Raw genomic sequence first — 57,223 nt, 5'->3', positions numbered from 1 at the left:
AGTGTAGCGGTCGCGATGTTGACCTGCCCGAGGCCGCCACGCAAATGGCCGACGAGCGAGCCGGCGAAGGCAACGATCTTGCTGGCGATGCCGCCGCGCACCATCAAGTCGCCGGCGTAGATGAAGAAGGGAATGGCCAGCAGCGAAAAGACGCTCATGCCCGAATTCAGGCGCTGGAACACGATGAGCGGCGGCAGGCCCATATAGAGCACGGTGGCAAAGCTTGCGACGCCGAGGCAGAAAGCGATCGGTGTGCCGATAAGCATCAGAAGGGTGAAGACGCCGAAGAGGATCCAGAGTTCCATGGCGTCAGACCTTCACGTTCGCCGTGTCGAGTTCGGCTGCGACTTCCGCCGGCGGCAGTTCATCGAGCACATCGTCGATCGGCGCACCGGAGAGGCGAAGCACGATGCGCTCCAGCGTGAAGAGCACGACGAGTACGCCTCCCGCGACCAGCGGGACGTAGTCCCAGCCCCCCGATATGCCGAGCGACGGCAAGGTAGCGCCCCAGGTCAGTGCGACCAGCTGGCTGCCATACCAGATCATGCCGATGCCGAAGGCGAGCGCGACCAGGTCCGAGATCATCCTCAGCCAGCGCTTGCCGCCCTTCGGCAGCACGTAGAGCAGAACGTCGAAGCCGAGGTGATAGTTCTCGCGCACCCCGACGGCAGCGCCGAGGAAAATGAACCAGCTCATCAGCATCACCGAGCCCTGCTCGGTCCAGTTCGGCGAGCGGTTCAGAACATAGCGGCCGAACACCTGCCAGGCGACGAAGCCGGTCATCAGCACCAGCCCGATGCCGGCGACCCACAGCGCCACCGTGCTGACGCGCGACATCATGCCCGCAACGCCGGACAGGGACGGTCTCTGTTCTGGGCTGGAGGTCACAGGTTCTCTCCGCAAGAGGATGGCGGCGCGAGAATGCCCGCGCCGCCGCTTGATCACTGCACGGCCTTGATGGCCTCGACCATGGCCTTCAGCTTGTCGTCCTTGACGTGCTTCTCGTAGACCGGACCCATCGCGTCGATGAAGGGCTGCTTGTCCGGGTTGGTGATCTGCGAACCGGCCGCCTCGACCTTGGCGCGCGATTCCTTGACCTTGGCGGTCCACAGTTCGCGCTGCCTGGCAACGCTTTCCTTGGCGGCCGCCTTGAAGATCGCCTGGTCTTCCGGCGTCAGCTTGTCCCAGCTCGATTTCGCCATGACGAAGGCTTCCGGCACCATCGTGTGCTCGTCGAGCGAATAGAACTTGGCGACTTCCGCATGCTTGGCGGTGTCGTAGCTCGGAAAATTGTTTTCCGCGCCGTCGATGACCCCGGTCTCGATCGCCGAATACACCTCGCCATACGGCATCGGCGTCGCGTTGGCGCCGAGTGCCGCTACCATGTCCACGAAGATGTCGGACTGGATGACGCGGAACTTCATGCCGGCCATATCGGCCAAGGAGTTGATCGGCTTCTTCGAATTGTAGAAGGAGCGCGCGCCGCCATCATAAAAGGCGAGCAGCACCAGCCCGACCGGTTCGAACGCCGCCGCGATCTGGTCGCCGACCGCTCCGTCCATAACCTTGCGCATATGCTCTTCCGAGCGGAAGATGTAGGGCAGCGAGGGCACGGTGGTTTCGGGGATGAGCCCGTTGAACGGCGCCATCGAGATGCGGTTGAGGTCGATCACGCCGCTGCGCACCTGCTCGATCGTGTCCTTTTCCTCACCGAGCTGCGCGGAATGATAGACCTCGACCGCATAGCGGCCGGCCGTACGCTCCTTCACAAGCTCGCCGAAATATTTGACCGCCTCCACCGTCGGATAGCCGTCCGGGTGCGTGTCGGACGAGCGCAGAACCGTCTGGGCGCTTGCCGTTCCGGCCATCAGTGCGGCGGCAAGCAGCGCAGCTCCCGCCAGTCTTGGAAAATGCAACATGGTTTCCTCCCTTTGCATTGCGGGCGAGTCGCCCCTTCAGAGCCGATAAGCTTTTTTCGCAAGCGTATAGGCAAGTTCCTTTGCCAGTTCATGCGCTTCGTCTTCACGCAGCCGATGCTCGGCGACGAGGCGGGCCAGATAGGCACAGTCGACCCGGCGCGCCACATCGTGGCGAGCGGGGATGGACGGAAAGGCGCGGGTGTCGTCGTTGAAGCCGACGGTGTTGTAGAAGCCGGCGGTTTCCGTGGTCATCTCGCGGAAGCGGCGCATGCCTTCCGGGCTGTCATGGAACCACCAGGCCGGCCCGAGCTTCAGCGCTGGGTAGACGCCGGCAAGCGGTGCCAATTCGCGGGCATAGCTGGTCTCGTCGAGCGTGAAGAGGATGATGGTCAGCTCGCGCTCCAGCCCGACGCAATCGAGCAGCGGCTTCAGCGCCGTCACATAGTCCGTCCGTGTCGGGATATCGAAACCCTTGTCCCGGCCGAATCTCTGAAACATGGAAGGCGAATGGTTGCGCCAGGAGCCGGGATGGATTTGCAGGACCAGCCCGTCGTCGCGGCTCATCTTGGCCATCTCGGTCAGCATCTGGGCGCGAAACAGTTTGCGCTCGCGCTCGTCATCCGAACCGCGGCGAATGCGGTTGTAGAGCTCCTCGGCGGCGGCAGCCGACAGGTTGGCCGTCTCCGCCGTAGGATGACCATGATCGGACGCGGTCGCGCCGAAACTCTTGAAGAAGTCGCGCCGCTGGCGATGCGCGTCGAGATAACCGGCCCAGTTGCCCGTATCGCAGCCGCTGATCTCTCCAAGCCGGTCGAGATTGGCCGAAAACCCCTCGAAATCGGGATCGATCACTGCATCCGGCCGATAGGTGGGAATGACGCGGCCTTCCCAGCCGCTGTCGCGGATCATCTGATGCCATCCGAGATCGTCGAGCGCCCCGTCAGTCGTCGCGATGACCTCGATGTCGAAGCGCTCGAACAGGGCGCGCGGCCGGAAATTCTCCCACCGCAGCAGCTTCGCAATCATGTCGTAGTGGCGGTCGGCCGTCGCCGCGTTCAGCGGCTCCTCAATACCGAACAGATGGGCAAGCACATGGTCGAGCCACAAACGGGTCGGCGTGCCGCGAAACAGATAATAGTGCTCGGAAAAGCGCCGCCAGATCGTCCTTCCGTCGGCTTCCACCGGCGAGCCGTCCAGGTTGGAAACGCCGAGATCCTCGAGGCGCACGCCCTGGCTGAACAGCATGCGGAAAATGTAGTGATCCGGCACGACAAGCAATTGCGCCGGATCGGGAAACGCCTCGTCCAGCGCATACCAGCGCGGATCGGTGTGGCCATGCGGGCTGACGATGGGCAGATTCTTGATCCCGGCATAGAGATCGCGGGCGAGCGAAAGCTGGCGCCCTTCGGCAGCAAACAGCAGATCCGGATCGGTCAATCCTGCCACTTCGGCCTCCCAGGGTCCTATCGGTAGGGACGGTAAGAAATAATGTCAACATACAAAAACTGGATTGTTGTATGATGACTTCGCGTGAGGTTGCCCCATTGTGTGGAAAGGAGCCGGATGTTACGCCGCCCGCCTATCATCCCTTATGACAATCCGCGCAATCCAACTGGACACGCCGCCCATGACGAGCAGACGCCTTTCCAACAGCACATGGCAGGCATTGCCGGCTTCGGTCGCGGTCCCCTCGTATGACCGTACCCGCGTCGCGCCCGGCATTGTCCATCTCGGCGTCGGCGCCTTCCATCGTGCCCACCAGGCAGTTTATGTCGATGATTGTCTGGCGGCGGGAGAGGCGGATTGGGGCATTGTCGGCGTCTCGCTGCGCAGCGCAGACACACGCGACGCACTGGCGCCGCAGGACGGTCTCTACACGCTGGCGGTCAGGGACAGTGGCGGCGAAAGCTTGCGCGTCGTCGGCTCAATCCTCTCACTGCTGGTGGCGCCGGAAAATCCCAGCGCGGTGCTGGCCGCACTGACCGATCCGCGCACCCGTATCGTCACTTTGACGATTACCGAAAAGGCTTATCTCCGGGCGGCCGGCGGCGACCTAGACGCGGCTCATCCCGACATCGTCCACGATTTGGCGAACCCGCAAATGCCGAAAACGGCGCATGGTTTCCTCGCCGAATCGCTTGCGCGCCGCCGCATCGCCGACTCTCAGCCCTTCACTGTGCTCTGCTGCGACAACCTCCCTGCCAATGGCGCGACGCTGCACCGGCTGCTGGTCGAATTCGCCGCGCTGCGCGAGCCAGGTCTCGCAAGCCATATTGCCGACACCGTCGCATTCCCGTCGAGCATGGTCGATCGCATCGTGCCGGCGACCACCGATGCCGACCGGACGCGGATATCAGACCAGCTCGGCGTCGAGGACGCCTGGCCGGTCATGACCGAGCCGTTCCGCCAGTGGGTGATCGAGGACGATTTCCCGGCCGGCAGGCCTTCCTGGGAAAAGTTCGGCGTCACCATGGTCGGCGATGTCGGACCCTTCGAGGACATGAAGCTCAGGCTGCTCAACGGCTCGCATTCGGCGATCGCCTATCTCGGCCTGTTGAGCGGCCATGCGACGGTCGACCGCGCCTTCGCCGATCCGGCGATCCGGCAATTCGTCGACCAATTGTGGGCCGAGGCCATCCCGACACTGCCGCAGGACGCAGGGCTCGACACGGCAGACTACACCGCGCAGCTCGCCCGGCGCTTTTCGAACACCGCGCTCGCCCACCGCACGGCGCAGATTGCCAATGACGGCAGCCAGAAACTGCCGCAACGTATCCTCGCATCCGCGATCGAGCGGGCCGAAGCCGGCTTGCTGTCCGAGCATCTGACGCTGGTGATCGCCGCGTGGATCGCGGCGTGCGAGGCACGCGGCAAGACCTTGCCGGAAAACCATTTCACCGATCCGTTGGATGTACCGCTGGCCGTGCTTTTCAGCCGGAACCTGCCGACGGACGAGTTGGTGGCGGCTGTATTCGACCTCGCCGGTTTCGCCAAGGACCACGCCGAGCGCCAGCCGCTGATCGAGTCCGTGGCCACCCACCTCGTCCATTTCAGGCAGGGTGGGCCGGCTCTTGCTCTCGCTGCGCTTGGGATACCGGGCGCTAGGCCGTAGGGTGACCTGGCGCCGGACGGCGGCGGGACAGCGCCCCCCTCTGTCCTGCCGGACATCTCCCCCACGGGTGGGGAGATTGGCTGTCACTGCGGCTTTCGCCAATCTCCAACGTTCCCGAATTAGCGCCGGCATCACAGCTGCCGATCTCCTCCTTGTGGGGGAGATGTCCGGCAGGACAGAGGGGGGGGCGCGAAGGATCGCTACAGAACGCTCATTCTGCGCCGCCAATGTCATAGCATGGGTGCCAGGGCCTGCGCTCCGCTTCGCCCCAGGATGAGTACCTGCCTCAGGCCGGCAGGATCGCGCCTTCCAGCGTGGTGAGCTGGCTAAGGAACTGCTCGGCCTTGCTGCGGGCCTGGTCGTCCTTGGCGTCGGCGGCGTCTTCCTTGGCTTCCTGGATGCGGCGGGCAAGGTCGGCGCGGTCGATGTCGCCGACGGCAACCGCCGATTCGGCGAGCAGCGTGCAGCCGGCCGGAACGATGTCGGCAAAGCCGCCGAACACCACGTAGCGTTCTTCCTTGCCGACGGCGGTCTTCACCGTGACGACGCCCGGCTTGATCGTGGTCATGACCGGCGCGTGATGCGCCATCACGGTCATCTCGCCTTCGGCGCCCGGAATAACGACGGCCTCGACCTGCTCGGAGACAAGCAGGCGCTCCGGCGAGACAAGTTCGAATTGGAAAGCTTCAGCCATGTCAATTTAGTGAGTAGGGAATAGGACCTAGGCAGTAGCAAGTGGCCCTAACCGGCCCACATCACGCAGCTGCTATTCCCTACCCACTACTGACTACTCCCTATTCCCTAAATTAAGCCGCTTCGGCCGCCAGGCGCTGTGCCTTCTTGACCGCTTCATCGATGCCGCCGACCATGTAGAAGGCGGCCTCCGGCAGATGGTCGTAGTCGCCGTTGCAGAGGCCCTTGAAGCCCTTGATGGTGTCGGCGAGGTCGACCAGCTTGCCCGGCGCGCCGGTGAACACTTCGGCGACGAAGAAGGGCTGCGACAGGAAGCGCTCGATCTTGCGGGCGCGGGCAACCGTCTGCTTGTCCTCTTCCGAGAGTTCGTCCATGCCCAGGATGGCGATGATGTCCTGCAGCGACTTGTAGCGCTGCAGGATCGACTGCACCTGGCGCGCGACGCCATAGTGCTCTTCACCGACGACCAGCGGGTCGAGCATGCGCGAGGTCGAATCGAGCGGATCGACCGCGGGGTAGATGCCCTTTTCCGAGATCGCGCGGTTGAGCACGGTCGTCGCATCCAAGTGGGCGAACGAAGTCGCCGGCGCCGGGTCGGTCAGATCGTCGGCCGGCACGTAGATCGCCTGCACCGAAGTAATCGAGCCCTTGGTGGTGGTGGTGATGCGCTCCTGCAGCGCGCCCATGTCGGTGGCGAGCGTCGGTTGGTAGCCCACGGCCGACGGAATACGGCCGAGCAGCGCCGACACTTCCGAACCCGCCTGAGTGAAGCGGAAGATGTTGTCGACGAAGAACAGCACGTCCTGACCCTGGTCGCGGAAATATTCGGCGACCGTCAGCCCGGTCAGGCCGACGCGCGCACGCGCGCCCGGCGGCTCGTTCATCTGGCCATAGACGAGTGCTGCCTTGGAACCTTCGCCGCCGCCCTTCTTGTTGACGCCGGATTCGATGAACTCGTGGTAGAGATCATTGCCTTCGCGGGTGCGCTCGCCAACGCCGGCGAACACCGAGAAGCCACCATGCGCCTTGGCGACGTTGTTGATCAGTTCCTGGATCAGCACCGTCTTGCCGACGCCGGCCCCGCCGAACAGGCCGATCTTGCCGCCGCGGGCGTATGGCGCCAGCAGGTCGAGAACCTTGATGCCGGTGATCAGGATCTGCGCTTCCGTCGACTGCTCGACATAGGACGGCGCAGGCTGGTGGATGGAGCGCATCTCGATGCCGTCGACCGGGCCTTCCTCATCGACCGGCTCGCCGATGACGTTGATGATGCGGCCGAGCATGCCCGGTCCGACCGGCACGGTGATCGGCGCGCCGGTGTCATAGACATCCTGGCCGCGGACCAGGCCTTCGGTCGAGTCCATGGCGATGCAGCGCACGGTGTTCTCGCCGAGATGCTGGGCCACTTCGAGGACGAGGCGATTGCCGACATTGACCGTCTCCAGCGCGTTCAGGATCGCCGGCAGCTGATCGCCGAACTGCACGTCGACAACGGCGCCGATGACCTGCCGCACCTTGCCGACCACACCCGTCTTCTTGACGGCCACGGTCGCTGCCTTCGTTGCGGCAGCCTTGGCGGGCGCGGCCGCCTTCTTGGCCGGAGCGGCCTTCGCCGCTGCTGCCGGAGCCTTTGCCGGTGCCGCCTTCGCGGCGGTCTTCGGGGTCGCTGCTTTCGCCATCGTCTTTGCCCTTTTTCGTCTTTCTGTTTCCGACACGATCTGCTTGAAGGTCCCTGACCCCAAGCAAAACCGCGCCTAGAGCGCTTCGGCGCCCGAAATGATTTCGATCAATTCCTTGGTGATCTGCGCCTGCCGCTGGCGGTTGTAGGTGATCGACAGTTTGTTGATCATGTCGCCGGCGTTGCGCGTCGCATTGTCCATGGCGCTCATCTTGGCGCCCATCTCGCCAGCTGCATTTTCGAGCAGCGCGCGGAAGACCTGGACCGAGATGTTGCGCGGAATGAGGTCGGAGAGGATTTCGCCCGGCTCCGGCTCATACTCATAAACAGCGTTGCCGCCATTCGTCGTCTCGGTGGCGGCGGCCGATGGCACGCCGGCCGGAATGATCTGCTGCGCCGTCGGGATCTGGCTGATCACCGACTTGAACTGCGAATAGAACAGCGTGCAGATGTCGAAGCCGCCCTCGTTGAAGAGGTTGATCACCTTCTTGGCGATCGCGTCGGCATTGACGAAGCCCAGCGTCTTGACCTCGCGCAGATCGACGCGGTCGAGCACCAGCGACGCGTAGTCGCGGCGCAGTATGTCGAAGCCCTTCTTGCCGACGCAGATGATCTTGACCTGCTTGCCGTCGGCCAGAAGCTTGCGGATATGGTCGCGGGCGAGGCGGGCGATCTGCGAATTGAAGCCGCCGCACAGGCCGCGCTCGGCGGTGCAGACGACGAGCAGGTGCACGTCGTCCTTGCCGGTGCCGGTCATCAGCGCGGGAGCATCGCCACCGTCGCCGATCGCCTGGGTGATGTTGGCCAGCACCGCGCCCATGCGCTCCGAATAGGGGCGCGCGGCTTCGGCGGCTTCCTGCGCGCGACGCAGCTTCGCCGCGGCGACCATCTGCATCGCCTTGGTGATCTTCTGCGTCGCCTTGACCGAGGCGATACGGTTACGAAGGTCTTTTAATGAAGGCATGCTTCAAACCTGATCCCGTCCGTTCGGCTTTTCTCAAGCAAAGGTCTTGGCGAAGGCGTCGATCTCCGCCTTCAGCTTGGCGCGCAGATCGTCCGACAGCGCCTTCTCCTTGCGGATGGCCTCAAGCACGTCCTTGCCGGCCGAGCGCATGTGGCTAAGCAGCCCGTGCTCGAACTTGCCGACCTGGTTGACCGGCAGCTTGTCGAGATAGCCGTTGACGCCCGCGAAGATAACCGCGACCTGCTCCTCGACCTTGAGAGGCGAGAATTGTGGCTGCTTCAGCAGTTCGGTCAGGCGCGAGCCGCGGTTGAGCAGGCGCTGCGTGGCGGCGTCGAGATCGGAGCCGAACTGCGCGAAGGCCGCCATTTCGCGATACTGCGCGAGCTCCCCCTTGATCGAGCCGGCGACCTGCTTCATCGCCTTGATCTGCGCCGAGGAACCGACGCGCGACACCGACAGGCCGACATTGACCGCCGGGCGGACGCCCTGGAAGAACAGATTGGTTTCCAGGAAAATCTGGCCGTCGGTGATCGAGATGACGTTGGTCGGGATGTAGGCCGACACGTCGTTGGCCTGCGTCTCGATGATCGGCAGCGCGGTCAGCGAACCGCCGCCATTGTCGTCATTGAGCTTGGCCGCGCGCTCCAGCAGGCGCGAATGCAGGTAGAACACGTCGCCGGGATAGGCTTCGCGGCCTGGCGGGCGGCGCAGCAGCAGCGACATCTGGCGATAGGCGACAGCTTGTTTCGACAGATCGTCATAGCTGATCAGCGCGTGCATGCCGTTGTCGCGGAAATACTCGCCCATGGTGCAGGCGGTGAACGGCGCCAGGAACTGCATTGGCGCCGGATCGGACGCGGTGGCGGCGACGATGATCGAATAGTCGAGCGCGCCGCGCTCTTCGAGAACTTTCACGAACTGCGCGACGGTCGAGCGCTTCTGGCCGATAGCGACGTAGACGCAGTAAAGCTTTTCCTTCTCCGGCCCGTGGTCGTGCACCGACTTCTGGTTGAGCATGGTGTCGAGGATGATCGCGGTCTTGCCGGTCTGGCGGTCGCCGATGACCAGCTCGCGCTGGCCGCGGCCGACCGGGATCAGCGCGTCGATGGCCTTGAGGCCGGTCGACATCGGCTCGTTCACCGATTTGCGCGGGATGATGCCGGGCGCCTTGACGTCGACGCGCTTGCGCTCCGTCGCCTTGATCGGACCCTTGCCGTCGATCGGATTGCCGAGCGCGTCGACGACACGGCCGAGCAGACCCATGCCGACGGGCGCGTCGACGATGGCGCCGGTCCGCTTGACGGTGTCGCCTTCCTTGATGTCGCGGTCGGCACCGAAGATGACGACGCCGACATTGTCGGCTTCGAGGTTGAGCGCCATGCCGCGGATGCCGCCGGGGAACTCGACCATCTCGCCGGCCTGGACATTGTCGAGGCCGTAGACGCGGGCGATGCCGTCACCGACGGACAGAACCTGGCCGACTTCGGAGACCTCGGCCTCCTTGCCGAAATTCTTGATCTGGTCTTTCAGAATTGCGGAAATTTCCGCGGCGCGGATGTCCATCAGCCGACCTCTTTCAGTGCAAGCTTGAGCGAATTGAGTTTGGTTTTGAGCGACGTATCGATCTGGCGCGAGCCCATCTTGACCACCAACCCGCCGAGCAGCGACGGATCGACGGTGACGGTGATCGCCACATCCTTGCCGGCAACGCTTTTCAGCGCCGCCTTCAATTCATCCTGTTGGGCCGCCGTCAGGTCGTGCGCCGAGGTGACCTCGGCGGCGGCCTCGCCGCGATGCTCGGCGGCGATCTGGCGGAACGCCTTGATCATGCCCGGCACCGCGAACAGCCGGCGATTCCCAGCGACGACGCGCAGGAAATTACCGGTCAGGCCGGTGATCCCGGCCTTGTCGTCGATCGCCGCGATGGCCCTGGCCTGATCCTCGCTGGAAAACACCGGGCTCTTGATCAGCCGGGCAAGGTCGGCGCTGCCGTCGAGCATGGCTTCGAAGCTGTTCAGGTCGGCCTCGACCTTGGCGACCGAATTTGCCTGCTGGGCGAGTTCGAACAGCGAACCCGCATAGCGCTCTGCGACACCTGAGATTGGCGATGACGATTGGGCCACGGACCGTCTTTTCTCTTGTCTGACAGGCCGCAGATTGTTGGCGCGAGCAATAAACTCTGGCTAAATCTTTGACCTTACTGCATTTTTTAAAGCACGGAGGCGCGGCTTCCGCTATCCCCGGCCGAAAGTCGATTGCCCTCTAGCACAGGCATTTTAAGACCGCAATGCGTCGTTCCGCATGGTTTTCAGGCACTATTGTCGCATCCGGCGGCTGAGTTCACCCGAAGCCCTTGGATTAGCCTTTGGATTCAGGGCAAAAAGCCGAAGGCGAAGGCAAGCGGCAGCGCCGCCAGCACTAATTCCACCACGATCGAAACCCAGTTGAAAGGTGTGTTGGCGCCGTCCGACATCATCGACAGCAACCGGCCGAAAGCGGTGAACAGCCAGGAAAAGCCAAGCGCCATGTAGAGCAGCGGCTGCGCCAAGAGGATGCAGCACAGGCTGACCCCGAGATAAAAGCCCGACATCCGGCCGCGCCCTTCCGCGATGGCCGCCGCCTTCTCGGGCTTGACTTGCAGCCTGAGTATCCGGAAGGCCAGCCCCGGCGCCAGGAACAGCAGCAGGCCGAGCACCAAGGTCACGACGGCGCTAGACCATGCCAGCCACTCGCCCTGGCTCATCGGCCACGGAAACGCAAATTCCATCCTTGTCCCCTCGTAACTGCCTGTTTCGAAATTTCGGGCATTCTAGCGAAGGAAGAGACATGCGCCAGATGGCGGCCGGCACTTTAGGAAAAGCGCATCAAGAGAGCGCGAAGTCGACCGCCGCCTCGGCATGGATGCGCGTCGTATCGAATACCGGAATGTCGAAATCCGGCTGGCCGATCAGCATGGTGATCTCGGTGCAGCCCATGACGACGCCGTCGATCTTTTCATCGCGCCGCAGGCGGGCGATTTCGTCGATATAAGCCGCCTTTGATACGGCGCTGACGATGCCCTGGCAGAGCTCGTCGTAGATCACGCGATGAACCATATCCCGCCCGGCTTGATCCGGCACTACCGGCTGCAGCCCGTACTTCTCGATAAGCCTGCCCTTGTAGAAGTCCTGCTCCATGGTGAAGCGCGTCGCCAACAAAGCCGGGCGGCTGACGCCGGCCTGGCTGACCGCGGCAGCCGTGGCGTCGGCGATGTGGATCAGCGGCATCGACACCGCCGCCTGCACCTGATCGGCCAGCTTGTGCATGGTGTTGGTGCAGATCACCAGCCCCTCCGCACCGGCTGCTTCGAGCTTGCGTGCAGCCTCGGTGAGAAGCGTGCCGGCACCTTCCCAGTCGCCAGCATGCTGGCGATCTCGGCGAAGTCGAACGACCAGAGCAGCAATTTCGCCGAATGCAGCCCGCCGAGCCGCTCGCGCACGATCTCATTGAGCAGCCGATAGTAGATGGCCGTTGATTCCCAACTCATGCCGCCAAGAAGGCCAAGGGTTTTCATAAAGACTGTTCCTTTTCCTCCACGGTTCCTATATTGTGACCACATGAGACCACAAGGAGTTTCACACATGAGGACAATGCAGGTACGAGAGGCAAAGGCGAGCTTGTCTGCGCTCGTCGAGGCGGCGGCGAATGGCGAGCCTACTACCATCACCAAGCATGGCAAGCCGACTGCCATGGTTGTACCGATTGATGAGGGACGGAAACTTTATCCGCAAGGTAGCCAAAAAGACTTCGTGGATTTCTTGCTTCAGTATCCAGGCGGTATCGAGCTAGAGCGGAACCAATCGCCGTCGCGAGAGGTCGAATTTTGAGCGACTATTTGCTTGACACGTCTTTTCTCTCGGCCTTTGCACCTGACCGCCCCCTGCTTCCATCGCATGTGCAGAAGTGGGTCGCCGATCAAAGGGAGCGCGGCTCCTGGCATATGTCGTCAATCGTTGTTTTAGAGGTGGAAAGAGGCATCGCGAAGCTGAACCGGTCGGGTGGGCATGCGAAGGCGGAACGCATCCGTCGCTGGTTCGAAAGTTTGCTTATCGAGTTCGACCAGCGCATCCTCCCGGTCGATGTTGCAATTGGGCGAGAGGCCGGGCGATTGGAGGACAGCGCTAACGCCAGGGGCGTCAATCCTGGCCTGGCAGATGTCCTGATCGCAGCGACTGCTCGTTTGAACGGCCTGTCTGTCTTGACAGCCAATGTGCGGCATTTTGCGACTCTCGATGTACCTTACCTGAACCCGTTCGTTGAGGCCGGCCCAAAAGCGTAATTCTTCGAGCTCACAAAAAGCTCTGCGGATCGATATCGACCTGCACCCTGACCGAACCGCGCTGCTTCGGCCCTTCGGCCAGCATGGCGCGGATGAAGCCTTGCATGTCGGCGCGCCGCTCGCCCTGGACCAGTAGGCGGAAGCGATGGCGTCCGCCGAGCAATGACAGCGGCGCCTCGGCCGGTCCCAGCACGAACAGGTCGGCGGCCTCGGGCGCGGCGCGGCGCAGGCCCCTGGCGTGGCCCTCGGCTTCCGCCCGCGTCACCGCGCTGACGATGACGCCGGCGAGCCGGCCGAACGGCGGCAATGCCGCCCGCTCGCGTTCGGCGATCTCGCGCTCGTAGAAGGCCTCGGCATCGCCGGAGACGATCGCCCGCATCACCGGGTGGTCGGGCTGGAAGGTCTGCAGCAGGCCAAGGCTCTTCTTGCCGGTGCGGCCGGCGCGGCCGGTCACCTGGCTGAGCAGTTGGAACGTGCGCTCGGCGGCGCGCGGATCGCCATTGGCGAGGCCGAGATCGGCATCGACCACCCCGACCAGCGTCATATCAGGGAAATTATGGCCCTTGGCGACCAACTGCGTGCCGATGACGATGTCGGCCTCGCCATTGGCGATGGCTTCGAGCTCGAGCCTGAGCCGCCGCACCCCTCCCATCAGATCGGATGAGAGCACGATGGTGCGGGCGTCGGGAAAATGCGTCACCACCTCCTCGGCGATGCGCTCGACGCCCGGCCCGCACGCCAGCAGATGATCGAGCGTGCCGCATTCCGGGCAGGCTTCGGGGCGCTTCTCGTTGTGCCCGCAATGGTGGCAGACGAGCTGGCCGCGAAAGCGGTGTTCGACCAGCCAGGCCGAGCACACCGGGCAGCCGAAGCGGTGGCCACAGACCCGGCACAGCGTCAGCGGCGCATAGCCGCGCCGGTTGAGGAACAGCAGCGACTGCTCCTTCCTCTCCAGCGTCTGGCGCATATGGCCAAGCAGTACCGGTGACAGGAAGCCGCCGCGCGCCGGCGGCGCGCGCCGCATGTCGATCGTCTTCAGGTCGGGGAGAGCCGCCTCGGCGAAGCGCGCCGAAAGCACCGCCCTGCTGTAGCGGCCCTGTTGCGCATTGACCCGGCTTTCGACCGACGGCGTCGCCGAGGCGAGCACGACCGGGAAGCCACCGATATGGCCGCGCACCACCGCCATGTCGCGGGCATTGTAGAAGACCCGGTCCTCCTGCTTGTAGGCAGGGTCGTGCTCCTCGTCGACGACGATCAGCCCGAGTTCCTTGAACGGCAGGAACAGCGCCGAGCGCGCGCCGGCGACGACGCGCACGCCGCCTTCCGCCACTTGCCGCCAGACACGTTCGCGCATCCTTGGCGGCAGGTCCGAATGCCATTCCGCCGGCTTGGCCCCGAACCGCTCCTGGAAGCGCTCTAAAAAGGCATGCGTCAGCGCGATTTCCGGCAAAAGGATCAGCACCTGCTTGCCCCGGTCGAGCGCGGCGGCCACCGCCTCGAAATAGACCTCCGTCTTGCCGGACCCGGTCACGCCGTCGAGCAGGGTGACGCCGAATGCGCCGGCCGCGACATTGGCGCGCAGCATGGCGGCCGCATCGCTCTGGTCGGGCATCAGCGAAGGCCGGGCATAGTCAGGGTCGGGTGCCGCGACCACCGGCCGCGGCGGTATCATGACGGTCTCGAACACGCCTTGAGCCTTCAGCCCGTCGATGACGGTCGACGACACACCGGCCGCGTGCGCCAGTCCGGACCGCGTCCAGGCGAGTCCGCCTTCGGCCGTCTCCAGCACGCGCATCCGCGCATCCGTCATGCGGTCGGGGTTGGCCAGGGTGCGTTGCAGTCCCTCGATCCACGGTTCCGGATCGAAGGCCTCCGGTGCCCTGAGCAGCATGCGCGCCACCATGCCGGGCGGTGACAGCGTGTATTGCGCCAGCCAGTCGACGAAGCGGCGCATCGCGCGGTCGATCGGCGGACAGTCGAACACCTGCTCGATCGGGCGCAATTTCTTCGCATCGACCTTTTCCACGGCGCCGTCCCAGACGATGCCGGCGACCTGGCGCGGGCCGAGCGGCACGCGCACGATAGAACCCGGCACCACGCGCATGCCGGCGGGCACGGCATAGGTGTAGGGTCGCTCGACCGGCATCGGCACCAGCACCGGTGCGGCCGCGACAAAGGGCGAATCTTCCATCATGAGACGTGACCTTGCCCCGACTTTGGTCTAGAGCAAAGGCCGACCCCAAATGTGCATGGCATGCACATGAAAATCTTCAGGAGACCCCCATGAAATTTTTTGTCGACACCGCCGATATCAAGGAAATCCGCGAGCTGAACGATCTGGGGCTGCTCGACGGCGTCACCACCAATCCCTCGCTGATCCTGAAGTCCGGCGGCAAGATCGCCGACGTCACCAAGCAGATCTGCGATATCGTCAAGGGCCCGGTCTCGGCCGAGGTCGTCGCCACCGAATACAAGGACATGATGGCGGAGGCCAAGATCCTGGCCAAGATCGCCGACAATGTCTGCATCAAGGTGCCGCTGACGCTGGATGGGCTGAAGGCCTGCAAGACGATCCGCACCGAGATGAACCGCATGGTCAACGTCACGCTCTGCTTCTCCGCCAACCAGGCGCTGCTCGCCGCCAAGGCCGGGGCCTCCTTCATCTCGCCCTTCGTCGGCCGCATCGACGACACCGGTTCGGACGGCATGGAGCTGATCCAGGAGATCCGCCAGATCTACGATAATTACGATTTCCAGACCGAGATCCTGACGGCTTCGGTGCGCACGGTGAACCACGTCAAGCAGGCAGCCCTCATCGGCGCCGACGTCATCACCGCGCCGCCGGCGACGCTAAAGGCGCTGGTCAAGCACCCGCTGACCGACAAGGGCCTGGAGCAGTTCCTGGCCGATTGGGCAAAGACCGGCCAGAAGATCGGCTGAAATCAAGACACCGCGTTCGCGCAAAAAAGGCCGAGCAATCGGCCTTTTTTGTGCGCTGTCGGCGATAACCAGAACGTCTCAACCCAGGCCGGATAGGTTCTAACCCGCCACTGTCTTTGTGTATTTGGCCAGATCCTGGGCGATCGACAGGCGCAGCAAATCCGCCAGTTCGCGCGCCGCGCGGTTCTCGGCGTCGATCTGCGCCCTGTAGGAGGCGAACTCCTGACGCGGCTTGTCGAAGGACGACGATATCGAGCGCTTGCGGGTGGCGATCGTCGTGCCGGTCTTGGCGTCGGTCAGCACATAGTTCGCGGTCAGCGTCACCGTGCCTGCTGTCGGTTCGTCCTCGTCGGTCTGGATCTGCACGATAGCAGCGGATTCGACGAGTTCGGTGACGCCGAGATCAAGCGAATAGACCGGCGAAGCCGGCTCGCCCGCACCCTGGCCGAGCGCGAAGATCAGATTGTTGCGGACCTGCTGGGCATAACGGGTCTTGACCGGCTTGATCGAGATCGATGACAGTTCGGCGGCGGCGCCGACTTGCGAGCCGGCGGTGAGCGGCGCGCTCGAATAGAGCGGGCGCACCGTGCAGGCCGAAAGCAGCGCGGCCGAGACGACCAGGCCGCAAAGTGCCGCGCGGCGCAGCAGACGCGTCACATCTGTCTTTTCCGGATCAGGCAACGACATTGACGATCCTCTGCGGCACGATGATCACCTTGCGCGGTGCCTTACCTTCGAGCGCTTTCTGCACGAAGTCGAGAGCCAGAACCGCCTTTTCGACCGCACCTTGGTCCGCGTCGCGGGCAATTGTCAAATCGCCGCGCTTCTTGCCGTTGACCTGGACCGGCAGCACAATCTCGCTGTCGACGACGAGCGCCGGATCATAGACCGGCCACGGCCGTTCGGCGACAAATCCTGTCCCGCCCAAGGTCGACCAGCATTCGTCAGCCAGATGCGGCATCATGGGCGCGATCATGATGACCAGCATTTCCAGCGCCTCACGCAACGCCGAAGCGTTTTCCGGGTTCAGACTTCTGCCACCCAAGATATTGGACCCGCTGAGCTCACTTTGGCTGGCCATGAAGGCGCCGGCGGGCGCAAGCGCCTGGATAGCATTGACCAATTCATAGAGCCGAGCGATGCCTTTGTTGAAAGCGATCCTCTCGATATCCTCCGCCACCTGCTTGGCGGCACGATGCGCCATACGCGACAGTTCAAGCGCGGGACCGGAAACGCCTTGTGCAGGTGATACCCCTGCCAGCGCGAGCGCTGCCTCCGACACCTGACGCCAGACGCGCTGCACGAAGCGGTGTGCGCCCTCGACGCCAGCTTCCGTCCAGATCACGTCGCGGTCGGGCGGCGAGTCGGACAGCACGAACCAGCGTGCGGTATCAGCGCCGTAGTTTGCCAAGATATCGTCGGGATCGACGACATTCTTCTTCGACTTCGACATTTTCTCGATCGCGCCGATCTCTACCGGCGTGCCGTCGCTGATCAAAGCCGCCTTTCGCTCCCCATCGATCATGTCAACCCTGACCTCCGCCGGAGTGACGTACTGGCCGTTGGCGCCGCTGCCGATACGGTAGGTCTCGTGCACAACCATGCCTTGGGTAAACAGGCCATCGAACGGCTCTTCCACCACATTGAGATGGCCGGTCGCCTTCATGGCGCGGGTGAAGAAGCGCGAATAGAGCAGGTGCAGGATCGCATGCTCGACACCGCCGATATATTGGTTGACCGGCAGCCAGCCGTTCTTGCCATCGACCACGGCCATCGTCGTCGGCGCAACCTCGTTCCACGGGTCTGTGAAGCGCGCGAAATACCAGGATGAATCAACAAACGTGTCCATCGTATCGGTGTCGCGTCGCGCCGGCTTGCCACATTGCGGACAGTCGACATGCTTCCACGTCGGATGATTGTCTAGCGGATTGCCTGGCTTGTCGAAGGACAGGTGATCCGGCAACTCGACCGGCAAATTCTCGGCGCGCACGGGCACGGCGCCGCAATCGTCGCAATAGATCACCGGGATTGGCGCGCCCCAGCAACGTTGGCGCGAGACCAGCCAATCGCGCAGCCGGAACTGCACCTTGCGCTCAGCCTGCGGCCGATTGCCGATAGCGATGCCTGACAGCCTAGTGGCGACCTCATCGAATGCGGCCTGTGGCGTCATACCATCAAGGAAGCGCGAATTGATCATCACGCCGTCGTCGGTATAGGCCTCCTCGGTGATCTGGAAGGTCCTGGCGTCGGCGCCTACCGGCATCACTACCGGAATGACCGGCAGTCCGTATTTATTGGCGAAGTCGAGATCGCGCTGATCGCCAGACGGACAGCCGAAGATGGCGCCGGTGCCGTAGTCCATCAGCACGAAATTCGCGACATAAACCGGCAGCGTCCAGCTCTCGTCAAACGGATGGACGACTCGGATGCCGGTATCAAATCCCTTCTTCTCGGCGGTCTCGATCTCGGCGGTCGCCGTACCGCCGCGCTTGATATCCTTGATGAAGGCGGCCAGCTCGGCGTTGTCTTCCGCAGTCCTTTTCGCCAGCGGATGGTCTGCCGCAATCGCCATGAACGAGGCGCCGAAAATAGTGTCGGGCCGGGTCGTGTAGACCTCAAGCTCGTGCTCGCCGGCGGGCGCCGTAGCGGCGGCCAGCGGCCAGCGTATCAGTAGGCCTTCCGAGCGGCCGATCCAGTTGGCCTGCATCAGCTTGACCTTGTCCGGCCAGCGCTCCAGCGTCGACAGGCTGTCCAGCAATTCCTGCGCCATCGAGGTAATCTTGAAGAACCATTGCGTCAGGTCGCGCTGCTCGACCAGTGCGCCGGATCGCCAGCCGCGCCCGTCGATGACCTGTTCGTTGGCGAGCACCGTCATATCGACCGGATCCCAGTTGACCTTCGCCGATTTGCGCTCGGCCAGCCCGGCCTTCCAGAAATCCAGGAACATCTTCTGCTGGTGCTTGTAGTAGCTCGCATCGCAGGTGGCGAACTCGCGGGCCCAGTCCCAAGACAGGCCCATCGACTTCAACTGGCCCTTCATCGTTTTGATATTGGCGTAGGTCCAGTCGCGTGGATTGACATTGTTGTCGCGCGCCGCGTTTTCGGCCGGCAGGCCGAAGGCATCCCAGCCGATCGGGTGCAGAACGTTGAAACCCTTGGCCCGCTTGTAGCGCGCCACCACGTCGCCCATCGTATAGTTGCGCACATGGCCGATATGGATGCGCCCCGACGGATAGGGGAACATCTCCAGCATGTAGTATTTCGGGCGCGGGTCGTCATTGTCAGCTTCAAACAGCTTCTCGGCGTCCCAGGCCTTCTGCCATTTGGGCTCTGACGCACGCGGATTGTATCGTTCGGTTGCCATCGGATGTTTTTCACTTAAAAGCAGGCTCGGAGCGCCGGACAGTGCCCGGCGGCCAGGAAAGTGTCGTCGCGGTGTTCACCATGGATTGCCGGACCCGTCAACTGCGGCGAGGCGGCCGAGAACGATAAAGACAGGCAGGATATAGGGATGGCGAGCCCCGTCGAACAGCTTTTCACAGTCAAGGCGAAGATCGCCGCCGCCGAGCAGGAGACTGGACGTAACACCGGCGCCGTCACGCTGGTCGCGGTGTCGAAAACCTTCGACGCCGCCGACATCCGCCCGGTCATCGAGGCCGGCCAGCGCGTCTTCGGCGAGAACCGCGTGCAGGAAGCGCAGGCCAAATGGCCGGCACTGAAGGTGGCCTTCCCCGACCTCGAATTGCATCTGATCGGCCCGCTACAATCGAACAAGGCCAAGGAAGCGGTCGCGCTGTTCGACGTCATCGAGACGGTCGATCGCGAGAAGATCGCCGCCGAACTCGCCAAGGAAATTGCCAGGCAAGGCCGGACGCCAAGGCTTTACGTCCAGGTCAACACCGGCTCCGAACCGCAAAAGGCCGGTATCGAACCGCGCGAGGCCGTCGCTTTCGTCGCCCGCTGCCGCGACGTCCATGGCCTCGCCATCGCCGGCCTGATGTGCATCCCGCCGGCCTACGAGAACCCCGGCCCGCATTTCGCGCTGCTGGAAAAGCTCAGCACGGAGGCTGGCGTCGCAAAACTGTCGATGGGGATGTCGGGCGATTACGAGACAGCGATCGCCTTTGGCGCCACCAGCGTCAGGGTCGGCGCGGCAATCTTCGGCAGCCGCTGACACACACATTGATCCTCGGCAGTTCTCGCTCGTATGCGCCAAGCCTTGATGCAGGCGCACTTTGTTTGTATATCTAGCCAAGCTAGCTAGGAGCATTGCTGATGAACTGGCACCTGCAGGACGCAAAGAACAATTTTTCCAAAGTGGTGCAGCGCGCGCGTAGCGAAGGGCCGCAAACTGTAACGCTCCGCGGCGAGCGCGCGGCAGTGGTGCTTTCCGCCGAAGACTATGACCGCTTGTCGGGAAAGAAGAAGACCCTTGCCGAATATCTTCTAACGGGCCCAGTCTGGGACGATGATTTTGCTGAGGAGGTCAACCGTCGCTCGGATACGATGATCCGGGACATCGACCTCTGATGTATCTGCTCGACACAAACGTCATCTCGGATGTGGAGAGGCGCTTACCCAAACCCACCGCTTGGTTGGCTTCGGTGGATCCGGCCTCGGTCAATCTCAGCGTCATTACCCTCGGCGAAATCGAGCGTGGGATCGTCAAGCTGCGCAAGGTCGATCCCGAAAGGGCAACGCGCCTCGATCTGTGGCTGCGAGAGCTTCGGCGTGACAATGCCGATCGCATCCTTGCGATTACTGAAGATGTCGCTTTGACTTGGGGCCGCATTACCGCCGGCCGCACACGAGGCAGCGCCGACACCCTCATAGCAGCGACCGCGCTTGTCCACGATCTCATTCTGGTAACACGTAACGTTGCTGACTTTGACGATACAGGCGTGACGGTACTCAATCCCTGGGAAATCTGATCCTTCGGATTGCGCCGCCAGAGCCTCGCGGCCCTTAGCCCAATTCGGAAGGGTCGTTGCGCCAGAGGCTGGAAACGAAACGTATCGTTCCTATTTCCTGGGCGTCATCACCAAATCCTCTGGAGCCGCACCATGCGCTACAATCAACTTGGAAACACGGGGATGTTCGTCTCCGAACTGTGCCTCGGCACCATGACCTTCGGCGCCGCCGGCGAAAATGCCCAATGGGGCCTGATCGCCAGCCTCGATCAGAAGGGCGTCAACGAGATCGTCGCCCGCTCGATCGCCGCCGGTGTCAACTTCTTCGATACGGCAGACGTCTATTCGTTTGGCGAGTCCGAGCGCCTGCTCGGCCAGTCGCTCAGGGATCTCGGCATTGTCAGGTCGAACGTGGTCATCGCCACTAAGGTGCACGGCGCCATGGGCGACGGCCCGAACCAGCGCGGCTCCTCGCGTGGTCACATTATGGATTCGGTCGATGCCAGCCTCGAACGGTTGCAGCTCGACCATATCGATCTCTACCAGCTGCACGGGACCGATACGGTGACGCCGATCGACGAGACGCTGCGAGCGTTGGACGATCTCGTTGCCAGCGGCAAGGTGCGCTATGTCGGCGTCTCGAATTGGGCAGCATGGCGCATCGCCAAGGCGCTGGGCATCGCCGAGCACAAGGGCTTTGCCCGCTTCGAGACGGTGCAATCCTATTATTCGATCGCCGGCCGCGACCTCGAGCGCGAGATCGTGCCATTGCTCAATGAGGAAAGGCTCGGGCTGATGGTCTGGTCGCCAATGGCTGGCGGCCTGCTCTCCGGCAAATACGGCCCCGGCGCGCCCGGCAATGGCGAGGGCCGCCGCGCCTCCTTCAACTTCCCGCCGGTCAACGAGGACCGTGCCTGGGCCGCGGTTGCCGTCATGCGCGACATCGCCAGGAAGCACGGCGTCAGCGTCGCCACGGTGGCGCTCGGCTATGTCTTGGCCAAGCCCTTCGTGATGAGCGTCATCATCGGCGCCAGCCGCATGGAGCAGCTCGAACAGAACCTTGCCGCCACCGCGCTGAAGCTCGATGCCGACGATCTCGCCAAGCTGGACGAGGTGAGCGCGCTGCCGGCCGAATATCCCGGCTGGATGGTCGAACGCCAGGCGGCGGGCCGCCGTCCGGCGCCGTTCACGCCGAAGAAGTAGCGGCGTCCCCGCCCCAATAGTCGGGAGCCGGCGGCTCCCGATTTCGGCCTCAGCCCAACCGCGCCGTCTCGACCAGAAAATCGAGAAAGGCCCGCACTCGCGCCGGCAGATGCTTGCCCTGGCCGACATAGACGGCGTGAGTGAGTTCGGCGTCGCCCGGATTGTAGTCCTCCAGCAGCGGCACCAGTCGCCCGGCGGCGATGTCGGCCTCCACATGCCAGCGCGCCAGCCGGGCGATGCCGACGCCTGAAAGCGCCATCAGCCGCATCGCCTCGCCGTCGCTGACCAGCGCGTTTCCTGTCGCCGGCACGACGGTGGGCCGGCCGGCCTTGTCGACAAATGGCCAGCCGTCGATATGGCGCGAGAAGCGGAAGCCCATCCGGTTGTGCCGGTCGAGATCGGCAGGCGAACGGGGCGTGCCATGCGCTTCGAGATAGGACGGCGCGGCAACCACGACCACCCGGCTCTGCCCGAGCTTGCGCGCCACCAGCCGTGACTCACCAAGCGGCCCGGCGCGAATGGCGACATCGGCGCGCTCTTCCATCAGGTCGATGACGCTATCGGTCAGGACCAGGTCGACCGAGATCTCGGGGTAGCGTTCGAGGAAACGTGGCAGCAGCGGGATCAGCCGGTGCTGCCCGAATGGCACGTAGCTGTTGACGCGCAGCAGGCCGCGGGGCGCTGCACCCGCTGCCGCCTCGCGCTCTGCCGCCGCCATATCGGCCAAGATGCGCACGCCGCTATCGTGGAAAGCGATGCCCTCAGGTGTGAGCTGCAGCTTGCGCGTCGAACGGCTGACGAGCCGTGCGCCGAGCCGCGCCTCCAGCCGCGCGATCAGCTTGCTCACCGCCGATGGCGTCATCCGCAGCGCCCGCGCCGCCGCCGAGAAGCTGCCGGCCTCGACGACGCGGACGAACACCTCGATCTCGCCGGAGCGGTTGATATCTGGTCTCGCCATTCGTGAATCTATTTCACAGAAAATATGCCTGGGGCAAGTCTGGTTCACAGTTCGCCGCAACACGATCTTTCGGTCGGGACGCGGGGCAAACAGCGTCCTTTGCCACGAACAGGACGACCGCCATGCCTCTTGCTCTCTACGCCCTCGCCGCCGGCGCCTTCGGCATCGGCGTCACCGAATTCGTGATCATGGGTTTGCTGCTCGATGTCAGCAAGGATCTGGGCGTCTCGATCTCGGCAGCCGGCCAGCTCATTTCGGGCTATGCGCTGGGCGTCGTCATCGGCGCGCCGCTTTTGACCATCGCCACCGGAAGCTGGCCGCGCAAGACCGTGCTGCTGGCGCTGATGGCGATCTTCACGCTTGGCAATCTCGCCTGTGCGCTCGCTCCCGACTACTGGACGCTGATGGGCGCCCGCGTGATCACCGCCTTTGCCCATGGCACCTTCTTCGGCGTCGGCTCGGTCGTCGCGACCGGGCTGGTCGCGCCCAACAAGAAGGCCTCGGCGATCGCGCTGATGTTCACCGGCCTGACCATCGCCAACATCCTCGGCGTCCCCTTCGGTACCTGGCTCGGCCAGGCCTTCGGCTGGCGCGCGACCTTCCTCGCGGTGACCCTGGTCGGGGTCGCGGCCTTCGCTATTATTCTCCTTCTGGTGCCGCGCGGCCAGGCAGCGCCGGAGAAGAGCGACCTGCGCGCCGATCTTGCCGTGCTCGGCCGCACGCCCGTCCTGCTCGGCTTCGCCACCACCGTGCTCGGCTATGCCGGCGTCTTCGCCGTCTTCACCTATATCGCACCTCTGCTGACCGAGATCAGTGGCTTTCCGGAAGCGGCCGTGTCGCCGATCCTGCTCGTCTTCGGCGGCGGCCTGATCGCCGGCAATCTGCTGGGCGGCAAGTTCGCCGACCGCTGGCTGGTGCCGTCCGTTCTCGGCAGCCTTGTCGTGCTGGCGCTGGTACTCGGCACGATGACCTTTGCCTTGCACAGCCAGACAATGGCCGTCATCTATGTCGGCCTGCTCGGCGCCGCCGCCTTTGCCACGGTGGCGCCGCTGCAGATGTGGGTGCTGGAAAAGGCGCAAGGTGCCGGCCAGAGCCTGGCCTCGTCCTTCAACATCGCCGCCTTCAATCTCGGCAATGCCGCCGGTGCCTGGCTCGGCGGCGTGGTCATCGCCAATGGTCCCGGTCTTGGCTCCGTCACCTGGGTCGCCGCCTTGCTGCCGCTTTCGGCACTCGGCGTGGCGGCGCTGGCACTGCGTCTCGACAGAAACAGCGAGCGATTGGCACCGGTCGCCGTCTGCCCCAGCGCCGCGGAGTGACCGCGACCCCGAAAGCCGCCGATCCCGACAGAAGCCATGACATGAACCCAACAGGAGAGACCGTTGTGACCAACAGCAGACATCCGGTTCATCGCGCCATCATTGCTTTTGCGAAGCGGCTCGTTCCGCTCGCTTTGGCGGCGTCGTTCGTATTCGCTCCGGCCATCGCTGGCGAAAAGCAGGCGTGGGTCGGCACTTGGCTGGCCAGTCCGCAATCGAGATGGAGCGCCGATTTTGCCTTGCCGGTGAAGATACCACCGAAGCTTGAGAACCAGACCATCCGCCAGACGGTCAAGATCAGCCTTGGCGGCGATAGGTTTCGCATCGTCCTGTCGAACGAGTACGCCGGCACGCCGGTCCAGATCGGCGAAGTCCATGGCGCGGTCGCCGGTGACGGGTCGAAAATCGTCTCCGGCACCGATCGCTTGATAACCTTTGGCGGGCAGGCGAAGGCGACAATTCCACCGGGCACATCCCTGATCAGCGATCCGGTGGACGTACCCCTCGATGCCTTGAGTCGCCTTTCCGTCTCGGTCTATCTGCCGCAGGAAACCCCGCTCTCGACCTTTCATTGGGATGGCAAGCAGACCGCCTATATCGGCGACGGCAACCAGTCGGCTTCGAGCACATTCGCGGCCACGGGAACCATCGACGCGCGCATCCTGCTCACCGAAATCCTGATCGATGCGCCCGCAAATGACGGCGCTGTCGTCGCCATCGGCGATTCGATCACCGACGGCAATGGCGCTACTCTGGATGCCGATAACCGCTGGCCCGATTTCCTCGCCGAGCGCCTCGCCTCAAAGCAGATTGCGGTGCTGAACGCGGGCATATCCGGGGCTAGGCTGCTGGACGACGCCATGGGAGTGAAAGCATCCGCCCGCTTCAGCCGCGATGTCCTTGCTCAGCCCGGTGTCAAGGCCGTGATCCTGCTCATCGGTATCAACGACATCAGTTGGCCCGGAACGCCATTCGCGCCCGAGAAATCCCTGCCTTCGTTTGAAACCTTGATCGGCGGATACCTGCAACTCGCTGCCCAGGCTCACGCTCACAATCTCAGTATTGTCGGCGGCACGTTGACCCCGTTCGAGGGTGCGTTGAGCGGCACGCCGCTCGATGCTTACTACACGCCTGAAAAGGAAGCACTACGCCAGAAGGTCAACCACTGGATCCGGACCAGCGGCGCCTTCGATGCCGTGGTCGACTTCGACCTCTTGCTCCGCGACCCGGCGCACCCGACACGCCTGCTGCCCGAGTTCGATTCCGGTGACCATCTTCATCCGGGCGAAAAGGGAAACCGGGCCATGGCCGACGCCGTCGACCTCGACATACTGGTCAAAAACTGAGTGGCACATCCGCTGCTTCAGTTCGCAACTCAAAAGGATAAGATCATGGACTATCGACGTCTTGGCGCATCGGGCCTGAAGGTCCCGGCGCTCTCGTTCGGCGCGGGAACCTTCGGCGGTTCCGGCCCACTGTTCGGCGCCTGGGGCAACAGCGATGCCAAGGAGGCACGGCGGTTAATCGACATCTGCCTCGAGGCCGGCGTCAACCTCTTCGATACCGCCGACGTCTATTCGAACGGCGCTTCGGAGGAAGTGCTCGGCGAAGCCATCAAGGGCCGGCGCGACGCCGTGCTGATCTCGACCAAGACATCTTTGCCGATGGGCGACGGGCCGGCCGACTACGGCTCCTCGCGTTCGCGGCTGATCAAATCGGTGGAAGACGCGCTGAGGCGTCTCGGCACCGACTACATCGACCTTTTGCAGTTGCATGCCTTCGACGCCGGAACGCCGATCGACGAGGTGCTGTCAACGCTGGACGACCTCGTGCACGCCGGTAAGCTGCGCTATGTCGGCGTCTCCAATTTTTCCGGCTGGCAGGTGATGAAATCGCTCGGCCTGGCGGACAGGCATGGCTATCCGCGTTATGTCGCCCATCAGGTCTATTACTCGCTGGTCGGCCGCGACTATGAATGGGAACTGATGCCGCTCGGCCTCGACCAGGGCGTCGGCGCCCTGGTGTGGAGCCCCCTCGGCTGGGGCCGCCTGACCGGCAAGATCCGCCGTGGCGAGAGGCTGCCGGAAAAAAGCCGGCTGCACGACACCGCAAGCTTCGGACCTCCGGTCGAGGACGAACATCTCTACCGGGTCGTCGACGCGCTCGATGCGGTAGCCGAGGAAACCGGCAAGACCGTGCCGCAGATCGCCATCAACTGGCTCCTGCAACGCCCGACCGTGTCGTCCGTCATCATCGGCGCCCGCAACGAGGAACAGCTTCGCCAGAACCTTGGCGCAGTTGGCTGGACGTTGACGGCCGAGCAGATCAAGAAGCTCGACGCGGCGAGCGAGGTCACCGCGCCCTATCCGTACTTTCCCTATCGCCGGCAGGAGGCCTTTGCCAGGCTCAGTCCGCCGGCGGTCTGATCGTGCATGGGCCGGCAGGACAGAGGGGGGCGACGTAGAGCGCCGACCTCAGCAGCCGCACGGCAAGCTGACTTCAGGCATCGGCGCCGCCGCCTAGTGCAACACGAACTCGCCGTCGACCTTGCGCCACTCATTCGGTGCGATCAGCTTCTGGTGCGTATAGCTCACCGAATGCAGCGGCCCGTCGAGCCTGGTCTTCCAGAACTCGATGAAGCGGATCAGCACCGGAAATTTCGGCGCGATGTCGTAGTCCTGCCAGATGTAGCTCTGCAGCAGATGCGGATGGTCGGGAAAGTGATAAAGAATCTTGGCCGTGGTCAAGCCATAGCCCTTGAGCATCAGGTCCATTTCTGAATGGTCGCGCATTGCAGCCCCCAGGTTGATTCTCCTTTCCTCCCAAAGTGAAATTGTGCGCGCTATTTGCTTAATCGTCTATTGATATTTCGTGATTTAGACCGAGTTTACTACGCAAAAACATGTAGTTAGCAGCGACCCCGCCCGAGTGCTGACAGCCGCCGCAAATAGACGGCTGCGGCATCCCGCCGCGCAAACCCCCAATCTTCCATCAAACCCAACGTCTAATGTTGCCGTCACGGCGGAACTGTTAATAATGCGCGCGAATTCGCGGCTGCAATGCCGCGAGCCCGCGGGTGCGTCAAGCCGGCGGCATGGTTTGGGAGGAAAGCGAAGAAATGTCCGATGTTCATGTCCATCGCGTCCAGCCGGCGTGGAAGAAGAACGCGCTGATCGACAACGACACGTATCTCAAATGGTATGCCGACAGCGTCAAGAACCCCGACAAGTTCTGGGGCAAGCACGGCAAGCGCATCGACTGGTTCAAGCCTTTCAGCAAGGTCAAGAACACCTCCTTCGACGGCAAGGTCTCGATCAAATGGTTCGAGGACGGCGAGACCAACGTGTCGTGGAACTGCATCGACCGGCACCTGAAGAAACGCGGCGACCAGACCGCGATCATCTGGGAAGGCGACAACCCCTACGACGACCGCAAGATCTCCTATAACGAGCTCCATGCGCATGTCTGCCGTTTGGCCAACGTGCTGAAGAAGCACGGCGTCAAGAAGGGCGACCGCGTCACCATCTACATGCCGATGATCCCGGAGGCGGCCTATGCAATGCTTGCCTGCACGCGCATCGGCGCCATCCATTCGGTGGTCTTCGGCGGCTTTTCGCCGGACGCGCTCGCCGGTCGCATCGACGACTGCAAGTCGACCTTCGTCATCACCGCCGACGAGGGCCTGCGCGGCGGCAAGCCGATCCCGCTCAAGGAAAACACCGACAAGGCGATCGAGATCGCGGCAAAAGCCGGCACCAAAGTCGACAAAGTGTTGGTCGTGCGCCGCACCGGCGGCAAGACTGGCTGGGTCGCCGGGCGCGACGTCTGGTATCACGACGAGATCGCCACGGTTAAGGCCGAATGCAAGCCGGAGAAGATGAAGGCCGAGGATCCGCTGTTCATCCTCTACACGTCAGGTTCGACCGGCAAGCCGAAGGGCGTGCTGCACACCACGGCCGGCTATCTCGTCTACGTCTCGATGACGCACCAACATGTCTTCGACTACCATGACGGCGACATCTACTGGTGCACCGCCGATGTCGGCTGGGTCACCGGCCACAGCTACATCCTCTATGGGCCGCTTTCCAACGGCGCCACCACGCTGATGTTCGAAGGCGTGCCCAACTATCCCTCGCAGTCCCGCTTCTGGGAGGTCATCGACAAGCACAAGGTCAACATCTTCTACACCGCGCCGACGGCGCTGCGCGCGCTGATGGGCGCCGGCGACGCCCATGTGACGAAGACCTCGCGCAAGTCGCTGCGCGTGCTGGGCTCGGTCGGCGAGCCGATCAACCCGGAAGCCTGGGAGTGGTATTTCAACGTCGTCGGCAACGCCAAGGTACCGATCGTCGACACCTGGTGGCAGACCGAGACCGGCGGCATCCTGATCACGCCGCTGCCCGGCGCCACCGACCTCAAGGCAGGCTCGGCGACGCGGCCCTTTTTCGGCGTTAGGCCGCAGCTGGTCGACGGCGACGGCAAAGTGCTTGAAGGAACGGCCGACGGCAATCTCTGCATCACCGACTCGTGGCCCGGCCAGATGCGCACCGTCTATGGCGATCACGAACGCTTTGTGCAGACCTATTTCTCGACCTACAAGGGCAAGTACTTCACCGGAGACGGCTGCCGCCGCGACGCCGACGGCTATTACTGGATCACCGGCCGCGTCGACGATGTCATCAATGTCTCCGGCCACCGCATGGGCACGGCGGAGGTCGAGTCGGCGCTCGTCAGCCACGACAAGGTCTCGGAAGCGGCCGTCGTCGGCTATCCGCACGACATCAAGGGCCAGGGCATCTATTGCTACGTCACGCTGATGGCCGGCGAGACGCCGAGCGAGGAGTTGCGCAAGGAACTCGTCGCCCATGTCCGCAAGGAGATCGGCGCTATCGCCACACCCGACAAGATCCAGTTCGCGCCGGGCCTGCCGAAGACCCGCTCGGGCAAGATCATGCGGCGCATATTGCGCAAGATCGCCGAGGATGATTTTGCAGCACTTGGCGACACCTCGACGCTGGCCGATCCGGCGGTGGTCGACGATCTCGTCGCCAATCGCCAGAACAAGAAAGCTTGATGCCGGTCTCGATCGAGATCGGCACTGTCAGCGAGCTCTGGCGCTATCCGGCGAGCTCGCTCGCCGGCGAACGCCAGGACGCGATCATTGTCGGAAAGGAGACCATCGATGGCGACCGCCTGTTCGGCCTTGTCGATGCCTCGAATAACGAGATCGCGCAGCCCGATCGCGAGGCGAAATGGCACAGGGTGCCGCTGATCCGCACCCGGCTGACCGGTGACAGAGCGCTCGAGATCGCCGTTCCCGGCGGCGACTGGCTGGCCGCGCCCGGCGCCGAAAGCGACCGCGCCGTTTCGGCCTATCTCGGCTTCGAAGTCTCGATCCGGCCGTTTCGCCGGGAGAACGCTGCGCCTGGCTACGCCGGCCCGTTGACCGCGGAGCGCTACCGCAAGGCTCCCATCCACCTCCTGACCACCGCCTCGCTGGCGCGGCTGAGGGCGCTGCATCCGCAGGGATCGCCCGATCCGCGCCGCTTCCGCCCCAACATCGTCGTCGACATGGCGGCGATCGAGGGATCGTTCCCGGAAACGGAATGGATCGGGCGCAAGCTGGCGATCGGCGACCTGCTCTTGACCGTATCGGAACCGTGCCGGCGATGCGGCTTCACCATCATCGCCCAGGACGGGTTCGACCACGACCCGGCAATCCTGCGCAATCTGGTTCGCCACAACGCCCACAATATGGGCGTCTACTGCACGGTCGACCGGTCGGCCCGCGTCGGAATCGGTGCGCCGATGCGCTTCATTTAAATTACCCATACAAATCCGCCCGCGTCGGCGGCAGGCCGCTCGGGCCTCGCGCCCGCCTGGTGACGACGGTCTGGAAAATCTGCGCCGAGGCGCGTTCGAAGGTGATCGAACAGCCGGTCAGATAAAGCAGCCAGAGTCGCGCCTTGGCCTCGCCGACCTCGGCGATCGCCTCGTCGAAGCGGGCATGCAGGCGCTCCGCCCACAGGCGGCAGGTGCGGGCGTAATGCTCGCGCAGATTCTCGACGTCGTGGACAAGGAAACCGTGCGCCTCGAGATTGCCGAGCGTCATGCCGATCGTGTCGACCTCGCCACCGGGAAAGATGTATTTGATCAGCGCCTTGAATTCCGGCCCCTTGCGCAAGGTCTTCTTCCTGTTGCCCTTATCGCGCCGGGTGATGGCATGGTGCAGGTAGATGCCGCTCGGCTTGAGCAGGCGATGGATGCTCGAGAAATAGGTGGCGTGGTTGGCAAGGCCCAGATGCTCGAACATGCCGATCGAGGATATCTTGTCGAAGGAGCCGGAGAGCTCGGCATAGGATTTTATCTCGATGGTGATGCGGTCCTCCAGCCCCTCGGCGCGGATGCGCTCGCGAGCAAGCTCGGTCTGGGCTTCCGACAGCGAGACGCCGTGGCCGATGACGCCGTAATTTTTCGCCGCATGGATCAGCATCGCTCCCCAGCCGCAGCCAATGTCGAGCAGCCTCTCGCCAGGCCTCAGCCTGAGCTTGCGGCAGATATGGTCGAGCTTGTCCTTCTGCGCCTGGTCGATGCCGTTGGCGAAATCGGTGAAGTAGCCGCAGCTATAGACCATGCGTTCGTCGAGGAAGAGCCGATAGAAGGCGTTCGAAATGTCGTAGTGGTGCTGGATCGCCTCCTTGCTGGAACCGCTGACGAAGGGATCGCGCCCAGCAAGATCGGTCCGCGCCGCCATCTGCTTCCGCGAAAATAGCACCGCGGGAAGGTCGCGCAGGATCGCCAGCTTCGGCAGTGTTTTCAGTTTTGCCTTGAGATTGCCGCGCGAAGGCAGGGCATAGAAATCGAACAGCGATCCGTCCTCGACGTCGACGGCCTTGGAAATCCACATCTCGATCAGCGTCGAGAAGGTGGGGCGGCGCACCATTTGCCAGACGATGTCCTGGTCGTTGATGGCGAGCACGGGGCCGGTGGCGGGGCCGATCCGTTCGCCGGTCCATAGCTTGACCGCAAAACCCGGCTTCAGCGTTTCGATGACCGTTCGAACAACCCGTGCGGCCCTGTCAGCTGCTTCCATGTCTGTCTATCCCCGCCCGAGAACACCGACAAGACTTTGCCTGTCCGACCGGCTGGCCGCAATCCACTCCATCGACCGACCGGCCGGCCTTAAGATCGGCGAGCCGCCGCGGTCGCTCCAGATCACCGATAAAGATCCGCCCGCGTCGGCGGCAAACCGCTTGGTCCGCGCATCCTCTTTGTCGCCACCGTCTGGAACAGCTGCGTCGAGCCATTGCTGAACATCTGCGAACATCCGGCGAGGTAAAGCAGCCACAGCCGCGCCTTTGGCTCGCCCACTTCCGCCACCGCCGCGCCGAACCGCGCCTGCAGCCGTTGCGCCCACAGGCGGCAGGTTTGAGCGTAGTGCTCGCGCAAATTCTCGACATCGTGGACGAGGAAACCGTGCGCCTCGAGATTGCCGACCGTCATCCCGATCGTGTCGAGTTCGCCGCCCGGAAAGATATACTTGATCAGAGCCTTGTATCCGGGGTCCTTGCGCAGCGTCTTCTTCAAGCTGCCCTTGTCGCGTTTGGTTATGGCGTGGTGCAGGTAGATGCCACCTGGCTTGAGCAGGCGATGTATGGTCGAAAAGTACGCCGCATGATTGACGAGCCCAAGATGCTCGAACATGCCGATCGAGGAAATCTTGTCGTAGCTGCCGGTGAGCTCGGTATAGGATTTGATATCGATGGTGATCCGGTCCTCCAGCCCTTCGGCACGGATGCGTTCGCGGGCAAGTGCCGTTTGCTCCTCCGACAGAGAGACGCCGTGTCCGATCACACCATGGTTCTTGGCGGCATGGATCAGCATTCCGCCCCACCCACAGCCAATGTCGAGAAGGCGGTCGCCCGGCTTTAGCCTGAGCTTGCGGCAGATGTGTTCCAGCTTGTCGGCCTGTGCCATGTCGATATCATTGGCAAAGTCGGTGAAGTACCCGCAGCTATAGACCATCCGCTCGTCCAGGAAGAGCCGGTAGAAGGCATTCGAGATGTCGTAGTGGTGCTCGATCGCCTGCTTGCTCGAGCCGCTGACGAAGGGGTTGCGGCCGGCGAGATCGGTCCGCGACGTCATCTGCTTTCGCGAAAACAGCACGGCGGGCAGATCGCGCAGAATCGCCAGCTTCGGTAGTGATTTCAGCTTGAGGCGCAGCTTGCCTTCGAAAGGCATTGCGTAGAGATCGAGCGGAGAGCCATCTTCGAGGTCGATGGCCTTCGACACCCACATCTCGATCAGCGTCGACAAAGTGGGCCGGCGGATTACCTGCCAGACGATGTCCTGGTCGTTGATGGTGAGCACGGGCCCAGTTGCAGGGCCGATCCGCTCGCCCGTCCACAGCCTGACCGCGAACCCCGGCTTCAGCGTTTCGATGACCGTGCGAACGATTCGCGCGGCCTTGTCGGTGGCGTCCATACCCCTTCCCCGATGCGCCGGGTGCCGGCAGTCCAATGTGACATTGTTGTCCGGTTGGCCAGTCGACCGCAACCCGCTCCGGTGCCGAAAAACATCATACGCGGCTTTTTCAGCAAGGAGCCTTGCCATTTGCTGCGGCGCACACCATCATGAGGGTGTGTTCAACAAATCGAAAGGAGGTGATCCGATGTCGAGTGATTTCGTTTTCCAGAACGTGGCCTCAGCGGATTGCACTTTCGGGAAGCAGTCTTCCCGTTAAGGCGCGAGATGCGCGGCGGGTGACGCGAGGCGTCGCCGCCATGGGCCGCGCCACGGACGGAAACACGGAAGGCCGCCGGCTTCGTGAAGAAGCGGCGGCCTTTTCCGTTTCTGCCCGATCAGGCCCCCCAGTCGTCATGCCCTACTTGGCTATCGTCAGGGTTTCGATATTGCGCGCTATGTCCTGGAACGCTTGGTTGAGCTCGGCTCCATCGGCCGCCTGGTAGAAGTGCTTGATTTTGGCGGTGTCCGGGCTCGCGCAATCCTGAAGCGTCGCCATGGCATTTTCCTCGTTGAGATCGAAGCCGATGGTGAAGATTTCGATGCCCTTGTCGCGCATGGCGGCGCACAGCGTCTTGGCCGCCGTGCGGGTCGGTTCCTTGCCGGCGTCGTTGTAGACGTCACCGACGGTGCTGGCGTCGAAATAGGAGAGATTGAACTCACCGTCGGTCATCAGGATCGCGATCTTGGCGACCTTTTTCGGATTCGCCTTGGCCGGCCGCTCTGAAGCCTTCATCACGCTGCCCCAGTTCTCCGAAAGCATATACCAGGCCCACTGCACGCCGATATGGCCGGCGGTGCCGCCCGAAGCGACGAAATTCTTGATGACGTTCTTGAGCGCATCGGCGTCCGCCGTCAGCGGCTTCAACGCGGCGGCCGGGCAGGCAGCGGTGTTGGTCTGCCTGGCAAAGGACGACAGCAGATAATCGCGATTGACCATGCTGACGTCGGGACCTGCATCCGAATATTGATAGGTCCCCTTGCGCTCGGTGGCGCAATTGTCCGGGCGCGTGAAGCCGGCGGCATACTGTGCATCGCCATTGCCCGGCGCCTGTTTGCGCTGGCTGTCCTTGGTTTCGACATAGACGCTGCTGGCGGCAAGCGTGCCGGCATTCACCGAATTGGCGTAGGGCACGATGGCCACGCGCACTCGTGGCTTGGTGGGATCTTGCCCACCCAGAAAACTGTCTACGGCGTTTGCCGCGGCCGTCCTCAGATCCTTGATCTTCTGGCCGGCCATCGACCCGGTTACGTCGAGCATCATCGCCACCTCGACCGTCTTGTCCGAATAGAGGGCAGTGGTGGAAGCGGTGACGCGCCGTGCGCTGTCCAGGCCGAAGATCGGGAAATAGAGGCCGACATCGACATGGACGTCCGCCTGGACCGTCATGGCCGTCCTGTCGACCGTCAGCTTGTCGAGCACGATCTGATCGGCCTGCAGGATGCCGGCCGTGCTGTTGGCGTCGAGGAAGGCCTGCACCGATTTGTTGGCATCGGCCTCCGTGATGACACCGGTCGTCAGGTCGCGCGCCGTCGAGGTCACCGCCGCATCGACCACGCCTTGCAGGCTCGATCTGGCGTTGTAGAGCTGCGAGACGTTGACGGCAAAGCCGGCGCCCAGCGCCAGAACCGACCCGACAACGCCGAAAAGAACCGCGAAGTTTCCGCTGCGATCCCTGCCGAAGCTGCCGATCGCCTGAACAAAACCCTCAAAATGCCGCATGCGTTCCGCCTCCATCGTCACGGCCTTAGGGCCTGTGTGAAGGCGCATCGCAGGATTCCGGCCGGATGGCGTTGCCATGCAACGGAGAGCCGGCCGCTCACTGCCAAGCCATTGTTTCTGCTTGGTTTCGAAATGCGGCATGGTGAACAATCGGTAAACGAGGAGGCCCAGCGGCCGTTTCGTTTACGAAGCGCTTACCATGATCCGCTCGCTGCCGCGCCGCCCGGGAACCAGGTCCCGATCCGGCACAGAGATGCTGTGCCGAAGCGGATCAGGTGCAACCGACCTGGAGCGGCCACAAAGGCGTCGCCTGCGAACCTATGCCAGCATCCGCGCGCTGACGGTCCTGTCGATGCCATGATGGGGAGGATTGAACAGATTGCTTTCCTGCTCGTAGGTCCACACCTTGAACAGGCTGAGCCGGTGCGGCCCGAAACTGTGCAGCAGCGGCACGTCGGTTGCGTCGCGGCCGCGGGCGATGACCACGCGGCCGATTCTCGGCGCATTGTGGCGAGGGTCGAACGTGTACCATTTGCCGTCGAGGAACACTTCCACCCAGGCCGAGAAATCCATCGGCGCCGGGTCGGCCGGCACGCCGATGTCGCCGAGATAGCCATTCACATAGCGGGCGGGGATGTTCATGCAGCGGCAGAGCGTGATCGCCAGATGGGCGAAGTCGCGGCAGACGCCGACCCGCTCCTCATGCGCCTGCGCCGCCGTGCGGGTCGAACGCGCATAGCCATAGCCAAAGGACAGACGATTGTGGACGTAATCGACGATCGCCTGCACCCGCGCCCAGCCGGATGGAACATGACCGAAACGCTGCCATGCGAGATTGCTGAGGTGGTCGGTCTCGCAATAGCGGCTACCCAAGAGATAGCCGAGCACCTCGTCCGGCAACTCCGCCACCGGCAGTTCCCTGGCCAGCGTGTTGACCTCATCCGGCTCGCCGCTGTCTTCGACAACCGCGTCGTAGAGGATACGGAAGCCGCCGGCCGGCGCGGTGAACCGGCGGCAGGCGTTGCCGTAAAGGTCATGGTAGACCGCGGTGGGCACCGAAGGCGACGTCAGCACGCGCGTCTGCCGCTTGATATCGGCCTGGCGATCCCGGTGGATATCGAGCAGTGAAATGACCGGCGTGGCTGCAACACAATCAATGGCAATTTCATAGCCGAGCCTTATCAGCATCGCCGTTCCCCCTTCGATCGTCGTGGAAGACAGTGTCGCTCAACGCCAGAAGCCGGCCAACGGTTCCCCGCGCGGTCGTCAAAAACGCAAGCCTCACGCCTTCCCATGCCGACGCGGCAGCGTTACGGTCGATCGATATGCTCCCCCTCGGGCATCCCTCCGAGACGACCTCAGGAAAACAGATGTTCGCAGGCAGAAAATTCGCAGCCTTCCTGTTCGATATGGACGGCACGGTGCTCAATTCGATTGCCTCGGCGGAAAGGGTCTGGGCGGCGTGGGCGCGGCGGCAAGGTCTCGACGTGGCCGCATTCCTGCCGACGATCCACGGCGTGCGGGCGATCGAGACCATCGCCGGGTTGGCGCTTCCCGGCGTCGATCCGGCGCATGAAGCCGATGTTCTTTTGCAGGCGGAAGCCGCCGATGTCGAAGGCATTGTTCCGATTGCCGGCGCCGTGGCGTTCCTGGCCTCGCTGCCGCCGGAGCGCTGGGCGATCGTCACCTCCGCGCCGCGCGAGCTGGCGCTGCTGCGCATGAAGGCCGCCGGCATCCCGCTTCCCGCCGTCCTTGTCGCCGCGGAGGATGTTTCGCGCGGCAAGCCGGCGCCCGATTGCTTCCGGCTGGCAGCCGGGCGGCTCGGTGTCGAGGCGCGCGACTGCCTCGTTTTCGAAGATGCGCCCGCCGGCATAGCGGCGGCCGAGGCAGCGGGCGCCGCCGTCATGGTGATCAGCGCCACGCACCGGCACGAATTGCAAACGCCGCATGCCGCGATTGCCGGTTACGATATGATTGGCATTGCTGTCGACGACAGCGGCTGGATCGCCCTCGAGCCCGCGCGTGCGACCGAGACAGCCTCCGGCTAAAAGTCGCTGGTCAGGCCCTTGACCTCCCAGTCGCCATAGCGGCCGGGTTCCTTGCCGCCGCGGCCGCCGATCTCCTTTGGCAGCGCTGCCTCCTTCGCGCGATAATTTTCGCGCCGTGCTTGCGCCTCCGTGAGCGCGCGCTTGGCCGCCGGCGTCAGCGTCTTTTGCGGCGCCTCGTCGGCCGGGCTGGCATTTATTTTACTGGTTTCGTCGATCATGCGATAATTCCGGCGGATTGAAACAGCGGCAGGCGTTTCCCATCATATAGCGATGGACCTACAACGATCGACCCCCTTTCCGCAGCGCGGGCAGAAACGGAGCAGACAATGAACACCCTTCGCACCGCCATGCTTCTGGCCGCCATGACCGCGCTCTTCATGGGCGTCGGCTTTCTGATCGGCGGATCGGGCGGCATGATGATCGCGCTGCTGATCGCCGCCGCCACCAATTTGTTCAGCTATTGGAACGCCGACAAGATGGTGCTGTCGATGAACCGCGCCGTCGAGGTCGACGAGAAGAATGCGCCCGAATACTACGCCATCGTGCAGACGCTCGCCAAACAGGCTGGCCTGCCGATGCCGAAGACCTATCTGATCGACAATCCGCAGCCCAACGCATTCGCCACCGGCCGCAACCCCGAGAATGCCGCGGTGGCGGCCTCGACCGGCCTTCTCCAGCGGCTCTCGCATGAGGAAGTGTCGGCGGTGATGGCGCACGAGCTCGCCCATGTGCAGCACCGCGACACGCTGACCATGACCATTGTCGCCACGCTTGCCGGCGCCATCTCGATGCTCGGCAATTTTGCCTTCTTCTTCGGCGGCAGTCGCGACAACAACAACCCGTTCGGCTTTGTCGGCGTGCTGGTGGCCATGCTCGTGGCGCCCTTTGCCGCCATGATCGTGCAGATGGCGGTGAGCCGCACGCGTGAATACGAGGCCGACCGGCGCGGCGCCGAAATCACCGGCCATCCGCTGTGGCTGGCATCTGCCCTTGACAAGATCGCCCGAGGCGCCGAACGCATTCCCAATCCGGATGCCGAGCGCAATCCGGCCATGGCCCATCTCTTCATCGTCAACCCACTTTCCGGCGAGCGCATGGACAGTCTGTTTTCCACCCATCCGAGCGCCGACAACCGCATCGCCGCCTTGCAGGCGATGGCGCGCGAGATGGGTGGCAGCGAAACCCAGATCCCCCCGCGCCAGGCCCCGTCGCCGCGGCAGGCGGACGAAGAACAGCCGTCAGGTCCGTGGGACCAGGTCGCGCGGCCCGAGCAGCCGGCAGAGCCGGCCAAGCCGAAAACCAATCCATGGGGACGCAATCCGACCGGGCCCAAGGGCCGGTGGTCGTGAGCGTGGCCGACAGAGCACCTAGACGCACAATTTCAGGCGATCATCAGCAAAATGCCGGTGACCAATTCGTTGCCGGCCTTGCCGCCCGCAAGGCCGCGGCCCGTCTGCTTGCCGCCGTCATCGATGCCAGAACGCCGCTCGACGGGCTGACCGACCACGAGAACGGCCACCCGCAATACAAGGCGCTCGACCTGCGCGACCGGTCGCTGGTGCGCGCCATATTGGTCACCGCGCTGCGCTATCGCATGACGATTGCGGGGCTGCTGGCGCGCCGGCTGGAAAAGCCGCTGCCGCCCAACGCTACCGCCTTGTCGCATATATTGCATGTTGCGGCGGCGCAGATCCTGTTCCTCGACATTCCCGACAGCGCCGCCGTCGATCTTGCGGTCACCCACGCCAAGTCCGATCCGCGCACGCTGCGCTTTGCCGGTCTCGTCAACGGCGTGCTGCGCACGCTGGCGCGTGCCAAGGAAACGGAATTGCCTGCCGCCCTTGCCGCGACCGACGAAGCGCCAAAATGGTTTTCCGACCGGCTGGAGGCGACCTACGGCGTCGACAAGGCCAGGCAGATCCTCGCTGCCCACCGCGTTGAGGCGTCGGTCGACTTTTCGGTCAAGGCCGATCCGGCCCTCTGGGCAGAAAAACTCGGCGGCATCGTGCTGCCGACCGGCACGGTGCGCGTCGAAAAGCTCAGCGCCTCCGTCACCGAACTGCCCGGCTTCATGGAAGGTGCCTGGTGGGTGCAGGATGCCGCGGCCAGCCTTCCGGCCCGGCTGTTCGGCGATGTGAAGGGGCTTCGCGTCGCCGATCTCTGCGCCGCGCCCGGCGGCAAGACGGCCCAGCTCATTCTTGCCGGCGCCCACGTTACCGCCGTCGACACATCGAACAACCGCTTGGCCCGGCTGGCGCAGAACCTTGAACGCCTCGGCCTCTCCGCCGAGATCGTCCAGGCCGATCTGCTCGCTTTTGAGCCGAACGAATTGTTCGATGCCGTTCTGCTCGATGCGCCCTGCTCCTCGACCGGCACGGTGCGGCGACATCCCGACGTGCCCTGGACCAAGACACCGGCCGACGTCGAAAAGCTTGCCGCTCTGCAGGCGAGGCTGCTTGCCCGCACTGTGACCCTGGTCAGACCGGGTGGACGCATCGTCTTTTCCAACTGTTCGCTCGATCCGCTCGAAGGCGAGGCGCTTCACCGCGCCTTCCTCGCCGGGACGGCTGATATCGTCGACGACCCGCTGCGCCCAGGCGAAGTCGCCGGCATCGATCCGTTTCTGACGCCGCAAGGTACGCTGCGCACCACGCCCGCCGACATGGAACTCGAATCCCCCGAGGTTTCCGGTCTGGACGGCTTCTTCGCCGCCCGCATGCGCAGGGCCGGTCAAAGCGTCTGACCCTGAAAATTTACCGACTTTTTTGGGGAGAACCATGCGGAAACCGGGCTGAACTCCAGGGCTTCCATGGAATTCGCCTTCGCATAAGTTCTTGAATCATATAATCTTGTCTTCGGGTTGAGGGCGATGAGGAGGGGTTTTGGCACTCGCTGCCGGCAGCACGACGCGTCTATGGACGCTTGTCGCGAGGGAGTTCTGGCGCAAGGCGCGCCGGCGCCTGCGTGCCGGGCCTGTCTATCGCTGGCGCTATTCCGGCCGCACGCCGGAACGCGTTCTGATCGCTCCGCCGGACCTGCGCCTCGCCGACCCGCAGATCGCGCTTGAGATCTACTATGGCCGTTATCCGCTGTCGGGACATCTGGTCGAGACCGGCGGCAAGTCGCCCTTCCAGATCGAGGTGCCCAATCCCGGCTGGCAAAAGACACTGCATGGCTTTCGCTGGTTGCGCCATATGCGCGCCGCCGGCACCGAACTCGCCGCGGCCAACGCCCGCGCGCTGGTTTCCGACTGGATCACGATGCATGGCGGCCAAATTTCCGGCGTCGGCTGGGAGCCCGGCACGACGGCCAAGCGCGTCATCGCCTGGCTGCAGCACTCCTCGGTCGTGCTGCAGGGTGCTGAATTTCCCTTCTATCGGGCCTTCCTGAAATCGCTTGCCGTCCAGATCCGTTATCTCAGGGCGATGGCGCGCGAGATGCCGGACGGCAAGGAAAAGCTGCGCGCCCGCATCGCGCTCGCCTTTGCCGCTTTGTCGCTGCCGGCGCCGGCGTCGGCGCTGCGCAATGCGACACGCAACCTCGCCGAGGAGCTCGACCGCCAGATCCTGCCCGACGGTGGCCATATCTCCCGCAATCCGATGGCCGTTCTCGAACTCCTCGCCGACCTTCTGCCACTGCGCCAGACCTATGCCAATCAGGCGGAGACGCCGCCGGCAGCCCTGATGGGAGCGATCGACCGCATGCTGCCGGCGCTGCGTTTCTTTCGCCACCAGGACGGCAGTCTCGCCCGCTTCAACGGCATGGGCGCGACCATCCACGACCGTATCGCCACCATCCTGCGCCACGACGACACGGCCGGCGCGCCACTGCTGCACGCGCCGCATTCGGGCTATGAGCGCCTCTGCATGGGCGGCGTGACGGTCATCGCCGATACCGGCCCGTCGCCGCCCGTCGATGTTTCCAACGCCGCGCACGCCGGATGCCTGGCCTTTGAACTGTCCTCCGGCCGCCAGCACTATATCGTCAATGCCGGCGTCGACACCTATGGCGCCGCCGAATTCCGGCCGCTTGCCCGCGCCACGGCCGCCCACTCGACCGCCACCGTCAACGATACCTCGTCGGCGCGCTTCAGCCATTCGCTGCGCGTCAACGACCTGCTCGGCACGCCGCTGATCGGCGGTCCACAGCATGTGCCTTGCAAGCGCACCGACCAGCCGGGCAGCCAGGGTTTTCTGGCCCGCCATGACGGCTATGTCTCGCGCTTCGGCTTCCTGCATGAACGCGAGCTGACATTGTCGACCAACGGTAATGTGCTCGCCGGCAGGGATCGCTTCCAGCGGCCGGGCAATGCTGCCATCCGCAACAATGGCCGCGATTTCGTCACCGTGCGCTTCCACATCCATCCCGACATAAGCCTGCTCCAGGACGAGCATGACCGCCTGGTGCTCACCACCGACCAGGCCGATACCTGGGTGTTCACCTGCACCGAAGTGGCGCCGGACGTCGAGGAATCGATCTATTTCGCCGGCCTTGGCGGGCCGCGCCGCAGCCGCCAGATCGTGCTTGCCTTCAAGGCCTCGGAGATATCAGAAGTTCACTGGCAACTGACGCGGACCGTGATCGCCCGTTATCCCGAGAAAAGCTGACGGTGTCTGCCGTGATGCGCCCGGCTGATTGAGCTTCCACCTTGATTTCCAGGCGTCATATGCTACGGCGCGCGGACGCTTTCCAAACCGAAAGGCCGCCAGCCCATGGCCGTCGCCGCCAAGAACATTCCAGCGCCCGACCTCGTTCCCGTGCGTCGCGCGCTACTCTCCGTTTTCGACAAGACCGGCCTCATCGATTTCGCCAGAGCGCTGGCCGCGGCCGGCGTCGAGCTGATCTCCACTGGCGGCACCGCAAAGGCAATCGCCGAGGCCGGCATGACTGTCCGCGACGTGTCCGAGCTGACAGGCTTTCCCGAGATCATGGATGGCCGCGTCAAGACGCTGCATCCCTCAGTGCACGGTGCGCTGCTCGGTGTGCGCGACGACCCCGACCACGCCAAAGCCATGCACGATCACAACATAGAGCCGATCGATCTCCTCGTCTCCAATCTCTACCCTTTCGAAGAGGTTCGCCGCTCCGGCGCCAATTACGCCGCGATCGTCGAGAACATCGACATAGGCGGGCCGGCGATGATCCGCGCTTCGGCCAAGAACCACGCCTATGTCGCCATCGTCACCGACCCCGGCGACTATCTCTCGGTGCTCAATGCGCTGGAGATGAATTTCGGCTCGCTGTCGCTGGATTTCCGCAAGAAGCTGGCGGCCAAGGCATTCGCCCGCACCGCCACCTATGATGCGGCGATCTCCGGCTGGTTCGCGGAAGCACTGGAGATCGAGCACCCGACCTGGCGCGCCTTTGGCGGCAGGCTGGACCAGGTCATGCGCTATGGCGAGAACCCGCATCAGGGCGCCGGCTTCTATGTCAACGGCGACAAGCGGCCGGGCGTCGCCACGGCACGCCAGCTTCAGGGCAAGCAGCTTTCCTACAACAACATCAACGACACCGACGCCGCCTTCGAACTGGTGGGCGAGTTCGACCCGGCCCATTCGGCCACTGTCGCCATCATCAAGCATGCCAACCCGTGCGGCGTCGCCGAAGGCGCATCACTGAAGGCGGCCTATGCCAAGGCGCTGGCCTGCGACCCGGTCTCGGCCTTCGGCGGCATCGTCGCGATGAACCGCACCCTCGATGCCGAGGCCGCCGAGGAGATCGTCAAGACCTTCACCGAGGTCATCATCGCGCCCGACGCCTCGCAAGAGGCAATCGGCATCGTCGCTGCAAGGAAGAACCTCCGCCTGCTGGTCACCGGCGGCCTGCCCGACCCGCGCGCCGCGGGCACAACCGTCAAATCCGTTTCCGGCGGATTGCTCGTCCAGGGTCGCGACAATGCGGTGGTCGACGACCTGGAACTCAAGGTCGTGACGAAGCGCGCGCCGACGCCGGCCGAGATGGCCGATTTGAAATTCGCCTTCCGCATCGCCAAGCACGTCAAATCGAACGCCATCGTCTACGCCAGGGACGGCGCCACCGTCGGCATTGGCGCCGGCCAGATGAGCCGCGTCGATTCCTCGCGCATCGCCGCGCGCAAGGCGCTCGATGCGGCCGAGGCCGCCGGCCTGGCCGAGCCGCTGACCAGGGGCTCGGTCGTCGCCTCCGACGCCTTCTTCCCCTTCGCCGACGGGCTTTTGTCTGCGATCGAAGCCGGCGCCACCGCAGTCATCCAGCCGGGCGGCTCGATGCGCGACGACGACGTCATCGCCGCCGCCGACGCGCACGGCATCGCCATGGTGTTTACGGGAGTGCGGCACTTCCGGCATTAAAGCGCGTCGCGCTGAAACGGATTCAGCCGACGCGCTTTAAGTCTTTGTTTTCATGCATGTCGTTGTCCCAAAACCGCTGCACACTTTTGGGCGACATGCATTAGGCGCTTTTTGCCTCCCCACAAGGGGGAGAGTAAGCTCACTCCGCCGGCTGGTCCGCCGGATAGGGCGTGCGAATCAGGATCACCAGGCCGACGGCCAGGAACAACACGATCGCCGCCATTCCGAGCCGCGCCGAGCCACTGGCCAGAGTGATCGTCGACACCATGAAGGGTGCGGCGAAACTGGTGGCCCGTCCGGCCAGGGCGTAGATTCCGAAATAGCGGCCGGATTCGGCCGGGGTAACGCTGCGCGCCATGTAGGACCGCGACGACGCCTGCACCGGCCCGAAAGCCAGGCCGATCAGCAGACCGTAGAGAATGTAGGCCTTTTCCGCCGCTGTACCGAACAACCCGCCGCTATCCGCTCCAGGCATCATCCAGGCGCCGAACAAGGTGTAACCTGGCCCGGTCGACACGATCCCAATCGTGGCGACAGTCAGCATCACCAGCGAGATCATGACGACAATCTTGGAGCCGAGCGCTGTGTCGAGACGGGCAGCAATCAGGCAACCCGCGATCGCAACCACGTTGAGTATGATGCCGAACACGCCGATCTCGGTAATCGACCAGTGGAACATCGCTGCCGCAAACGTGCCGCCCAGCGCAAGCAGTGCATTGACGCCGTCCTGATAGATCATGCGAGCAATGAGAAAGCGGAAGATGCCGCTGCGCTGACGCACTTCAGCCAGTGTCGATTTCAGTTCCGATAGCCCCTCGCGCACTGCCGGCCCCGTCTGGATGCCCTTTATCGCATCCGGTGTGAAGAAGAACATTGGCAGGATGAACAGGAGGTACCAGGCCGCCGACAGCGGTCCGGTCGCGCGAGCGTCCTCGCCGAGTTTCGGGTCGAGCCCGAACACCGGATTGAAGCCGAAGATCGTCTTGCCGGTCTCCGGCAAACCCGCCATGAAGGCGACAACGAAGATCAGCGCGATCAGGCCGCCGAGATAGCCGAGGGCCATGGCGATGTTGGAGATCCGGCCGATCTCGCTCTTCGGCACCAGCCGCGGCATCATCGAATCGTTGAACACGGTCGAGAATTCCGCAGCCACCGACGCCAGAGAGAAGAACGCCACGATCAGAAAAAGGTTCGAGCCGGGAGCAGCGAGCCAGAGCAGGCAAAGGCTGACGATCTGGATAACCGCGAAGAACGCAATCCACGGCTTGCGCGGTCCGGTCTGGTCGGCGATCGAACCGAGGATCGGCGACAAAATGGCAATCACAAATCCGGCCGCCGCGATGCCGTAGCCCCAGGCCGCCTGCCCTGTCTCCGGATCGCTTGCCATGCGCGAGACGAAATAGGGCCCGAAGATGAAGGTGGTGATCACCGTGAAGAGCGGCTGCGCCGCCCAGTCGAACAGCATCCATCCCCAGATGCCGCGCCTCGACGTACGCTGCACTGCTATCTCGGTCATGTCCCCTCCAGGAAGTGAAAACCCCGAAGCAGGGCGTCCCTCGCTCTATAGCGCAGTTCTTGCCGGCAATCTCGCGCGATGTGGAGACCGTCATATCCCCGTCAGATCGCTCATCAGCCCCGAGGCCACCGACAGCCTGGACACCGTGATGTCGCCGCCTTCGGTCAGCGCCTGCAGCCGTTCGCGGATGCGTGCGACCCGCTCGCCGCCGGCCTCCAGCCATGCCGCGACCGGGTCCGCCACCTTGACGTGGCCGGTGAGCGCCGCCACCGCGATGCCGCGCCTGGCCGCACCGATCGTGTCGGTGGCGCGGGAAAGCGCCAATTGATCGTAGTAGTCCGACGGCGAGATCGAGCGCGCCGCTTCCTCGACACGCGGGATGCGGAAGGCATCGCTGACCGCGAAAAACGCCTTCGCGGTGGCAACGATGTCGGCATTCGCCGTCCGTGCCGCCAGCGCGATGTCGGGGATCAGCTCCGCCACATCGGTCAGCGCCAATTGTTCGGCCAGCCTTTCCGGCGCGCCACCCTTGAACAGGCTGTGCCGCCGCTCCTCGATCCGTTCGCGCGAATAGACGGGCAGCAACGAAACGAGTTTCGGTTCGAGCGCCTTGCGTGCCTCCCGCAGCTCGGCGATCCGCTGGCCGAGCGCAGCAGTGCCGGCATCGTTCTTCAGATACCAGCCGCTGGTCACATAAATAAGCCGGCTAACGGACTGGTAAAGGTCGAGCTGCGTCTGGCCGTCGATCTGGTTGTCGAGCGCGTCGATCTCCAGGTAGAGCGCCGGCAGCGCAAAACCGTCGCGGACAACCGCGAAGGTGCGAACGACATCCGCCGCCGTGCGTCCGGTCGCTTCCTGCAGCCGGTTAACGTAGGACGGGCCGCCACGATTGACCAAATCGTTGGCGACGACACGGGCGATAATCTCGCGGCGCAGGCGATGGCCGTGGATCTCGGCCGCATATTTCTTCGCCATGCGATCCGGGAAATAGCCCATCAGGTCACTGTCGAAATGCGGATCGTCCGGGACGTCGCTGGCGACGATGTCGGAGAAGAGAACGATCTTGGCATAGGCGAGCAGCACGCCGAGTTCGGCCCTGGTCAGCGGCTCGCCGCGCGCCTCGCGCTCGGCAAGGGCGGCCGGAGACGGCAGCGTCTCGACAGCGCGGTCGAGCAAGCCGCGCGCTTCCAGCGCCGTCATGAAGCGGCTCTGATGCGCAATATCGGCGAGGCCGCGCTTGCGGGCGACCGACAGCGCCAGCGTCTGCTCGTAATTGTTGGACAGCACGAGCGAGCCGACCTCATCGGTCATCTCGGCCAGCAATTTGTTGCGCGCAGGCCGGGTCAGCGCTCCCTTGCGCATGACCGAGGCCAGCGCGATCTTGATGTTGACCTCGACGTCGGAGCAGTTGACGCCGCCCGAATTGTCGATGGCGTCGGAATTGCAGCGACCACCATTCAGCCCGAACTCGATGCGGGCCCGCTGCGTCACGCCGAGATTGGCGCCCTCGCCGATGACCTTGGCGCGCACGTCGAGCGCGGTCACCCGAATGGCATCGTTGGCGCGGTCGCCGGCGTCCGCGTTGGTTTCGGTCGATGCCCGCAGATAGGTGCCGATGCCGCCGAACCACAGAAGGTCGACCGGCGCCTTGAGGATGGCGGTCATGATCTCGACCGGCGAGGCGGTCGTCTTGGCAAGGCCGATCGCCGCGGCCGCTGCCGGCGGCAGCGTGATCGACTTCTGGCTGCGCGAGACGATGACGCCGCCTTCGGAGAGCTTGGTCTTGTCGTAGTCCTGCCAGCTCGAACGCGGCAGATCAAACATGCGTTTGCGCTCTGCCATCGAAGCCGCCATGTCAGGATCCGGATCGATGAAGATGTCGCGATGGTCGAAAGCGGCGATCAGCCTTGTCTGCTCCGACAGCAGCATGCCGTTGCCGAACACATCGCCCGACATGTCGCCGACGCCGACGACGGTGAAGGGCGAGGTCTGGATGTCGCGGTTCATCTCGCGGAAATGCCGCTTCACCGCTTCCCAGGCGCCCTTGGCGGTAATGCCCATCTTCTTGTGGTCGTAGCCAGCCGAACCGCCGCTGGCAAAAGCGTCGTCGAGCCAGAAGCCGTGTTTTTCGCTGATCGCATTGGCGGTGTCGGAGAAGGTCGCCGTGCCCTTGTCGGCGGCGACGACGAAATAGGGATCGTCCTGGTCGCGCCTGACCACGCCGGCCGGCGGGATGACGCCGTCCAGGCCGATATTGTCGGTGATCGACAACAGGCTCGAGACAAAGTTCTTGTAGGCCGAGGTGCCGGCTTCGAAGATGGCATCGCGGCCGGCGCTCATCGGCAGCTTTTTCGGGTAGAAGCCGCCCTTGGCGCCGACCGGCACGATCACCGCATTCTTGACCTGCTGCGCCTTGACCAGGCCGAGCACCTCGGTGCGGTAATCCTGGGCGCGGTCCGACCAGCGCAACCCGCCGCGCGCGACCGGGCCGAAGCGCAGATGCACGCCCTCGACCTCGGAACCGTAGACGAAGATCTCCCGCCACGGCCGCGGTGCCGGCAGGCCGTCGACCGTCTGCGAGTCGAGCTTAATCGCCAGCGACTGGTCTTTCGCCTTCGTATCGGCAACGAAATGATTGGTGCGCAGCGAGGCTTCGATCAAATTGAGATAGCGGCGGATGATGGTGTCGTCATCGATGTTGGGCACCTCTTCCAGCGCATCCCTGATCTTGGCCTTGAGATGCTTGGCCGCCACCACGCCTTCGCCCTCGGCCGTCGGCCCGAGACGGGCGACGAACAGCGCATGCAGGCCGCGCGCGATGTCGGGATAGCGGTTGAGTGCCGCGGCAATGAAATCCTGGCTCTGCGGAATGCCTGCCTGCTGCAGATAGCGGCCATAGGCGCGCAGGATGGTGACCTCGCCCGACCACAGGCCGGCCGTCTGGGCAAGTCCGTTATAGCCGTCATTGTCGATGTCGCCGCGCCATACCGACAGGAAAGCGTCCTCGAACAGCGCACCGCCGTCGCTAAGGTCGATCGGCGTGCCGTAGCTGTTTTCGAGCTCCATGTCGTGGATGAAGACCATACCTGAGCTATCGTCGCCGACCTCGAAGGTGCGCTCGCTGATGACGCGGAAGCCGATGTTTTCCAGCACCGGCACACGCCGGGACAGCGCCACCGGGCTGCCATGGTGATAGATCTTGAGCGCCGCCTGATACGGCTTCTGGTCGGCATGACGGTAATAGTCGATGGCGATCGGATGGGCGGCGCTGATCTTGGCGATGCGCCCGGCATCGGCCAACGCCACGGCGGCGCTGAAGGAATCGCGGTAGCTTTCCGGAAGCCGTGCGGCGACGCTTTTCAGCGATTGATCGCTGCCGCCGGCTTCCGCCGCCTCGGCCAACGCGTCGTCCCAGGTGCGCACGATGTCGCGGATCGCCGCCTCGATGGCCGCTTGTTCGACCTTCGGCGTCTTGCCGCCGGAACGGCCTATGATGAAATGGACGCGCGCCAGCCCGCCCTCCGGAAAGGCCGGGTAATAGGCCGACAGCCGGCCTTCGAACGCGGTCTTGAGATAGGTGCCGATCTTCTCGCGCACGACGCTGTCGTAGCGGTCGCGCGGCACGAAGACGAGGATCGAGACGAAGCGGTCGAACTGGTCGGCGCGCACCAGCGCCCTGACGCGCGGCCGCTCGATCAGGCCGAGAATGGCTGCGGCGTGCTTTTTCAGGATCGGAATCGGGACCTGGAACAGTTCGTCGCGCGGATAGCTCTCCAAAACGTTGATCAGCGCCTTGCCGGAGTGGTCGTGCCTGTCGAAGCCGGACTTGGCGATGACGGTCTCGGCCTTCGACCTGAGATAGGGGATCTTCATCACCGAGCGCGTGTAGGCGGTCGAGGTGAACAGGCCGACGACGCGCAGCTCGCCGGCAAGCGCGCCCTTGGTGGTGTAGGTCTTGATGCCGATATAGTCGAGATAGATGCGGCGGTGCACGGAAGATTTGGCATTGGCCTTGGTGACGATCAGCGGCTCCGGACCATGCAGGAAGGCGCGGATTTCCGGCGTCGTCGTCACCGCTTCGGTGCCGCGCCTCAGCACCAGCACGTCTGGGTCGGAGAGGATGCCGAGCCCGGGCTTTTCGGCGCGTTCCAGCGTGCCGCTTTCCTCGCCGCCGGTGTATTTGAATTCGCGCATGCCGAGGAAGATGAAATTGTCGTCGCGCAGCCACTCCAGAAAGGCGATGGCTTCGGCGACGCTCTTCTTGTCGAGCGGCACCGCAGAATAGCGGAATTCGGAAATTGCCTGGTCGAGGCGGGCAAGCATCGGCTTCCAGTCGCTGACGGCGGCGCGGACCTGGTTGAGCATCTTGCGCAACCGCTCCGCCAATGCGTCCGCCTGCTCCGCGGCGAGGCGGGGAATGTGGACATGGATCACGCTCAGCCGGTCGTGATTGCCGTCGTCCTTGGCGACGCTGCCGTCGCCGAGGATTTCCTCGACACCGTCCTTGCCATGGCGCACCACGATGACGGGGTGGGTGACCAGGGTCGGCTCGCCGGCAGTCTCGGTGATCTCGCCGAGGATGGAATCGAACAGGAACGGCATATTGTCGTTGACGACGGTGATGACCGTGACCGGACGGCCATCGCGGGCAACGCCGGAATCGGCATCGACGGCGACGACGCATTCGCCCTTCTTGTGCCGGGCGACCGCGTGGCCGGCCAGATCCGCGGCGCGTTCGAGATCGGCGCCATCGTAAGCGGCAATGTCTTCCGCTGGTGCGCGGGCAAGCAGATAGTCGGCAAGCCTGACCGGGCTTTCCTCCATTTTCGCCGCTACGGTGGCTTTTTTCTTCGACTTAGCCGCGGATTTCACGCCAGCCATGATGCCAATCCCTCCCGTCACATGCTTTTGCAACTATGGTAGCAGATGACCGGTGTTTGGCGACAAAGGTTTGACGGCTTGCGACGAAATGTCGGAAATCGGCGCCAAACCGCCAGTGAAAGAGGAGAAATGCCCGATGCCCGGGAAAATTACGGCGCTTGACCTCGCGCAGGCGGAATTGAGCGAAGCGACGAAAGCCTATTTCGCCAAATGCGAGGAGAAGCTCGGCCTCGTTCCCAATGTGCTCCTGGCCTACGCCTTCGACGAGAAGAAGCTGCGCGCCTTCACCGACATGTACAATGACCTGATGCTGGGCGACTCGGGCCTGTCGAAGCTGGAGCGCGAGATGATCGCGGTCGCCGTCTCCTCCATCAACCACTGCTACTATTGCCTGACCGCCCATGGCGCGGCGGTGCGCCAGCTTTCCGGCGATCCGGCCTTCGGCGAGATGATGGCGATGAATTTCCGCGCCGCCGACCTTTCCGACAGACAAAAGGCGATGCTTGAATTCGCGGTCAAGCTGACCGAGGAGCCGGCTAAGATCGTCGAGGCCGATCGGGCAGCACTTCGCCAGGCCGGCTTTACCGACCGCGACATCTGGGACATCGCCTCGACAGCAGCCTTCTTCAACATGTCGAACCGGGTGGCGGCGGCGATCGACATGCGGCCGAACGACGAATACCACGCCATGGCGCGATAGGGGATCGTCAGGCTGGATGACTGGCTATCGTCATCAGACTTTGAAGAATCTGCAGAAATTCGCCAGCCTCATCGGCGGTAACCCCGACATCAAGCTCGCCATGAATGAACCTATTACGAAAACTCGCTAACGATCGCAGGCGGTGCGCCTCACTATGTGTAAGTATTCCCTGATTGGCCATAATTTCGATAAGGCGTCCCGGAGTCTGCGGTCGACCAAATCGATCTGCGAGAATTCTACGAGCGATTGCCTCGAAGATTGCCCACGACAACAGGAAACCTGCAGAGGTGTGACTTTCGGCAACAAGCGTTTGCGCCTGACCGAGCGCTTCTTCGATGTCGTTGATCGATTGTGCCCGGAGTGGCTCCTCGATGTCCGACTTAGAAGCCCAATAAATCCGAAACTTCCAGCCTTTTTGACCATCAAACAGCCTGGCGATGTCGTCCAGTTTTCGACTTTCTGGATCGGCCTTAGACACGACTTCTATAGCTAGGTTACCGTCCTCCCTCAATGCGATTAGATCGGGGAGATATGAGCCGAGAAAGGGGGGGACTATTGGGCGTCGGGGCTCTCTGATGACCTGATACCCATCGGCTTCCAACTCGGGGAGCAAACTCTCCAAAACGGTCTGTTCAAGAATGTCCGACTTCATTGTAGTTCCTCATGCGGATCATTCGAAATCCGAACATACAGAGCTGGCTTGGCACCTTCAAAGGCGTGCACGAATGTAGCAGAAGGATTGCCGAAGCTGAACAGGTGGTCTGGTTCAAACTTCTGAACGACGACGCGCTCGACCTGTGAATCATCGAGATAGATGTGGGGGCAGCACGCATCGAGAACAAGCTTGACGATATTGTCTATATCGCCCTGCATCGGTTCGGGTGGGAAATAAAATAGTGTCACGGCGATCCGATCGGTACTAGCAAAATGCGGATCCGGAAGCGCTGGCTGGCTTGAATTGCGGACCTCGTCCTTCCACTGCTCCCGAGATTCAGGACGTTTGGCTTGGTGAGAGACAGGCGTTCCGCAGACAACGAACTCGATCGGAAACACGATCTCCATTTTCTGCCCTGATATTCCCCACCTCTGCAGTTGGATTACCACATGTAGGGGCATGGGGAATATAGTGACCTTCCAAAGCCACTCCTCGACTTTACCGCACCGCGATGGCTGCGGCGGCACCGGCCATCGACGGCCGGCGTGCTGCCCAATTAGAACGCGACCGAAGGATGCCTCACGCGATGCCACGATGGGCATCGCGGTTGCGAATCCCCCGCGCCTTATATTAGCTGCTTCGCATTCTCGTTGCTTGTTTGCCGGTTTGGCCCGATGATCGCCATGCAGCATGACCGCATGCCGGTTCGATGCCGTGGATCAAGGGAGGAGAACATGGCGAAATTTCTCTACGTCTATCATGGCTCGGGCAAGATGCCGACCGACGAGGCCGAGCGGAAAGCAGCGATGGACGCCTGGAACGGCTGGTACGCCAAGCTTGGCTCGGCCGTTGTCGACGGCGGCAATCCGGTCGGCATGTCGAAGACCGTGCTGCCGGGCGGCAAGGTCGAGAACAATGGTGGCAGCAATCCGACCGCCGGCTATACGATCATCGAAGCGAAAGACATCGACGATGCCGTCGCCAAGGCCAAGGATTGCCCGATCCTGACGGACCCGGGTTTCAGCGTCGAGATCGCGCCGATCGTCGAAATGATGTGACGCGCCGTTAGTTTGAGCATGATCTCTGGACAAACGAACCGTTTGTCCGAGAAAACCGGTTCCCACTTTTCGGGATCATGCTCAGGATCGCGCCGCGATCGCCGCCGCAGCACCTGCCATGGTGCCGGCGCTGATGCGGTTAGCAACCTTCATCGCGCGTTTGCTCCTGAGCAGTTTTCGCGCCTGCGAGGCAGCGAGTACCCATGCCAGGTCGATGGCGATGAGAACCACCGCCATGGTAGCCGTCAGCTCGACCCAGCCGACAATGCTGACCGAAGCGAGGTCGATGATGGTCGGCAACAGCGCCAGATAGAACATCATGATCTTGGGGTTGCCGAGCGTCACCGCCATGCCGGCGAAGAACAGCTTGACGGCCGAATCTTCGCGCGGCATCTCGCCCTCGCGCGCCTCGACAGGGGCCGTCCACATCTTCCAGGCGAGGTATGCGAGATAGGCGACGCCGACCCATTTCACGACGACGAAAGCGAAGTGAAACGTCTGCGCCACCACGGCCAGCCCGAACACCGCCAGCGACAGCCAGATGCCCTCGCCGATCCACATGGCGAGCAGGAACGGGAACACATCGCGAAAGCCTTTTGAAATGACGCGCGCCACGAGCGCGGCGATCGAAGGGCCGGGTGAGCCGGCAGCGACAAGCAGGGCGCCGGCAAAGATGAGAAGCGAGGTGAAGTGCATGACCGTATCTCTGTTTTCGGGCGTTGGCTCTCACGCAAGACTAGCCCAACTGGCCGGGCAACGGTAGCGCCAGCCGAAGAAGAGCCTTGTCCGCCAAACATGTCGCGGCTAGAAGTTCCATCCCGACACCCATTTCGAGCTTCACTTTGCCCCAGTAACCGCCGGTCTCGTCAACTCCCCCGACACAATGCGAGGCATTGCATTCGCGATGCCCCTCTAAATTCAATGTGTTCCTCAGGGTGGCGTTCGAGACCGGTTTGGCATTACTGAACCGCCGTCGCGCTCCCGCGACGCCTGATTTCCAACTGCCGCAGCCTCTCGCCACGCCGTGCCCGCATGGGCATCTCGACATCGCCGATCTGATGAACTTCCCGACGGGAAGGGCTTTTCGGCATGTCTGCACTGCTGCGTATCCGCTGGACGATCGCGCCCAAAACCGCGCCTCGACCGCTCATCAACTGCAATCGCTGCGGCGGCACCAAGCCGTATCAATGCAGCGAAAAATTCCGTGTCAATGCCAACGGCAAACGCATCGACGCCTGGCTGATCTACCGCTGCATCAATTGCGAGAATTCCTGGAATTTCGGGATTCTGGAGCGGTGCAACCGCCGCGACATCGAGCCGGCGCTGCTGGCTGCACTCGAAAGCAACGATCCAGCGCTTGCCCGCCGCCACGCTTTCGACACCACCGCGATCAGAAGCCGGATCGGGCGAGTAGAGGAATTTTCCGAGGTAGCCGTCCGCAAACAGGTGCTGGATGGCGGGCAGGAAAATACGGTGGCCCTGGAACTCCAACTCGAACTGGAAATGCCGACATCGTTGCGCCTCGACCGTCTGCTGGCCGTTGAACTCGGCATCTCCAGGTCGAGGCTTCAGGTCTGGGAAGACAAACGATTGCTGGTCGTGGCACCAGAGGGGCCAAGGCCCTGCGCAGGCCGGCCCGCGAGGGCACGGTGATCCGCATCGATCTGGCCGGCGAAACCGACCGCGACGCCATCGTCTCGGCCGCCGGCGGGTAAAGCAAAAGGGAGGGAGCAGTGCTCCCTCTCGATTATTGTTTCAGGAGAAAGAGGTTTACGCCGCGCCAACCACCTTGGCCGACTTCTCGAAGCGCTTGCGCTCGTTCGGGTCGAGATAGAGCTTGCGCAGCCGGATGGTCTTCGGCGTCACCTCGACCAGTTCATCGTCCTGGATCCAGGCCAGCGCCCGCTCCAGCGTCATGCGGATCGGCGGCGTCAGCTTGACCGCTTCATCCTTGCCGGCGGCGCGGATGTTGGTGAGCTTCTTGCCCTTCAGCACATTCACTTCGAGGTCGTTGTCGCGGCTATGGATGCCGATGATCATGCCCTGATAGACCTTGACGCCCGGATCGATGACCATCGGTCCGCGGTCTTCCAGGTTCCACATGGCGTAAGCCACCGACTCGCCCTGCTCGTTGGAGATTAGCACGCCATTGGTGCGGCCCGGCAATTCGCCCTTGTAGGGCTCGTAGGCATGGAACAGCCGGTTCATGACGGCGGTGCCGCGCGTGTCGGTCAACAGTTCCGACTGGTAGCCGATCAGGCCGCGCGTCGGCGCGTGGAAGACGATGCGCTGGCGGTTGCCGCCGGACGGGCGCAGTTCGACCATTTCGGCCTTGCGCTCCGACATCTTCTGCACGACGACGCCGGCATGTTCCTCGTCGACGTCGATGACGACTTCCTCGACCGGCTCCAGCAATTCGCCATTGTCGCCCTTCTGCATGACGACGCGCGGCCGCGAGACGGCGATCTCGAAGCCCTCGCGGCGCATCGTCTCGATCAGCACGGCAAGCTGCAATTCGCCGCGTCCGGAAACGAAGAACGAATCCTTGTCCGGCGATTCCTCGATCTTCAGCGCGACATTGCCTTCGGCCTCACGCAGCAGGCGGTCGCGGATGACGCGGCTGGTCACCTTGTCACCTTCGGTGCCGGCCAGCGGCGAGTCGTTGACCAGGAAGGACATGGTCACCGTCGGCGGATCGATCGGCTGCGCATGCAGCGGTTCGCTCACCGCCGGGTCGCAGAACGTGTCGGCGACGGTGCCTTTCGACAAGCCGGCGATGGCGACGATATCGCCCGCCTGCGCTTCGTCGATCGGCTGGCGCTCGAGCCCGCGGAAGGCGAGGATCTTCGAGACGCGGCCGGTTTCGATCTGGGTGCCGTCATGGTGCAGCACCTTGACCGCCTGATTGGATTTCAGCGTGCCGCTCTCGATGCGGCCGGTGATGATGCGGCCGAGGAAGGGATTGGCCTCCAGGATGGTGCCGATCATGCGGAACGGGCCGGGATGCACGGTCGGCGCCGGCACATGCTTGATGACGAGGTCGAACAGCGGCGCCAGGCCCTGGTCCTTCGGACCTTCGGGATTCTCAGAGACCCAGCCGTCGCGGCCCGAGCCGTAGAGGATCGGGAAATCAAGCTGTTCGTCGGTGGCGTCAAGCGCTGCAAACAGGTCGAACACCTCGTTGACCACCTCGACATGGCGGGCGTCGGGGCGGTCGATCTTGTTGATGACGACGATCGGCTTCAGGCCGACCTTGAGCGCCTTGCCGACCACGAACTTGGTCTGCGGCATCGGCCCCTCGGCGGCGTCGACCAGCACGATGGCCGAATCCACCATCGACAGGATGCGCTCGACCTCGCCGCCGAAATCGGCGTGGCCGGGCGTGTCGACGATGTTGATGCGGGTGTCCTTCCAGTCGACCGAGGTCGCCTTGGCCAGGATGGTGATACCGCGTTCCTTTTCGAGGTCGTTGGAATCCATGGCGCGCTCGGCGACGCGCTGGTTGTCGCGGAAGGAACCGGACTGCTTCAAAAGCTGGTCGACGAGGGTGGTTTTTCCATGGTCGACGTGCGCGATGATCGCGATATTACGAATTTTCATGTTGTGGTCTCGGGAGCGTTGCAGGCAGCAGGCCAAAAGGCGCCGCCTCTTTCAGTTGCGCGGCTCATACAGGGTTTTTCGCATTTGCGAAAGAGGATGCCGCTACCCAAATATCTGGTCACCAATTCTTAAGCCTCTTCGTGTCAAATGTTTTTTGTTAACCAAGGCGGAACCTTGCCGGCTCCGAGCAGTTCAATTTTCATGATCGATCCCCTCAGCAGACTGCGTCCGATCCTGGCATGGGCAGCTCTCGCCGTGATTCTCGCGGCGGGCGCCGCGCAGTCGGCTGCGACGGTCAAGGATGCGGGCGCTGCCCTGAAGTCCGACACACAGACGGCCGAGCGGCTTTTCGCCGACGCCCCCTATGGCGTCGACCCGGTGGTGACCGGGCCGGTCAGTGCCTCCTTCAAGCAGAGGCAGCAGGCCGCCGGCTGCGACAGCGCGGTCTGGCCCAAGATTCCGTCCGTCTGCTACCCGGACTGATCAGCAGTCCTCACGCCGACCGCACCGGATCGAGCGTGACCTTGTAGAGTTCGTTGTCGTCGCGATCCATCAGCCGCACCGTCATTTGTTCGGTGGCGCCGTCGATGTCGACAAGGCCGAAGAACTGCAGGCCGGCCGACGGCGGCAGGTTCTGCCCTTGCTCGGCGGTCGGCGCCTTGATGAATTTCAGCTCCGGACCGAAGGTCATGTCGAAATCGTTGGGACCGAACGTGCCGGCATGGATCGGACCCGAAACGAATTCCCAGAACGGGTTGAAATCCTGGAACTGCGCCTTGTCGGGATTGTAGTAATGCGCCGCGGTGTAGTGCACGTCGGCGGTCAGCCACACGGTGTTGCCGATGCCGGCATTCTTGATGTAGCGCAACAGGTCGGCGATCTCGAGCTCGCGTCCCTTGGCCGGGCCGTTGTCGCCATTGCTGACCGCCTCGGCGCCGACCTTCTTGGCGCCGTCATCCCAGACGACGAGACCGAGCGGCATGTCGGCGGCGATGATCTTCCAGGTCGCCTTGGAGTTTGCCAGTTCGCGCTTCAGCCACTTCGTCTGCTGCTCGCCTAGGATGCGCGATTGCGGCGTCATCGTATCCTGCATGTCCGGACCGTTGGGACCGCGATAGGAACGCATGTCGAGGAAGAACACATCGAGCAGCGGCCCATAGGCGATCTTGCGATAGACGCGGCCGGGTTCGGACGGTTCGTAGCGGATCGTCGTCATCTCGTGGAAGGCGCGCGCCGCGCGGGCCGCCAGCACATGGATGGATTTTTCCGAGTAGCGGCTATCAGCGCTCAGGTCCTTCGAATCCGACCAGTTGTTCAGCACCTCATGGTCGTCCCACTGGTAGAAGGTCGGACAGATGGCGCTCAAGCCCAGCACGTTCTTGTCCATCATGTTATATTTCCACTGCGCCCGATACTCGTCCAGCGTCTCGGCGACCTTGCGTTTTTCGTCGATGAGCACGGTGTTCTTCCATTTGCCGCCGCCGGCAAGGTCGACCTCATCTTTCATCGGGCCGTCGGCATAGATGGTGTCGCCGGAATGCAGGAAGAAGTCGGGCGTGTGCTTGCCGATCGTGGCGTAGGTCTTCATGCCGGTCTCGTCGATGCCCCAGCCCTGGCCGGCAGTGTCGCCCGACCAGGCGAAACGAATGTTGCGCTTCGAGGCCGGCGCCGTCCGGAAACGGCCGACGATCGGCTCGGAAACGGCATTGATGTCGGCGAGGTCGGCCGCTGTCATGCGGTAGAAGATGTCCTGGTCGGAGGCGAGGTCGGTGAGCAGCCGCTTCACCGTGTAATCGCTGGCCGGCGACGTATCGAGCGGCGCAAGGCGGATGGCGTTTGCGAAATTTTCCGTCGACGAAACCTCGAACATGACGCGCGACGGGCGATCGGTGCGCGTCCAGACCATGCCGCTGGTTTCATCGACATCGCCGGACTGGACGCCATGGGTAAAAGCCGGCCGCTGGCTGGCACGCGAATAATAGGGAAGCGCAAGTCCCGAGGCGCCGACGAGGCCAACGGCGCTTGCGGAGGTGACGAACGCGCGGCGTGAAATTGTGTTCATGGCTGTCTCCTGGGTGGCTTTGAACGTCGCCACCAAGCTCCAGCCTCAATGTTTCAGCCGCATCTCGAAACCATGAAGTTTTCGTTACAATCGACAGGTACGCTGCCAATCTCCCCC

The 57,223-nt window shown here is 63.3% G+C and carries 49 protein-coding genes and 1 pseudogene (1 of these 50 cut by a window edge); 22 read left to right on the top strand and 28 right to left on the bottom strand.

Features of this window, described 5'->3' with window-relative positions:
* The 4 genes from MESS4_RS05485 to uxaC all read right to left on the bottom strand — a co-directional run.
* Positions 1–305, bottom strand: partial view of a TRAP transporter large permease gene (locus MESS4_RS05485; RefSeq protein ID WP_006327497.1) — the 5' portion only. 976 nt of this gene lie to the left of the window's left edge; only the first 305 of its 1,281 coding nucleotides appear in the window; the start codon lies at positions 303–305; its stop codon lies beyond the left edge, outside the window.
* 4 nt (positions 306–309) lie between these two features.
* A complete protein-coding gene (locus MESS4_RS05480) occupies positions 310–840 on the bottom strand; it encodes a TRAP transporter small permease (protein ID WP_085987805.1) in 531 nt (176 codons plus the stop codon).
* A gap of 101 nt (positions 841–941) precedes the next feature.
* Positions 942–1,919 (bottom strand): TRAP transporter substrate-binding protein, encoded by a 978-nt coding sequence (locus MESS4_RS05475; RefSeq protein ID WP_006327494.1) that lies wholly within the window; start codon positions 1,917–1,919, stop codon positions 942–944.
* A gap of 36 nt (positions 1,920–1,955) precedes the next feature.
* Positions 1,956–3,365, bottom strand: a complete 1,410-nt coding sequence (gene uxaC / locus MESS4_RS05470) for a glucuronate isomerase (RefSeq protein WP_006327491.1) — start codon at positions 3,363–3,365, stop codon at positions 1,956–1,958.
* Between the two features lie 181 nt (positions 3,366–3,546).
* On the opposite strand from uxaC, the gene MESS4_RS05465 reads away from it, so the two are divergent.
* Positions 3,547–5,031 carry a mannitol dehydrogenase family protein gene (locus MESS4_RS05465; protein WP_006327489.1) on the top strand — a complete coding sequence of 495 codons (1,485 nt, stop codon included), beginning with the start codon at positions 3,547–3,549 and terminating at the stop codon, positions 5,029–5,031.
* A gap of 286 nt (positions 5,032–5,317) precedes the next feature.
* Here MESS4_RS05465 and MESS4_RS05460 read toward each other — a convergent pair whose 3' ends face one another.
* The 7 genes and pseudogenes from MESS4_RS05460 to MESS4_RS05430 form a co-directional block, all read right to left on the bottom strand.
* Complete coding sequence (locus MESS4_RS05460) at positions 5,318–5,725, bottom strand: F0F1 ATP synthase subunit epsilon (protein ID WP_006327488.1); 408 nt, start codon at positions 5,723–5,725, stop codon at positions 5,318–5,320.
* A 112-nt stretch (positions 5,726–5,837) separates the two neighbouring features.
* On the bottom strand, positions 5,838–7,403 hold the full coding sequence (gene atpD / locus MESS4_RS05455) for a F0F1 ATP synthase subunit beta (protein ID WP_006327481.1): 1,566 nt from the start codon (positions 7,401–7,403) through the stop codon (positions 5,838–5,840).
* A gap of 75 nt (positions 7,404–7,478) precedes the next feature.
* Positions 7,479–8,366, bottom strand: a complete 888-nt coding sequence (locus tag MESS4_RS05450) for a F0F1 ATP synthase subunit gamma (protein ID WP_006327480.1) — start codon at positions 8,364–8,366, stop codon at positions 7,479–7,481.
* A gap of 33 nt (positions 8,367–8,399) precedes the next feature.
* A complete protein-coding gene (gene atpA / locus MESS4_RS05445) occupies positions 8,400–9,929 on the bottom strand; it encodes a F0F1 ATP synthase subunit alpha (RefSeq protein ID WP_006327479.1) in 1,530 nt (509 codons plus the stop codon).
* On the bottom strand, positions 9,929–10,489 hold the full coding sequence (locus MESS4_RS05440) for a F0F1 ATP synthase subunit delta (protein WP_006327478.1): 561 nt from the start codon (positions 10,487–10,489) through the stop codon (positions 9,929–9,931). Before MESS4_RS05440 ends, atpA begins: the two co-directional genes overlap by 1 nt.
* A gap of 248 nt (positions 10,490–10,737) precedes the next feature.
* Positions 10,738–11,133 carry a DUF4345 family protein gene (locus MESS4_RS05435; RefSeq protein WP_006327477.1) on the bottom strand — a complete coding sequence of 132 codons (396 nt, stop codon included), beginning with the start codon at positions 11,131–11,133 and terminating at the stop codon, positions 10,738–10,740.
* 97 nt (positions 11,134–11,230) lie between these two features.
* A pseudogene (locus MESS4_RS05430) lies at positions 11,231–11,919 on the bottom strand (aspartate/glutamate racemase family protein).
* A 67-nt stretch (positions 11,920–11,986) separates the two neighbouring features.
* Between MESS4_RS05430 and MESS4_RS05425 the strand changes: the two are divergent.
* Positions 11,987–12,232 (top strand): type II toxin-antitoxin system prevent-host-death family antitoxin, encoded by a 246-nt coding sequence (locus MESS4_RS05425; RefSeq protein ID WP_006327474.1) that lies wholly within the window; start codon positions 11,987–11,989, stop codon positions 12,230–12,232.
* Entirely contained in the window at positions 12,229–12,684 is a 456-nt protein-coding gene (locus MESS4_RS05420) for a type II toxin-antitoxin system VapC family toxin (RefSeq protein WP_006327472.1), read from the top strand. The genes MESS4_RS05425 and MESS4_RS05420 overlap by 4 nt, the downstream gene beginning before the upstream one ends.
* A 10-nt stretch (positions 12,685–12,694) precedes the next feature.
* Here the strand turns inward: MESS4_RS05420 and MESS4_RS05415 are convergent, their stop codons facing one another.
* Complete coding sequence (locus MESS4_RS05415) at positions 12,695–14,878, bottom strand: primosomal protein N' (protein WP_006327470.1); 2,184 nt, start codon at positions 14,876–14,878, stop codon at positions 12,695–12,697.
* An 89-nt stretch (positions 14,879–14,967) separates the two neighbouring features.
* Here MESS4_RS05415 and fsa point away from each other — a divergent pair, with 89 nt between their 5' ends.
* Positions 14,968–15,624 carry a fructose-6-phosphate aldolase gene (fsa, locus tag MESS4_RS05410; protein WP_006327469.1) on the top strand — a complete coding sequence of 219 codons (657 nt, stop codon included), beginning with the start codon at positions 14,968–14,970 and terminating at the stop codon, positions 15,622–15,624.
* Between the two features lie 99 nt (positions 15,625–15,723).
* On the opposite strand, the gene lptE is transcribed toward fsa, so the two are convergent.
* Both lptE and leuS read right to left on the bottom strand, forming a co-directional pair.
* Complete coding sequence (gene lptE / locus MESS4_RS05405) at positions 15,724–16,311, bottom strand: LPS assembly lipoprotein LptE (RefSeq protein WP_006327467.1); 588 nt, start codon at positions 16,309–16,311, stop codon at positions 15,724–15,726.
* Entirely contained in the window at positions 16,298–18,988 is a 2,691-nt protein-coding gene (gene leuS, locus MESS4_RS05400) for a leucine--tRNA ligase (RefSeq protein WP_006327465.1), read from the bottom strand. The genes lptE and leuS overlap by 14 nt, the downstream gene beginning before the upstream one ends.
* 147 nt (positions 18,989–19,135) lie before the next feature.
* Here leuS and MESS4_RS05395 point away from each other — a divergent pair, with 147 nt between their 5' ends.
* The 4 genes from MESS4_RS05395 to MESS4_RS05380 all read left to right on the top strand — a co-directional run bounded on the left by MESS4_RS05395 (position 19,136) and on the right by MESS4_RS05380 (position 21,737).
* A complete protein-coding gene (locus MESS4_RS05395) occupies positions 19,136–19,798 on the top strand; it encodes a YggS family pyridoxal phosphate-dependent enzyme (RefSeq protein WP_006327464.1) in 663 nt (220 codons plus the stop codon).
* Positions 19,799–19,899: 101 nt separating this feature from the next.
* Entirely contained in the window at positions 19,900–20,154 is a 255-nt protein-coding gene (locus MESS4_RS05390) for a type II toxin-antitoxin system Phd/YefM family antitoxin (protein WP_006327463.1), read from the top strand.
* Complete coding sequence (locus MESS4_RS05385) at positions 20,154–20,555, top strand: type II toxin-antitoxin system VapC family toxin (protein WP_006327462.1); 402 nt, start codon at positions 20,154–20,156, stop codon at positions 20,553–20,555. The genes MESS4_RS05390 and MESS4_RS05385 overlap by 1 nt, the downstream gene beginning before the upstream one ends.
* Before the next feature lie 132 nt (positions 20,556–20,687).
* Positions 20,688–21,737 (top strand): aldo/keto reductase, encoded by a 1,050-nt coding sequence (locus MESS4_RS05380; protein WP_036240749.1) that lies wholly within the window; start codon positions 20,688–20,690, stop codon positions 21,735–21,737.
* Between the two features lie 49 nt (positions 21,738–21,786).
* Here MESS4_RS05380 and MESS4_RS05375 read toward each other — a convergent pair whose 3' ends face one another.
* Positions 21,787–22,695 (bottom strand): LysR family transcriptional regulator, encoded by a 909-nt coding sequence (locus tag MESS4_RS05375; protein WP_006327460.1) that lies wholly within the window; start codon positions 22,693–22,695, stop codon positions 21,787–21,789.
* A gap of 122 nt (positions 22,696–22,817) precedes the next feature.
* Here MESS4_RS05375 and MESS4_RS05370 point away from each other — a divergent pair, with 122 nt between their 5' ends.
* From MESS4_RS05370 to MESS4_RS05360, 3 genes are all read left to right on the top strand, one after another.
* The gene (locus MESS4_RS05370; RefSeq protein ID WP_006327459.1) at positions 22,818–24,011 is read left to right on the top strand and encodes an MFS transporter; all 1,194 of its coding nucleotides are present in this window, start codon (positions 22,818–22,820) and stop codon (positions 24,009–24,011) included.
* 65 nt (positions 24,012–24,076) lie between these two features.
* Positions 24,077–25,357, top strand: coding sequence for an SGNH/GDSL hydrolase family protein (locus MESS4_RS05365; protein WP_244441053.1), 1,281 nt, complete (start codon positions 24,077–24,079; stop codon positions 25,355–25,357).
* 45 nt (positions 25,358–25,402) lie between these two features.
* Complete coding sequence (locus MESS4_RS05360) at positions 25,403–26,437, top strand: aldo/keto reductase (protein WP_006327450.1); 1,035 nt, start codon at positions 25,403–25,405, stop codon at positions 26,435–26,437.
* 93 nt (positions 26,438–26,530) lie between these two features.
* On the opposite strand, the gene MESS4_RS05355 is transcribed toward MESS4_RS05360, so the two are convergent.
* The gene (locus tag MESS4_RS05355; RefSeq protein ID WP_006327441.1) at positions 26,531–26,803 is read right to left on the bottom strand and encodes an usg protein; all 273 of its coding nucleotides are present in this window, start codon (positions 26,801–26,803) and stop codon (positions 26,531–26,533) included.
* 326 nt (positions 26,804–27,129) lie between these two features.
* Here MESS4_RS05355 and acs point away from each other — a divergent pair, with 326 nt between their 5' ends.
* Together acs and MESS4_RS05345 are read left to right on the top strand one after the other, a co-directional pair.
* Entirely contained in the window at positions 27,130–29,085 is a 1,956-nt protein-coding gene (gene acs / locus MESS4_RS05350; protein ID WP_006327440.1) for an acetate--CoA ligase, read from the top strand.
* Positions 29,085–29,834 (top strand): MOSC domain-containing protein, encoded by a 750-nt coding sequence (locus MESS4_RS05345; protein WP_036240748.1) that lies wholly within the window; start codon positions 29,085–29,087, stop codon positions 29,832–29,834. Before acs ends, MESS4_RS05345 begins: the two co-directional genes overlap by 1 nt.
* A 1-nt stretch (position 29,835) precedes the next feature.
* Here the strand turns inward: MESS4_RS05345 and MESS4_RS05340 are convergent, their stop codons facing one another.
* From MESS4_RS05340 to MESS4_RS05325, 4 genes are all read right to left on the bottom strand, one after another.
* Positions 29,836–31,104 carry a cyclopropane-fatty-acyl-phospholipid synthase family protein gene (locus MESS4_RS05340; protein WP_006327438.1) on the bottom strand — a complete coding sequence of 423 codons (1,269 nt, stop codon included), beginning with the start codon at positions 31,102–31,104 and terminating at the stop codon, positions 29,836–29,838.
* Positions 31,105–31,226: 122 nt separating this feature from the next.
* Positions 31,227–32,495: a cyclopropane-fatty-acyl-phospholipid synthase family protein gene (locus tag MESS4_RS05335; protein ID WP_006327437.1), complete on the bottom strand. Its 1,269-nt coding sequence runs from the start codon at positions 32,493–32,495 to the stop codon at positions 31,227–31,229.
* A gap of 400 nt (positions 32,496–32,895) precedes the next feature.
* Positions 32,896–34,305 (bottom strand): pilus assembly protein, encoded by a 1,410-nt coding sequence (locus tag MESS4_RS05330; RefSeq protein ID WP_348259308.1) that lies wholly within the window; start codon positions 34,303–34,305, stop codon positions 32,896–32,898.
* 270 nt (positions 34,306–34,575) lie between these two features.
* Entirely contained in the window at positions 34,576–35,445 is an 870-nt protein-coding gene (locus MESS4_RS05325; RefSeq protein WP_006327435.1) for a transglutaminase family protein, read from the bottom strand.
* Positions 35,446–35,627: 182 nt separating this feature from the next.
* Here MESS4_RS05325 and MESS4_RS05320 point away from each other — a divergent pair, with 182 nt between their 5' ends.
* Positions 35,628–36,305 carry an HAD-IA family hydrolase gene (locus MESS4_RS05320; protein WP_006327434.1) on the top strand — a complete coding sequence of 226 codons (678 nt, stop codon included), beginning with the start codon at positions 35,628–35,630 and terminating at the stop codon, positions 36,303–36,305.
* On the opposite strand, the gene MESS4_RS05315 is transcribed toward MESS4_RS05320, so the two are convergent.
* Positions 36,302–36,523: a DUF1674 domain-containing protein gene (locus MESS4_RS05315; protein WP_006327433.1), complete on the bottom strand. Its 222-nt coding sequence runs from the start codon at positions 36,521–36,523 to the stop codon at positions 36,302–36,304. The two genes, MESS4_RS05320 and MESS4_RS05315, sit on opposite strands and share 4 nt — an antisense overlap.
* 108 nt (positions 36,524–36,631) lie before the next feature.
* Here MESS4_RS05315 and htpX point away from each other — a divergent pair, with 108 nt between their 5' ends.
* The 4 genes from htpX (at position 36,632) to purH (ending at position 42,634) form a co-directional block, all read left to right on the top strand.
* On the top strand, positions 36,632–37,654 hold the full coding sequence (htpX, locus tag MESS4_RS05310; protein ID WP_006327432.1) for a zinc metalloprotease HtpX: 1,023 nt from the start codon (positions 36,632–36,634) through the stop codon (positions 37,652–37,654).
* The gene (locus MESS4_RS05305) at positions 37,612–39,048 is read left to right on the top strand and encodes an RsmB/NOP family class I SAM-dependent RNA methyltransferase (protein WP_051070845.1); all 1,437 of its coding nucleotides are present in this window, start codon (positions 37,612–37,614) and stop codon (positions 39,046–39,048) included. The genes htpX and MESS4_RS05305 overlap by 43 nt, the downstream gene beginning before the upstream one ends.
* 139 nt (positions 39,049–39,187) lie before the next feature.
* Positions 39,188–40,912, top strand: coding sequence for a heparinase II/III family protein (locus MESS4_RS05300; RefSeq protein ID WP_006327428.1), 1,725 nt, complete (start codon positions 39,188–39,190; stop codon positions 40,910–40,912).
* Between the two features lie 105 nt (positions 40,913–41,017).
* A complete protein-coding gene (gene purH / locus MESS4_RS05295) occupies positions 41,018–42,634 on the top strand; it encodes a bifunctional phosphoribosylaminoimidazolecarboxamide formyltransferase/IMP cyclohydrolase (protein WP_006327426.1) in 1,617 nt (538 codons plus the stop codon).
* Positions 42,635–42,773: 139 nt separating this feature from the next.
* Here the strand turns inward: purH and MESS4_RS05290 are convergent, their stop codons facing one another.
* Complete coding sequence (locus MESS4_RS05290; protein ID WP_006327425.1) at positions 42,774–44,150, bottom strand: MFS transporter; 1,377 nt, start codon at positions 44,148–44,150, stop codon at positions 42,774–42,776.
* A gap of 90 nt (positions 44,151–44,240) precedes the next feature.
* The gene (locus tag MESS4_RS05285) at positions 44,241–49,031 is read right to left on the bottom strand and encodes an NAD-glutamate dehydrogenase (RefSeq protein ID WP_006327423.1); all 4,791 of its coding nucleotides are present in this window, start codon (positions 49,029–49,031) and stop codon (positions 44,241–44,243) included.
* Between the two features lie 136 nt (positions 49,032–49,167).
* Here MESS4_RS05285 and MESS4_RS05280 point away from each other — a divergent pair, with 136 nt between their 5' ends.
* Complete coding sequence (locus MESS4_RS05280; RefSeq protein ID WP_006327422.1) at positions 49,168–49,731, top strand: peroxidase-related enzyme; 564 nt, start codon at positions 49,168–49,170, stop codon at positions 49,729–49,731.
* A 7-nt stretch (positions 49,732–49,738) separates the two neighbouring features.
* On the opposite strand, the gene MESS4_RS05275 is transcribed toward MESS4_RS05280, so the two are convergent.
* Together MESS4_RS05275 and MESS4_RS05270 are read right to left on the bottom strand one after the other, a co-directional pair.
* Complete coding sequence (locus MESS4_RS05275; protein ID WP_006327421.1) at positions 49,739–50,383, bottom strand: HepT-like ribonuclease domain-containing protein; 645 nt, start codon at positions 50,381–50,383, stop codon at positions 49,739–49,741.
* Positions 50,380–50,793 (bottom strand): RusA family crossover junction endodeoxyribonuclease, encoded by a 414-nt coding sequence (locus MESS4_RS05270; protein ID WP_006327420.1) that lies wholly within the window; start codon positions 50,791–50,793, stop codon positions 50,380–50,382. The genes MESS4_RS05275 and MESS4_RS05270 overlap by 4 nt, the downstream gene beginning before the upstream one ends.
* Positions 50,794–51,120: 327 nt before the next feature.
* Between MESS4_RS05270 and MESS4_RS05265 the strand changes: the two genes are divergently transcribed.
* Entirely contained in the window at positions 51,121–51,444 is a 324-nt protein-coding gene (locus MESS4_RS05265; protein WP_006327419.1) for a YciI family protein, read from the top strand.
* An 81-nt stretch (positions 51,445–51,525) separates the two neighbouring features.
* Here MESS4_RS05265 and MESS4_RS05260 read toward each other — a convergent pair whose 3' ends face one another.
* Positions 51,526–52,140: a LysE family translocator gene (locus tag MESS4_RS05260; protein WP_006327418.1), complete on the bottom strand. Its 615-nt coding sequence runs from the start codon at positions 52,138–52,140 to the stop codon at positions 51,526–51,528.
* A 393-nt stretch (positions 52,141–52,533) separates the two neighbouring features.
* Here MESS4_RS05260 and MESS4_RS05250 point away from each other — a divergent pair, with 393 nt between their 5' ends.
* Positions 52,534–53,097: a DUF1062 domain-containing protein gene (locus tag MESS4_RS05250; protein ID WP_006327414.1), complete on the top strand. Its 564-nt coding sequence runs from the start codon at positions 52,534–52,536 to the stop codon at positions 53,095–53,097.
* 117 nt (positions 53,098–53,214) lie between these two features.
* On the opposite strand, the gene typA is transcribed toward MESS4_RS05250, so the two are convergent.
* The gene (typA, locus tag MESS4_RS05245) at positions 53,215–55,044 is read right to left on the bottom strand and encodes a translational GTPase TypA (RefSeq protein ID WP_006327410.1); all 1,830 of its coding nucleotides are present in this window, start codon (positions 55,042–55,044) and stop codon (positions 53,215–53,217) included.
* 201 nt (positions 55,045–55,245) lie between these two features.
* On the opposite strand from typA, the gene MESS4_RS05240 reads away from it, so the two are divergent.
* Complete coding sequence (locus tag MESS4_RS05240; protein ID WP_006327408.1) at positions 55,246–55,527, top strand: hypothetical protein; 282 nt, start codon at positions 55,246–55,248, stop codon at positions 55,525–55,527.
* Between the two features lie 10 nt (positions 55,528–55,537).
* On the opposite strand, the gene MESS4_RS05235 is transcribed toward MESS4_RS05240, so the two are convergent.
* Positions 55,538–57,106 carry an alkaline phosphatase gene (locus tag MESS4_RS05235; protein WP_006327406.1) on the bottom strand — a complete coding sequence of 523 codons (1,569 nt, stop codon included), beginning with the start codon at positions 57,104–57,106 and terminating at the stop codon, positions 55,538–55,540.
* Positions 57,107–57,223 lie beyond the last annotated feature (117 nt).

Source organism: Mesorhizobium sp. STM 4661 (assembly GCF_000359125.1).
In the GTDB taxonomy this organism is placed as follows: Bacteria; Pseudomonadota; Alphaproteobacteria; order Rhizobiales; family Rhizobiaceae; genus Mesorhizobium.
Note: the sequence above shows the minus strand (reverse complement) of the source record. Positions and strands in the feature narration are given on the sequence as shown.

What these genes read in the sequence shown, in the direction of transcription:
- MESS4_RS05280 (WP_006327422.1), top strand. Translation starts at nt 49,168, where the DNA reads ATGCCCGGGAAAATTACGGCGCTTGACCTCGCGCAGGCGGAATTGAGC.
- MESS4_RS05315 (WP_006327433.1), bottom strand. Translation starts at nt 36,523, where the DNA reads ATGATCGACGAAACCAGTAAAATAAATGCCAGCCCGGCCGACGAGGCG.
- MESS4_RS05270 (WP_006327420.1), bottom strand. Translation starts at nt 50,793, where the DNA reads ATGGAGATCGTGTTTCCGATCGAGTTCGTTGTCTGCGGAACGCCTGTC.
- leuS (WP_006327465.1), bottom strand. Translation starts at nt 18,988, where the DNA reads ATGGCAACCGAACGATACAATCCGCGTGCGTCAGAGCCCAAATGGCAG.
- MESS4_RS05340 (WP_006327438.1), bottom strand. Translation starts at nt 31,104, where the DNA reads ATGGAAGCAGCTGACAGGGCCGCACGGGTTGTTCGAACGGTCATCGAA.
- MESS4_RS05250 (WP_006327414.1), top strand. Translation starts at nt 52,534, where the DNA reads ATGTCTGCACTGCTGCGTATCCGCTGGACGATCGCGCCCAAAACCGCG.
- MESS4_RS05460 (WP_006327488.1), bottom strand. Translation starts at nt 5,725, where the DNA reads ATGGCTGAAGCTTTCCAATTCGAACTTGTCTCGCCGGAGCGCCTGCTT.
- MESS4_RS05235 (WP_006327406.1), bottom strand. Translation starts at nt 57,106, where the DNA reads ATGAACACAATTTCACGCCGCGCGTTCGTCACCTCCGCAAGCGCCGTT.
- MESS4_RS05265 (WP_006327419.1), top strand. Translation starts at nt 51,121, where the DNA reads ATGGCGAAATTTCTCTACGTCTATCATGGCTCGGGCAAGATGCCGACC.
- MESS4_RS05355 (WP_006327441.1), bottom strand. Translation starts at nt 26,803, where the DNA reads ATGCGCGACCATTCAGAAATGGACCTGATGCTCAAGGGCTATGGCTTG.
- MESS4_RS05330 (WP_348259308.1), bottom strand. Translation starts at nt 34,305, where the DNA reads ATGCGCCTTCACACAGGCCCTAAGGCCGTGACGATGGAGGCGGAACGC.
- MESS4_RS05290 (WP_006327425.1), bottom strand. Translation starts at nt 44,150, where the DNA reads ATGACCGAGATAGCAGTGCAGCGTACGTCGAGGCGCGGCATCTGGGGA.
- htpX (WP_006327432.1), top strand. Translation starts at nt 36,632, where the DNA reads ATGAACACCCTTCGCACCGCCATGCTTCTGGCCGCCATGACCGCGCTC.
- MESS4_RS05240 (WP_006327408.1), top strand. Translation starts at nt 55,246, where the DNA reads ATGATCGATCCCCTCAGCAGACTGCGTCCGATCCTGGCATGGGCAGCT.
- fsa (WP_006327469.1), top strand. Translation starts at nt 14,968, where the DNA reads ATGAAATTTTTTGTCGACACCGCCGATATCAAGGAAATCCGCGAGCTG.
- MESS4_RS05370 (WP_006327459.1), top strand. Translation starts at nt 22,818, where the DNA reads ATGCCTCTTGCTCTCTACGCCCTCGCCGCCGGCGCCTTCGGCATCGGC.
- MESS4_RS05390 (WP_006327463.1), top strand. Translation starts at nt 19,900, where the DNA reads ATGAACTGGCACCTGCAGGACGCAAAGAACAATTTTTCCAAAGTGGTG.
- MESS4_RS05260 (WP_006327418.1), bottom strand. Translation starts at nt 52,140, where the DNA reads ATGCACTTCACCTCGCTTCTCATCTTTGCCGGCGCCCTGCTTGTCGCT.
- lptE (WP_006327467.1), bottom strand. Translation starts at nt 16,311, where the DNA reads ATGTCGTTGCCTGATCCGGAAAAGACAGATGTGACGCGTCTGCTGCGC.
- typA (WP_006327410.1), bottom strand. Translation starts at nt 55,044, where the DNA reads ATGAAAATTCGTAATATCGCGATCATCGCGCACGTCGACCATGGAAAA.
- MESS4_RS05475 (WP_006327494.1), bottom strand. Translation starts at nt 1,919, where the DNA reads ATGTTGCATTTTCCAAGACTGGCGGGAGCTGCGCTGCTTGCCGCCGCA.
- purH (WP_006327426.1), top strand. Translation starts at nt 41,018, where the DNA reads ATGGCCGTCGCCGCCAAGAACATTCCAGCGCCCGACCTCGTTCCCGTG.
- MESS4_RS05415 (WP_006327470.1), bottom strand. Translation starts at nt 14,878, where the DNA reads ATGATGGAAGATTCGCCCTTTGTCGCGGCCGCACCGGTGCTGGTGCCG.
- MESS4_RS05385 (WP_006327462.1), top strand. Translation starts at nt 20,154, where the DNA reads ATGTATCTGCTCGACACAAACGTCATCTCGGATGTGGAGAGGCGCTTA.
- MESS4_RS05375 (WP_006327460.1), bottom strand. Translation starts at nt 22,695, where the DNA reads ATGGCGAGACCAGATATCAACCGCTCCGGCGAGATCGAGGTGTTCGTC.
- MESS4_RS05450 (WP_006327480.1), bottom strand. Translation starts at nt 8,366, where the DNA reads ATGCCTTCATTAAAAGACCTTCGTAACCGTATCGCCTCGGTCAAGGCG.
- MESS4_RS05305 (WP_051070845.1), top strand. Translation starts at nt 37,612, where the DNA reads ATGGGGACGCAATCCGACCGGGCCCAAGGGCCGGTGGTCGTGAGCGTG.
- MESS4_RS05345 (WP_036240748.1), top strand. Translation starts at nt 29,085, where the DNA reads ATGCCGGTCTCGATCGAGATCGGCACTGTCAGCGAGCTCTGGCGCTAT.
- MESS4_RS05380 (WP_036240749.1), top strand. Translation starts at nt 20,688, where the DNA reads ATGCGCTACAATCAACTTGGAAACACGGGGATGTTCGTCTCCGAACTG.
- MESS4_RS05465 (WP_006327489.1), top strand. Translation starts at nt 3,547, where the DNA reads ATGACGAGCAGACGCCTTTCCAACAGCACATGGCAGGCATTGCCGGCT.
- MESS4_RS05395 (WP_006327464.1), top strand. Translation starts at nt 19,136, where the DNA reads ATGGCGAGCCCCGTCGAACAGCTTTTCACAGTCAAGGCGAAGATCGCC.
- MESS4_RS05425 (WP_006327474.1), top strand. Translation starts at nt 11,987, where the DNA reads ATGAGGACAATGCAGGTACGAGAGGCAAAGGCGAGCTTGTCTGCGCTC.
- atpA (WP_006327479.1), bottom strand. Translation starts at nt 9,929, where the DNA reads ATGGACATCCGCGCCGCGGAAATTTCCGCAATTCTGAAAGACCAGATC.
- MESS4_RS05325 (WP_006327435.1), bottom strand. Translation starts at nt 35,445, where the DNA reads ATGCTGATAAGGCTCGGCTATGAAATTGCCATTGATTGTGTTGCAGCC.
- atpD (WP_006327481.1), bottom strand. Translation starts at nt 7,403, where the DNA reads ATGGCGAAAGCAGCGACCCCGAAGACCGCCGCGAAGGCGGCACCGGCA.
- MESS4_RS05335 (WP_006327437.1), bottom strand. Translation starts at nt 32,495, where the DNA reads ATGGACGCCACCGACAAGGCCGCGCGAATCGTTCGCACGGTCATCGAA.
- acs (WP_006327440.1), top strand. Translation starts at nt 27,130, where the DNA reads ATGTCCGATGTTCATGTCCATCGCGTCCAGCCGGCGTGGAAGAAGAAC.
- MESS4_RS05435 (WP_006327477.1), bottom strand. Translation starts at nt 11,133, where the DNA reads ATGGAATTTGCGTTTCCGTGGCCGATGAGCCAGGGCGAGTGGCTGGCA.
- MESS4_RS05360 (WP_006327450.1), top strand. Translation starts at nt 25,403, where the DNA reads ATGGACTATCGACGTCTTGGCGCATCGGGCCTGAAGGTCCCGGCGCTC.
- MESS4_RS05275 (WP_006327421.1), bottom strand. Translation starts at nt 50,383, where the DNA reads ATGAAGTCGGACATTCTTGAACAGACCGTTTTGGAGAGTTTGCTCCCC.
- MESS4_RS05285 (WP_006327423.1), bottom strand. Translation starts at nt 49,031, where the DNA reads ATGGCTGGCGTGAAATCCGCGGCTAAGTCGAAGAAAAAAGCCACCGTA.
- MESS4_RS05480 (WP_085987805.1), bottom strand. Translation starts at nt 840, where the DNA reads ATGATGTCGCGCGTCAGCACGGTGGCGCTGTGGGTCGCCGGCATCGGG.
- MESS4_RS05320 (WP_006327434.1), top strand. Translation starts at nt 35,628, where the DNA reads ATGTTCGCAGGCAGAAAATTCGCAGCCTTCCTGTTCGATATGGACGGC.